We start from the raw sequence: 54,402 nt of genomic DNA on the forward strand, positions 1-54,402 counted from the left end.
CGATTTGACGTAGAGCCTAAATTAGTACCTTTTTAATTGGAAAAGGTAGCACCATGTCATAAGTTGAAAAGCAGCATTTAGTTTTATGATCACTATGTTGCAATGTTTGAATATAAAGCAAATGGTAAGAATTGTGTGGAATCATATTATTCACCTTTAAAATAGTAATCGGTGAGCTTTTTTATAGAAGAGGATTTATACTTTTTAATACTCGATAAAGAGACATGCATTAAGTCGGCGATTTCGAATTGTTTATAGCCTTGAATAAAATAGTTAAACCATGCGAGTTCTTGTGCATTTAAAATTTTGGAAATGTCATTATAGTCGAAGTAAGTTGTTTCTCTATTAATAGAAGGAATTTGAGGAGTTTGTAAATCATCGACTTCAACTATTTCTGGTTTCAAATTTTCTTTTCTAAATAAGTCAATTAAGTAAAAATTGAGCCGTTGATAGAGATAAGAGGATAAACAAATATTTGAATTCTTATTGTAATTCTTAGATAATTGCCACAGTTTAATAAGCAATAACTGATAAAATTCATCATAATTATACTTGACGTAATAACGTTTTAACAAATAATGAATAATTCTATGATATTTATGATATATGTCATCAAAATTCATTGTATTTGGAATTCGCTCCTAGTTTAAGCACTTAAACAAAATTTCCGGATATCTAAAATTTAAACTAACTTATTTAAATTATCATTTGCGTAATTTGAAAAAAGGGTGTTAAATAGTAAACATAGAATAATGAAAGTATGCAAAATAATGGTTTAAGACATAAGTAACTCAGTAATGCGACAATTAATTATGAACATACCTAACATTCATAAATATATTTAAGTTCTAGTCAATTTGTAACGTGGGAGGTATAAATTTGGATTACGCACATTTAAATCTAGAGCATTTTTTTGCAAGAAATGATGATTTAGACATAATTAGGGATCGTTCTGAATTTGTAATGATTAATAATTTCACAAATGAAATGATGTATCGAGATGGTGAAATAGAAGGAACAGTTGATTTGAATCAATATTATTACAAGAATAGATCTCAAGCAGCTAGTTTTATCATGATGGATTATCGCAAAGATAACTAACAATAAATAGTTATGCTTTATAGAATCAAGTAATGAAATTCTATATGTTTCATTACTTTTTATTTTGCAAAGTTTCATTTTGATTACTTTTATTTTATGAATATGTAACATTGCAAGTATAAAATTGTTTATAAGAATTAATAATGTTAAACTTTATTATCATAAAGATTTTAAAGAAAAAACAACATTGACCTAAGAGGTGTGAATATGACGAAGCACAAAAAAGGCTCAATTATTAGCCTAGTGGGGTTATTGATTGTTTTAGTCGCAGCAGGTTTTATTTTCTTTACTATGATTTCAGATCAAATATTCTTTAAAAAAGTAAATGAAGAAGAAAAAGTAGAGCATTTAAACGTTACACTAAATAAAGCTGCCGATAAACAAATTGATAATTACACAAGTCAACAAGTCTCTAACAAGAATAATACTGCTTGGAGAGATGCTTCAGATAATGAAATAAAAGCTGCAATGGACAGTAGTAAGTTCATTGATGATGACAAACAAAGGTATCAATTTTTAGATTTATCTAAATATCAAGGTATTGATGAAAACCGTATTAAGCGTATGTTATTCGATCGACCTATGTTATTAAAGCATACTGATGCATTTATTAGTGCTGCTAAGGAGAAACATGTGAATGAAGTTTATTTAATTTCTCATGCTTTATTAGAAACTGGTTCAGTTAAAAGTGAATTAGCCAATGGTGTAGAAATTGATGGTAAAAAATATTATAACTTCTATGGTGTAGGTGCTCTCGATAGTGATCCTATTAAAACTGGTTCAGAATACGCAAAAAAACACGGTTGGGATACTCCAGAAAAAGCCATCAAAGGTGGGGCTGATTTTATTCACCAACACTTCCTATCACATGATGATCAAAATACGCTATACAGTATGAGATGGAATCCTAAAAATCCAGGTGAACATCAATATGCTACTGATATTAAATGGGCAGAAAGTAATGCTCAAATCATCGCAGATTTCTATAAAGAGATGAAAACAGAAGGTAAATATTTTAAATTATACGTATACAAAGATGATAATAAACATCAAAAATAAATAATTGTAAGTAAACTAAAGCCAACGATCACACTGTTTCAAGCAAGTGATGACGTTGGCTTTTTCTTTAATATAATTTGTGTTCACAAACATTTATTCGGCTTTATTTTTTCGAGTTATCCAACTAAATGCTATAACAAATACGACGAAAACTTTTAAGAGAAATTTCATTTTAGTTCACCTCATTAACTCAATATTAACATATCAATATAGGATAAAGAAAAATGGAGAATGCTAATTGCACATAAGTATAAATTATTTTAAGCAAATTATGATATTGATATAATTAAATTATTAAAAATTCTTGATAGAGAAAATTAAAAGGATGATGAATATATGCGTGTAGCAATTATAGGGATGGGCACAGCAGGTGTTAGTGTTCTAAGGCAATTAGTCAAAAATGAAGCGTTTAAAAATCTAGAAGTTGATGTATATGATCATGATAAGAATATGGGGCAGGGTGTACCTTTTCAAAATGACAGTAGCCAATTATTAATTAATTTGCCAACTAAGCAAATGAGTTTAAATTTGGATGATGATGAAGAGTTCTGGAAATGGTATCAAGAACAATCAGAATTTAAATTCGATAATCCTAAATATCTTCCTAGGTTTGTATTTGGTCATTATATGAAGTCATACCTATCTAACTACGACTTGTTATTTGATAATTTAACCATTATTAAGCATCCAGTTCGCGAAATTTTTACAAATTCAGAAGTTGATGAGACTACATTAAAATATTATGTATGTACTTCAGAAGATATGAGTCAATGGAAAGAGTATGATTATATATTCTTAACGACTGGTACATTTGCATATCATGATCCATATAAACTAAAAGGGAATAAAGGTTATATTCAAACACCTTATCCTACATATAATACATTAGATGAAGTGTCTCAATCAGACGATATTGCAATTATAGGCACTGGATTAGCCAGTTTAGATGTAGTTAGATACGTGGCTACACATCATCCTAAATTACCAATAACTATGACTAGTCGCTCAGCACATTTACCTAGTGTTAGAGGAAATATGATAGATGTTGAGTTTAAATATTTAACTAAGCAAAAGTTTAATGAATTGAAGTCGCAATATTATGGAAATGTACCTTTAGAATTAGCTTTTGAATTATTCCAATTAGAATGTAAAGATCATAATATTGATTTAGAGAAACTAGTATATCGTCGCACAGGAAATACAATTCAAGATTTACAGTATGATCTTGATAGACCCGATGAAATTGGTGTGTTTCAAAGTTTAATTGAAAATATTAAAGAAAATCTAAACTGGATATGGAATAGCTTTAGTCGAGAAGATCAGCAAGACTTTGATAATCGTTTCTCAAAAATTATCCAATTAAATTCTAACCCTATGCCACCTCGTACTGCAGAATTAATTATAGACTTAATAAATAATCAATCATTAATTGTTAAAAGTGGATTAGAAGATATTACTTATAAAGACAACCTTTATTTATTGAAATTCAACAATGATGATGATTATTATCCATATGATGTCATTATTAATTCGACTGGATCAAAAACACATTTATCAGATTTAGATGAGGAAGATCAGCTTATTCTTAATCTCCAAAACAGACAAATTGTTCAACCACATCCAATGGGAGGTATACAAATTATTCCAGAAACCAATCAAGTCATAAGTCCAAGATATGGAACTCTCAACAATATGATAGCTATTGGGCAAGTAACTAATGGCGTTAATAAATTGCGTAATGGAGTGAAGATGATCGTTGATCAAGCGGTCAATTCTGTAAATTATTTATACGAAAACCAAAATAAATTTGACCATTTCAGCTCTTAATGTAGACATTTACACTTAAATAACTAAATTCCATTATTAGTTACTCTGTTAAATAATATGTAGTGTTGACGGTTTGTATTTTTTTAACAATAAGCGTATGATTAATGTTGTAGTTATTAAACTACGTTAACTCAAACAATCACAATTTCATATGAATTCTTTCGGGGCGGGGTGCAATTCCCAACCGGCAGTAATATAAGCCTGCGACCTGTCAAAGTGAAAGGTAATAACTTTGATGGCTGATCTAGTGAGATTCTAGAGCCGACAGTGAAAGTCTGGATGGGAGAAAGAATGAGACGTCATTATTTGATAATTATGACGGTTATTTAGCATACACATTTACTAATGTTGTAAGCTTATTTGAATATACATTTGATCTCCCTATGCCTTTAAGCACTTTATTGGTATAGGGAGTTTTAATTATGAGGTGATTTATTGAGTAATTTTATGAAATACGCTATACAACTCGCACAAATGGTTAAAGGACAAACGGGTATCAATCCTCCAGTTGGTGCGGTCGTTGTTAATAACGGCCGAATAGTTGGACTCGGTGCTCATCTAAAACAAGGTGAGAAGCACGCGGAAGTACAAGCACTTGATATGGCTGGAAAGGAAGCAAAAGGTGGAACAATCTATATTTCGCTAGAACCATGTACCCACTTTGGCTCAACACCACCATGTGTGAACAAAATTATTGAATTTGGACTAAGCAAAGTTATTTACGCTGTTAAAGATACGACATTACCTTCTGAAGGGGACGCTATTTTAGAACAAGCTGGGATTGATGTAGAACATCAATACTCTGAAGAAGCAGCTGCCTTATATAAAGACTTTTTTAAAGCTAAGTCAGAGCAAATCCCTGAAATTACGATGAAAGTGTCTGTATCATTAGACGGTAAACAAGCAACAGATTTAGGTCAGAGTAAATGGATTACTAATTCAGAAGTCAAACAAGATGTCTACCATTTAAGACATACGCATGATGCTGTGTTGACAGGAAATGGCACAATTAATGCTGATAACCCACTTTACACGACTCGTATTCCAAGTGGAAAAAATCCAATCCGGATAGTGCTGGCTAAAAGTGGCAATGTTGATTTTACGAAACAACTTTTTCAAGATTCGTCGAGTGAAGTGTGGATTTACACTGAAAATCAAACGCTTGAAAGTCCAAATCGAAACATAAAGGTTATCTGTATAGATAAATGCGATTTAAAAGATATTCTTAAAGATATTTATAAGCGAGGTATTGGTTCATTATTAATTGAAGCTGGTCCTCGTATAACTTCTAAATTTCTCCAAACTGATTTTACTAATCAACTTATTATTTATTACGCCCCGAAAATAATAGGTGGTTCTGGAAAAAATCAATTCTATCAAACTACAGATATTATTGATTTAAATGAAACCACTCAATTTGAAATTTCTTCTACTGAGTTAATTAATCAAAATTTAAAAATGATTTTGCGAAAGAAGTGACAACTTATGTTTACAGGTATTGTTGAAGAAATAGGTACTGTCAAAAATATTCGTACACATCAATCGGTTAGAACATTGGATATAGCTTGTCAAACTATCACAGAAGACATGAATATCGGTGACTCTATTAGTGTGAATGGAGCTTGTTTAACAGTGATTGACTTCACAAGTAATTATTTTTCTGTTCAAGTTATAAAAGGTACTGAAGATAAAACATATCTATCTCAAATCAATAAAAATGATGAAGTCAACTTAGAAAGAGCAATGTCAGGAAATGGACGTTTTGGAGGCCATTTTGTTTTAGGTCATGTTGATGACAAAGGTGTTATAACACAAGTTAAGGAAACACCTAATTCAAGGATAGTTTCGATTAAAGCATCTTCTAATATCATTAATCAAATGGTCAAACAGGGTTCAATTACTGTGGATGGTGTGAGTTTAACAATTTTCGATTTACGACATGATAGTTTTGATATTCATTTAATACCTGAAACAAGACGTTCAACGATTTTATCTTCTAAACACAATGGCGACCAAGTTCATTTAGAAACGGATGTTCTTTTTAAATATGTTGAACGAATGGTAAGTAGAAATGAGTCAGAGCTTACATTAGATAAGTTAAAAGCATTTGGCTTTTAGGAGGCGTAATTATAGATGGAATTTGACGAAATTAAGGATGCATTAAGTGCTTTAAAACGTGGTGAAAGTATTATTGTTGTGGATGACGAGGATCGTGAAAATGAAGGAGATCTTGTAGCTATAACACAATGGATGAATGATAATACTATTAATTTTATGGCTAAAGAAGGTAGAGGGCTAATTTGTGCACCAATTAGTAAAGACTTGGCACTCAAATTTAATCTAATGCCTATGGTAGAACATAACACGGATGGTTTTGGAACTAATTTCACAGTAAGTATCGATCACGTTACAACATCAACCGGTATAAGTGCATTTGATAGAATGGCAACGGCACGCGCTTTAATTAATCCAGAATCTGAGCCCGAAGATTTCCATAAACCTGGACATCTTTTTCCACTAATAGCTAAAGAAAACGGTGTGTTGGAACGTACTGGTCATACAGAAGCAGCTGTAGATTTAGCGAAATTAACGAAAGCAGCTCCAGCAGGTGTTATATGTGAGATCATGAATGAAGATGGGACAATGGCTAAAGGTGAGCAACTAGAAGCGTTTAAACATCAACATGGTCTTAAAATGATTACTATTGAAAGTTTAGTTAATTATCGAAAAGACAAAGGCACTGGTGTTGAGTTAAAAGCAAAAGTTAATATGCCGACAGATCATGGAGCTTTTGAAATGTATGGATTCGAATCATCATTAACTAAAGAAGAAATTGTTGTACTTGCTAAAGGAGAAGCACGTGCCACAGAGAATGTGCGTATTCATTCTGCATGTTTAACAGGTGATATTTTCCATAGTCAAAGATGTGATTGTGGTGCACAACTAGAATCAGCGATGAAATATATTAATGAGCATGGTGGCATGATCATCTATTTGCCTCAAGAAGGAAGAGGCATAGGGTTAATCAATAAATTAAGAGCATACGAATTGATTGAACAAGGTCATGATACAGTAACTGCCAACCTAGCTTTAGGATTTGACGAAGATTTAAGGGATTATCATATAGCTGCTCAAATTTTAAATTATTTCAATGTACAACAAGTGAATTTGTTAAGTAATAATCCTAAAAAATTTGAGGAATTATCTGAGTATGGTATTAAAGTTGCGGACCGCACACCAATTATTGTAGCTGAAACAGAACATAATCATGATTATATGAATACTAAAAAAATAAAAATGGGACATTTAATTTAGGAGGAATAAAGATGAATTTTGAAGGTAAATTAGTAGGAACAGATCTAAAAGTAGCTATTGTTGTAAGTCGATTTAATGATTTTATTACGAACCGATTATTAGATGGTGCAAAAGATACACTTGTTCGTCATGGTGTGGAAGATAGTAATATAGATGTTGCTTATGTACCTGGTGCATTTGAAATTCCTTTAGTTTCTAAAAAACTAGCTCAAAAAGGTGAATATGACGCAGTCATCACTTTAGGTTGTGTAATTAGAGGTGCAACATCTCATTATGATTATGTATGTAATGAAGTTGCTAAAGGAGTATCAAAGGCAAATGATGTAAGCGATATTCCAGTTATATTTGGCGTATTAACCACTGAAAGTATTGAACAAGCGGTTGAAAGAGCTGGAACTAAAGCGGGTAATAAAGGTGCTGAAGCAGCAGTAAGTGCTATTGAAATGGCAAATTTATTAAAACAATTTTAATTAAAAATACAAATCCTCGACAAAGCATTAGCAGTGTCGAGGATTATTTTTTTTATCTTTTTAATAATTTTGTGAAACCAGAAATAATAAATGCAGCTCCAAGGCCTAGGCTAGTGAAAAGACCAATTTTCTTCAATGTTTTAGTTGAAACAAATTCTTGATATGCAAGAGCAAGGTTTTGAGGGCGTTCAGCTAATCTACGCATGAAGTAACCGAACCAATCATTGCCATAAGGAACATAAATTGTGAAATGGTATCCTTGTCGAGAAATATCCTCAGCTAACTCACTACGGAATCCGTATAACATTTGGAATTCAAATTGATCTCTATCAATATTATGTGATTTAACAAATTGTTTAACGTGATTAATTATTTGATCGTCGTGTGTAGCGATTGATGTATAGTTTTTCGCATTTAAAAGACGTTTCTCAATGATTTTTATGTAATTTGCATCAATCTCTTCTTTAGTTTGATATGCAATTTGTTCATCTTCTTTATATGCACCTTTAACTAATCTTAAGCGCAAATTAGGATATTTTTCAATTAAGTCAATTGCATCATAAAGGTAAGCTTGTATTACTGTTCCAACGTTTCTGAATTCCCCTTTAAGTCTATCTAACACTTCAACAATTTGCTGTAAACTGTCATATTTTTCAGTGTCGATATTAATATGCATATTATCAAATTCGTTGGCTTTAAGTAGGATCTCTCTTAAATTATTATAAGCTAGCTCAGTATCAAATTCACCACCAAGAGAACTTAATTTTACAGACATATGAGCATCAACATTATAATCTTTAATAGCTTGCATAACTTCTAAAATTTCATTCTTAGCTTGAGTAGCCTCTTCAACCGTTCCTACAAACTCACCAAGATTATCAACTGTAACAGCTATGTTTTTATCGTTGAGTCTCTCAATTGTGTCAATTAATTGCTCGATAGTATTACCAGCCACAACTTTATTTGCACCCATTTTAGGACCTACTTTTTTTGCTGTTTCATTTAAATAAGTGCTATTTGATAATGCAATAAAAAAATTCTTAAAAAGTGACATATCCCATTCCTCCATATTACATAAAACTTATAATTTAATAATAGTTTAGCATGAATAGGTAATTGTAGAAAGCGTTTTCAATTATCTGAATACTATAAAAAAAGGTAGAATTACAATATCGAACTAAAATTTGTAATCACTTTGTCTCTAAGATTTACACCAGTCCTAACCAATAATCTGATATAATACATTTATTGAAATATAAGTTAGAGAGGAATTATACATATGTGGAAATGGGAAACTGAACACGATGCTAAAGGTGTCGTGGTTATAGTACATAACATTTTAGAACACACTGGCAGATATGCGTACGTCATTACAATGTTAAGACGCAATGGCTATCACGTTATAATGGGTGATTTACCTGGTCAAGGTCAAACTTCTAGAGCAAACAAGGGACAACTTGAGCATTTTGATATCTATCATGAAACACTAATAGAATGGGTTAGAATTGCTAATGAATACAAGATTCCTACTTTTGTCATGGGTGTTGGACTAGGTGGATTAATTTTATTAAATGTACTTGAAAAAACAGAATTACCTATCGAGGGTATGTTACTCCTTTCTCCATTGTTAGAATTTAAAAGAAATAATAAGACACGTAAAAATATGTTAATTTCAAATGTAGGTAAAGGTTCTAAGGACGCACGATTCAAATTAGGTATTGAAACTAAAGATTTAACGCGAAATGATGAAGTTATTGAAGAAACTAAGCAAGATGGATTAATGTTAAGAAAAGTAACCTACAAGTGGTATAACATTGTGTTGGAAACAATGAAAGATACAGTTCAACATTTCAAAGATATACAATCTATGCCAACGTTACTAATGTATGGAACTGAAGATAAATTATTGGAATTACGCTCATTCAATGAACTTAAAAATAATTTAAACTCTAATGAATTTTATTTTAAAGTATGGGAAGGCTTCTATCATGAAATTCATAATGAACCTGAACGTGATCAAGTGATGCGTTACGTGTTGACGTTTTTAAATAATAGTGTGAATACAATGGGTTTTGTAGTAAATGAAGAAGAAATAGAAGAAGTTTAAAAATCAGAGTGTATGATGAAGTAATATTTCATTACTATAACGCAAATTCGTCGTAATTGATCAAATTAAGAAATAATTTATAATATTTCTTAATTTCTAGTCATCCTTGAGGAGCTGGGACTAAGAATTCGATTAGAATTCTGTTCTGGCTTTTTTTTATAAATAATTATATGTAATGCAATTGATTAATGCACAAAGGTAATTCAATATTTATGAGTTGACATATTTTAAATTAAAGTAAAAATATAATATAATGTAAATAGTATATGTTTTTAATTTTAATTACATTTAGTTGAATTACCAATAAAAATTTAAAGTAATTTAACATATGCTTTAATGTAAGTTAATTTTTGGGAGTTATTATAAATTGTTTAATTACAACGAGAATAATTGGGTAAATATATAATGATAGTTAATTCTATAATTATTTAATCGGGATGTGTACAATTATTTAGGGAGGGAGCAGCATGAATAATCAAGCAGGCGAGAATGTTTCTATGATTTTGCAGCTTGAAGAAGTGTGTAAAGAAATCAATTCGATTTTTAAAGTAATTTATGAAACTTATGATTTGACTAAAGAAGAGGTTCTTATTTTACTAACTTTATGGGACAAAGGGTCCATGACGTTAAAAGAAATGGATAGTTACGTTAATATTAAATCGTATAAACGTACACGTACATATAACAAACTTGTTCAATCTGAATGGATATTTAAAGAGAGACCATTAGATGATGAACGAACTGTAATTATTCATTTTAATAAAGAGAAGCAAGAACTTAAAAATGAACTACTAAATTTCATTACTTCTACTATTAAGAAACGATATGAAATACTTGAAAATAGTCTAAACTCATTAATGCGTGTTTAATCAATTTGATATTTTAGTTTATATCGTTTTAAATATAATTTAAAGAGATTTTTCGACAAAACAATCCACTCCATAATTAAACTATGGAGTGGATTTTATATGTTATTTAAAATTATGTCAGAGATGATGTATGATGTTAGGTTTAGCGTTTCTCAATCGCACATATAAATGGCGCGTGATTCACTTGATTCATATATTGATATTTAAGAATATGAGCTTTCTCTTGATCAAAATGTTCTAAGAAACCTAATAAAGCATCTCGTTCAATTTGTCCTTCAGCATGCCCATGGTATATAACTAACACGATAATACCTTCAACACTTAAATAATCAAAAATGCTATTAATTGCTTTTATTGTAGTTTCAGGTCTCGTAACAATTGATTTATCACCCTTAGGTAAGTAGCCGAGGTTAAATATCGCTGCATCTATATGACCTTTAAATTTAATGTCAATGTGGTTCTTAATGTTTTCATGGCCATCACGAATTAATGTTACATTATGAAATGCTTTTACTTTTTCGAAAGTTAACTGAATTGCTGAGTCTTGTATATCGAAACCAAAAACATGACCATTTGGAACCTGTTGTGCAAGAAACAACGTGTCATTACCATTCCCACAAGTAGCATCAATGACAATACTATCTTGTTTAATATGGTCTTTTATTAAAGTTTTTGAAAAGGGGAGAATACGTTCTAATTTCATGAGTTAACCTTTACCTCAGATGAATAATGTTTACCTTGATAAGAGTTGCGTCGTGCTAATTCATCATCAATTTCATTTAAAACTTCCCATTTATTAACACTCCACATAGGACCAACCATTAAATCAATTGGACCATCTCCAGTAATTCGATGAATAATCATTTCAGGTGGTAATATTTCTAATTGATCACATACTAGATTGGTATAGTCTTCTTGAGACATAAACTCAAGCATTCCTTTTTCATATTGTTTAACCATTGGTGTCCCTTTTAATAAATGAAGTAAATGTATTTTTATGCCTTGAACATCCATTTGAGCTACTTCACGTGCAGTTTCCATCATCATTTGATAGTCTTCGCCAGGTAGTCCATTAATAATATGTGTACACACATTAATGTTGTGTTTTCTTAGTTTAGCAACACCATCATAATAAGTTTGCATATCATGAGCACGGTTAATTAAGTCTGAAGTTTCTTGATGTACAGTTTGTAAACCTAATTCTACCCATAAATAAGTACGTTCATTTAACTCGGCTAAGTATTCTACTACATCATCAGGTAAACAATCTGGTCTGGTTGCTATAGATAAACCTACAACACCTTCTTCTTTTAAGACAGGCTCATACTTTTCTTTTAATACTTCTACTGGTGCATGCGTATTCGTGAAAGCTTGGAAGTAGGCAATATATTTACCCTCACTCCATTTTTCATGCATCCTATCTTTAATTTGTTGAAATTGAACTTCAATTGGATCAGCTCTGTTACCAGCAAAGTCACCGCTACCTGCGGCTGAACAGAATGTGCATCCACCATGTGCAACTGTGCCATCTCGGTTAGGACAGTCAAATCCACCATCAAGTGCTACTTTAAAAATCTTTTGACCAAATTTATTTTTTAAATGGTAATTCCATGTATGATATCGTTTATTTTCAAAGGCATACGGGAAATAGTTACCCATAACACATTTTCCTTTCTATCTAACTTAGTTCTAAGTAAAGATTTTAACATACTTTAATGTTATAGTGTTTAATGTAGTTCAACAAAAATATAAAGAGGGGACTAAAAATATGAATATACCTAGATCAGTATGGTGGCTAGTTATCGGCATGGCGCTAAATATAACTGGCTCTAGCTTTTTATGGCCTTTAAACACAATTTATATGAAAGAAGAGCTTGGTAAGAGCCTGACAATTGCTGCGATTGTTCTAATGGTTAATTCATTCGGAATGGTAGTCGGAAATTTACTAGGAGGTTCATTGTTTGATAAATTAGGTGGTTATCGAACAATTATGATCGGTACCGTTACATGTTTAATCAGTACTACGCTTTTAAACTTCTTCCATGGATGGCCATGGTATGCTGTTTGGTTAGTATTGTTAGGCTTTGGTGGCGGAATGATAGTTCCCGCGATATATGCAATGGCTGGTGCAGTTTGGCCTAACGGGGGGAGAACGACTTTCAATGCAATATACTTAGCTCAAAATATTGGTGTAGCAACCGGTGCTGCTATGGGTGGCTTCGTTGCGGAATTAAGCTTTAATTATATTTTCTTAGCAAACTTGATTATGTACGTCTTGTTTGGAATTGTAGCGATAACTCAATTTAACCTTGAATATCATGCTAAAATAAGAACACCTGATAGTCTAGATATCCATAGTAAAGAAAATAAAAAACGTTTCATTGCACTCTTACTACTGTGTGTAATGTTTGCTATTTGTTGGATTGCTTACATTCAATGGGAAACTACAATTGCATCATTCACTCAAGAATTAAATATTTCTATGTCGCAATACAGTATATTATGGACAGTGAATGGTATTATGATTTTAGTTGCTCAACCGTTAATAAGACCAGCAATTATTTTATTAAAAGGTAATTTAAAATATCAAATGTTAGTTGGTATTTTAATTTTTATGCTTTCATTCTTTGTAACTAGTTTCGCCGAACAATTTACTGTATTTTTAATTGGAATGATTATATTAACTTTTGGTGAAATGTTTGTTTGGCCAGCAGTACCAACTATAGCTAATTATTTAGCACCAGAAGGAAAACAAGGTCAATATCAAGGTGTCGTGAACTCAGCTTCAACTGTTGGTAAAGCATTTGGTCCATTAATAGGTGGGGTATTAGTTGATACCTTTAATATGAGTGCGATGTTCATTGGCATCATGTTCTTATTAATTGTAGGAATTATTTTCCTTTCAATCTTTGATAAAGGACTGCCTAAAGGAAATCAATCGCGACAATCAAGATAGAATTTTATTTATACATGAGTTTAAACAAAATAGTAACTACCACTTGCAATTAGTGCTTGAATCTCATAATATTAAAATGTATTGGAGTAGTAACTTAAGTACTTTTCATCAGAGAGCTAGTGGTGGTGAGAACTAGTGTTAAGAATTAAGTGAACTTACCGTTATTCGATTAAATTATAAACATCTCTTACTATTATAAAGTGCACAATTTTTGTGAATTAGGGTGGTACCGCGGCTAAAAGTCGTCCCTTTAATAAATAATAGTTTGAGGTGTTTTTTTATTTATAGGAGGAAAAAGATTTGGGATATAATCACAAGGAAATTGAGAAAAAATGGCAAAATTATTGGGCAGACAACAAAACGTTTAAAACGAGTGATAATCTAGGACAAAAGAAATTTTATGCATTAGATATGTTCCCTTATCCATCTGGAGCTGGTTTACACGTAGGGCATCCAGAAGGTTACACAGCTACTGATATTGTGTCTAGATATAAACGTATGCAAGGTTATAATGTACTTCATCCAATGGGATGGGATGCTTTTGGATTACCTGCTGAACAATATGCATTAGATACTGGTAATGATCCTAGGGAATTTACAAAGCAAAATATTCAAACTTTTAAACGTCAAATACAAGAATTAGGTTTCAGTTATGATTGGGATAGAGAGGTAAATACTACTGACCCTGAATATTACAAATGGACACAATGGATTTTTATCCAACTGTATAATAAAGGTTTAGCCTATGTAGATGAAGTTGCTGTCAACTGGTGTCCAGCTTTAGGAACTGTTCTATCTAATGAAGAAGTTGTTGATGGAGTTTCTGAACGTGGAGGACATCCAGTATATAGACGACCTATGAAGCAATGGGTATTAAAAATTACTGAATATGCTGACCGATTATTAGAAGATTTAGATGAACTTGACTGGCCAGAATCTATTAAAGACATGCAACGTAATTGGATTGGACGTTCAGAAGGTGCGCGTGTTTCTTTTAAAATTGAAAATGAAGATGCTAGTATCGATGTGTTTACAACGAGACCAGATACAATTTACGGTACAACTTTCTTAGTATTAAGTCCGGAACATGATCTCGTAAATGCTATTACTTCTGAAGATAAATTAGAAGAAGTAAAAAAATATCAAGAAGACGCATCTAAAAAATCTGACCTTGAACGAACAGATTTAGCCAAAGATAAATCAGGTGTCTTCACAGGTGCTTATGCTATAAATCCATTATCAGGTGAGCAATTACCAATTTGGATTGCGGATTATGTACTTTCTAGCTATGGTACAGGCGCAGTCATGGCTGTGCCCGCGCATGATGAACGTGATCACGAGTTTGCAACTAAATTTGATTTACCTATTATCGAAGTCATTGAAGGCGGCGATGTGCATAAAGAGGCATATACTGGTGAAGGTCAACATGTTAACTCAGGAGAACTTAATGGTTTAGATAATGAAGCGGCTATTGCTAAAGCAATTGAATTACTAGAAACGAATGGTGCTGGAGAGAAAAAAGTAAATTATAAATTAAGAGATTGGCTATTCAGCAGACAACGTTATTGGGGTGAACCAATACCAGTTATTCATTGGGAAGATGGTACTATGACTACAGTTCCAGAAGATGAGTTACCACTTTTACTACCAGAAACTGATGAAATTAAACCTTCTGGTACAGGTGAATCTCCATTAGCTAATATCGATGAGTTTGTGAATGTTGTTGATGAAAAGACAGGCATGAAGGGTCGTCGTGAAACTAATACTATGCCACAATGGGCAGGAAGTTGCTGGTATTACTTAAGATATATTGATCCTCATAATAGTAATATGTTAGCTGACCCAGAAAAATTAAAACACTGGTTACCAGTAGATTTATACATTGGTGGGGTAGAACATGCTGTACTTCACTTACTTTATGCTAGATTCTGGCACAAAGTTCTTTACGATTTAGGTGTAGTACCTACTAAAGAGCCATTCCAAAAATTATTTAATCAAGGTATGATACTTGGTGAAGGAAACGAGAAAATGAGTAAGTCTAAAGGCAACGTAGTTAATCCAGATGATATTGTAGATTCACACGGTGCTGATACATTACGATTATATGAAATGTTTATGGGACCATTAGATGCAGCTATTGCTTGGAGTGAAAATGGTCTTGATGGTTCAAGACGTTTCTTAGACCGTGTTTGGAGACTATTCATTAATGAAGACGGTTCATTATCAAATAAAATAGTTGAAAATAATGATAATGGATTAGATAAAGTGTATAACCAAACTGTTAAAAAAGTTACAGAAGACTTCAACACATTAAACTTTAATACTGCAATAAGTCAATTAATGGTATTTATTAATGATTGCTATAAAGCAGAAACGATTTATCAACCATATGCTGAAGGCTTTGTAAAAATGTTGGCCCCTATTGCGCCACATATTGGTGAGGAATTATGGAACCGTTTAGGTAATGAAGACACTATTACTTATCAACCATGGCCAACTTATGATGAATCATTACTTGTAGATTCAGAGGTTGAAATTGTAGTACAAGTGAACGGTAAAGTAAGAGCAAAATTAAATATTCCTAAAGATACTTCTAAAGATGAAATGGAAACATTAGCATTACAAGATGAAAATGTTAAACTATCGATTGAGGGTAAAGACATTAAAAAAGTAATCGCAGTCCCTCAAAAACTTGTTAACATCGTTGCAAAATAATAATATAAGGAGTTTTAATAATGGAATCTATTACAGTAGATCAACTAAAAGAAAAAGTATTAGAATCTAATCCAGTGAATATTGTGGACGTTCGTACTGATGAAGAAACTGCAATGGGAGTTATTCCTGGAGCTAAAACAATTCCAATGGATCAAATTCCTGACAACTTAAATCATTTTAATAAAAGTGAAACCTATTATATTATTTGCGCCGCAGGAATGCGTAGTGCAAAAGTTGTAAAATATTTAGAAGATCAAGGTGTACATGCTATTAATGTTGAAGGTGGCATGAATGAGTGGGGTACTGAAGGTACAGTTATTGATAGCATCTAATTAACATTAAGAGGCTGACTAATATGTCAGTCTCTTTTTTTGCGATCATATTTTATAATATTTTTAAAAGAATAATTAAATATACACTAGCGTACAATAATTAATAGTGATAGAATAATTTCGTAAGTGGTCAAATAGTGTACAGACTATATTTTGACTAATTCATTAAATCAAAGACATCAAGATCAGACTACAAGGAGGATATTTAATGAATCTATTTAAAAAACAAAAATTCAGTATACGTAAATTTACAGTTGGGACGTTCTCAACAGTGATTGCTACTCTAGCATTTATCACTCACACAGGACATGCAGCTGAATTAGATGAGCATAGTCAATCAGCTCAACAAAAAATTACTGAATCAAAAAATACGGAGGATTTAAATCAACATCAATCAGATGCTATTAAAGATTCATCTAAAAGTGAATCTAAGATAAATGCTAACCCTACTATGAATAAAGAGGCTGTTAGTGAGACTATTGAAGTTCCAAATAAAACTCAAACTACAAATAGCACAGAAAATAAAAATAGCACTGAAATATCTGACAAAGATATAGATAAGTCAAAAGTTAAAGGTAATAATGTTGACACAAATCAACCAATTTTAGATAACAATGAATCTAATAAGAATAGTAAAGCGGCATCAACTCACAAACGAGTGAAACGTGAAGCTAATGATGCAACTTCAAATACTCAAACACAACAAGACCCAATGGCTATCAATGAAACAAACTCTGGTCAAATCATTAACGGTAACTTTACTGATACATCTAACGGAGCTGAAATTCCTACAGCAGCTACAGAATCTGCTATGGATGAAGCAAGTAAGATTCCTGGATGGAAAGTAGTAAATAGCCAACAAACACAAATACCACTAGTATGGGGACCAAAAGTATTACCATCATACACTTATATCACATTCGATAAGACTAATAACAAAATTGGTGCTGTATTATCTAAGTATAGCGATAATTTATCTTACGGAAGACCAGATAATAGTGTAGGACCGATATATCAAGATATCGATGTTACACCTGGTTCTGAATTACAATTCCATTATATAGGTTCATCTATAGGTAATATTTCAGGGTTTAATAGTGCACGCATGTTTATATATGATGCTAATAATCCATCAACATTATTGTATAAAGGTACGCCTAAAACAAGTAGCCAACCTTTCGGTATTTTTAAAGGTGTTTTTAATGTACCTGAAAACATTTCAAGAATCAGATTACAATTTGAGTCTTTAGTGAATGTCAGTCATGACACTTATAATGGACATCGTTTACTTAAAGGTCCTAATAACTTTGGTGGTGGTGTAGTTGCGGATGTTTCTGTTAATACTGGTGCATATTTAAAAGTGAGTGCAGCTCAAACTGAATACCAAGCTAACTCTACATCTGATAGTTCACCTGATGTAAATGCTAAATTAAATGTTTCTATTGAGAACAAAGGTCACTCTAGTTCTAACAAAACACAATATAAAGTTGTATTACCTGAAGGGGTGACTTTTGTCTCAGCTGAGAATGCAACTGGTACATTTAATGAAGATACTAGAGAGCTTACACTTAATATTAATCCAATAGCTGCTGGTACTACACGTGATATTTCTTATACTGTATCATTACCTACTACAGTTCCAATTAAAAAGGATTTTAATGCGAATCTAATTTATCAAACTGAAGGAATTAACATGAACCGTCAAAATGGTTCAAGAGACCTTGCTGTGCAAACTCCTGGTGACAACAACTACTTAAGATATGGTGGTAATAATGAATTTATTATTACTGAGAGTGATCAAAGACAAGGTAATACAATAGCTCCAACGCAATCTGTAACTGTCAATATGTATAAAGATGCCATTAATAGTAAAATAAGTGAGATTGAAACTGAGCTTGCACAAGTCAATCAAAATGATTATTCTACAGAAGCATGGAACAACCTACAAACAGCACTCACAAATGCAAAGGTTGTAAAAAATGAAACAGATGCTACACCATTAACTGATAGAAAGAACCAAGCAGAAATCAATAAATTATTACTTAACTTAGAGAAAGCAAAAGCTAAATTTGATATAGATAAAGCAGCTAAAGCTAGAGAAAGTGTTATCAATAGTAATACTGAAGCTACAACTGAAGAAAAATAAGCTGCTTTAACTAAATTACAAAATAAATTTAACGAGAATAAAGCTGAAATTGATAAATTAACTATTAGTAATGATATCGCTCCACTAAAAGAAAGCAGTATCTCTCAAATTAATTCAATTAATGTAACGGCTACTAAAAAAGCTGAAGCAAAACAAGCAATTGAAGCGGCTTTAACCCAACGTAAAGTATTCATTGACGGTCATTACGATGCGACACAAGAAGAAAAAGAGGTAGCAATGAATAAAGCTACTGAAGAAGCAAACAAAGCAAAAGCTTTAATTGATCAAGCTACATCAAATAATGATGTAGATCAAGCGCAAACTAATGGTATATATATTATTAATACTATTGATGCGGTTGTTATAAAAAAAGCAAATGGTAAAAAGGCTATAGAACAAGCAGCTGAAGCGAAAAAAGCTTTAATTAATCAAATGAGTGATGCAACTCAAGAAGAAAAAGATGCAGCTATTCAAAGAGTAACTGATGAAGTTAGAAAGGCAGACAGACTCATAGATATGTCAACAACTAATAATGGTGTTGATGAATTTCAAGCGCGTGGTATTAGTGCAATTAACAATATTCAACCAGAAATAGTTAAAAAATCAGATGCGAAACAATCGATTGATACTGCAGTCTTAAATCAAAAGGCATTAGTCAATAATAACAATGAGGCAACACAAGAAGAAAAAGATGTAGCTTTAGCCAAAATTGATGAAGCGGCTAAACAAGCAAAGGCTGCAATTGATGCTGCTACTACAAATAACGCAGTAGATGAAGCAACAACCAACAACACTACAATAATTTCTGGAATTCTTCCTGAGACGGTTAAGAAAGCAGCAGCAAGAAAAGCAATTGACGATGCTGCAACTGCTAAAAAAGAAGCTATAAATAATACGCCAGATGCGACACAAGAAGAAAAAGATGCAGCTATTGCGAAGGTTGATGCCGCTGTCTCAGCAGCTAAACAAGCAATTACACAAGCTACAACAAATGATAGTGTTGATCAAGAACAAACTAATGGTAATAATACAATTGCTAGTATCCAACCAGAAATTACTAAAAAGGCAGCAGCAAGAAAAGCAATTGATGATGAAGTTGTTGCTAAAAAAGCAGCAATTGATAATGTTGCTGATGCTACAGATGAAGAAAAACAAGCTGCAAAAGACAAGGTTGATGCTGAAGCTACAAAAGCGAAAGCAGCGATTGATCGAGCTAATACAAATAGTGATGTAGAACAAGCTAAGTCTTCTGGTGTGTCAACTATTGAAGCTATCCAACCAGAAACAATTAAGAAATCATCTGCTAAACAAGCAATAGATGATAGTGCTAATGCTAAGAAAGCAGCAATCGACAACAATAGTGACGCAACACAAGAAGAGAAAGACGCGGCAAAAGCAAAAGTAGATGCCGAAGTTACTAAGGCCAAAGCAGCGATTGATCAAGCAACAACAAATGATGGTGTAGATCAAGCGAAAGACTTAGGTAATAACGCTATTTCAATTATTCAACCTGATGTTGTTAAAAAAGCAGCAGCAAGAAAAGCAATTGATGATGCAGCAACAGCTAAGAAACAAGAAATTGATCAACATCCATCAGCTACACAAGATGAAAAAGACGCGGCAAAAGCTAAGGTAGATGCTGAAGTACAAAAAGCTAAAGCAGCAATTAATCAAGCAAATTCAAATAATGATGTAGATCAAGTACAAAATTCTGAAACTGCTACAATAGCAGGTATTCAAGTAGATGCAGTTAAAAAAGCAAATGCTAAACAAGCAATTGATGATGCAGCAACAGCTAAGAAACAAGAAATTGATCAACATCCAACAGCTACAAAAGAGGAAAAAGACGCAGCAAAAGCAAAGGTAGATGAAGAAGTTGATAAAGCCAAAAAAGCAATTGATGCATCTACAACGAATGACACGGTTGATCAAGCGAAAGACTCTGGTATAACTACGATTAATAATATCCAACCAGAATCAATAGAAAAAATTAAAGCCAAAAAAGCGATTGATGACACTGTTACAGCTAAAAAGAATGTAATCGATCAAGATAATACGACTACACAAGAAGAAAAAGAAGCAGCAAAAACAAAAGTGGATGAAGAAGCCACTAAAGCAAAACAACTTATTGAACAAGCTAGTACTAATGATGCAGTACATGAAACTAGAGATAATGAGATAACTGCCATCAACAAAATTCAACCTGAAGCAATTAAAAAAGCAGCAGCAAGAAAAGCAATTGATGATGCAGCAACAGCTAAAAAAGCTACAATTGACCAAGTTTCTAATGCTACACAAGAAGAAAAAGACGCAGCAAAAGCAAAGGTTGATGAAGAGGTAACAAAAGCTAAATCAGCAATCGATAATGCCGTTACAAATAATGATGTAGATCAAGTCAAAACGAATAAAACTACAATTATTTCATCAATTGAACCAGAGGCTATTAAAAAAGCTACGGCAAAACAAGCTATCGATGTGGCAGTAGCTGCTAAAAAACAAGAAATTGATAATAATGAAAATGCTACACAAGAAGAAAAAGAAGCAGCAAAAGCAAAAGTGGATGAAGAAGCCACTAAAGCAAAAGCAGCGATTGACCATGCATCTACAAATAGTGATGTAGAACAAGCTAAAACAACTGGGGAAACAACAATTTCTTCAATCCAACCAGAAGTCGTTAAAAAGGCAGAAGCTAAACAAGCCATCGATGATGCAGTGACAGCTAAAAAGGCAGAAATAGATCAAAATCAAGAAGCAACTAAAGAAGAAAAAGATGCAGCAAAAGCAAAAGTGGATGAAGAAGCCACTAAAGCAAAAGCAGCGATTAGCCAAGCATCTACAAATAATGATGTAGATCAAGCTAAAACATCAAGTGTAACAACTATTTCTTCAATTCAACCAGATATAGTTAAAAAGGCAGAAGCTAAAAAAGCAATTGAAGATGAACTAATAGCTAAAAAGGCAGAAATAGATCAAAATCAAGAAGCAACAAAAGAAGAAAAAGATGCGGCGAAAGCAAAAGTTGATGAAGAGGCAACAAAAGCAAAACAAGCAATTGATAATGCGACAACAAATGAATCAGTAGATCAAGCTAAAACTCAAGGTGTTACAACTATTACATCTATTCAACCTGAAACAAATAAAAAAGCAGAGGCCAAACGTGATATCGATGAAGTAGCCAAAGCTAAGAAACAGGAAATTGATAGTAATATTAATGCGACTAAAGAAGAAAAAGATGTAGCCAAATCTAAAGTCGACGAAGAGGTTACTAAAGCTAAAAATGTGATTGACCAAGCAACTACTAATGACCAAGTTGACCAAGGAAATAAAAATGGTCATACAGCCATAACTGCTATTCAACCTGAAACAGTTAAAAAACCTGAAGCTAAACAATCAATTGATGAAGTAGCAAAAGCTAAAAAAGATTTAATAGATCAAACACCTAATGCAACAAAAGAAGAAAAAGATGCAGCAAAAGCTAAGGTTGATGAAGAAGTTACTAAAGCTAAGAAAGCAATAGACCAAGCATCTACAAATAGTGATGTTGATCAAGTCAAAGATAAAGGAACAAATGGTATTAATAGTGTTGTAGTTGAAGTATTGAAAAAAGACGAAGCTAAAAAAGCAATTGATGACTTAGTGAAAGCTAAGAAATCAGCGATTGATAGCAATCATAATGCGACTAAGGAAGAAAAAGAGGCAGCAAAAGCAAAAGTCGATGACGAAGCTAAAAAAGCAAAAGACATCATAGATCAAGGAACTACTAATAGCGAAGTAGATCAAACTAAAAATAGTAGTAGTAATATCATTAAAAATATTCAACCAGAAACTATTAAGAAATCTGTTGCGAAACAAACGCTTTTAGATCAAGCGAAAGCTAAGAAAGCAGAAATAGACAATAACAACAATGCAACTAAAGAAGAAAAAGACGCAGCAAAAGCAGAGGTTGATAAAATAATTGATAAGGCTAATAAAGCAATAGACAACGCAAACACTAATGACGATGTTGATAAAGTTCATGTTACTTTCACTACTAAATTAAAAGAAGTTAAAGTGAAAATCGTTAAAAAACCAGAAGCTCAAAAGATTATCTTAGAAGTAGCTAATAAACAAAAAGATAAAATTGATCAATTAGTTGGTTTAACAGATGAACAAAGAAATAAAGCAAAATATTTAATCGATGAAATTGTAAGAAAAGCTTTAGATAAATTAAATAAAGACATCACCAATAAAGATGTTGATTCAATTTTAAATAAAGCCGTTGAAGATATTAAAAAAGTTAATCCAACTGTTTCAAAAGGTGAGCAAGTTTTACCGAGAGATAGTAACGATGGTATAGATAGAAATAATAACAATAAATTAGGCAATAATTCTAATACTAATCCAAGTAGCAACAATAAGTCTAATAAATTACCAAGCACTGGTGAAGAAAGTCAACGTCAATCACCTTTAGCAGGTTTTGCATTAATCAGTGGTTTATTCTTATTCTTAAAAAATAGAAAAAGAAACAAAGAAAATAATTAATTAATGAATTTATTTGGTAATCAGATCTCACATAAAAGTGAGGTCTGATTTTTTAGTAATCATTTGCAGACAACATGTAATTATTTAAAATATAATTTTGAAAAGCTTTATACAAATTTAAAATCTTATCTAATGGAAAATTTATTCTGGTTATTTCAGATAAAAAATGATATTATAAAAAAGTATGATAACAATTGCATAAAATCATATAATACAATTTAATATCAACACACATTACTATTCATTATTACTATTACAACAAGACAAGAACATCAAGGAGGACAATAATGAATCTTTTTAAAAAACAGAAATTTAGTATTCGTAAATTTAGTGTAGGAATATTTTCCACTGTCATAGCTACACTGACTTTCTTATCACATCCTGGTCATGCAGCAACTCAAGAGGAAGAAAGTAATTCTTCGCAAACTACCTCGCAAAATGTTAATTCTCAAAATAATGATAATTCAATATATAATAATGATAATTACATAGAAAATGAAAAAAATAGTAATGAGTCTATTAAAGAATTAACAACCGCACCTAAAAATTATAATAGCGAAATTAATTCTAAAATAGATAATGTTAATGGAAATTTTAAAAAAGATGATGAAGAAGCAGTAAGCACTTCTATAGTGAAGGATAAAGTAGCTGGTTCTAATAAATCAGATTTATCTTCTCAAAATAATACGAAAGAAGAAAGTAATTATAATACGTTAAATCAAACTCAATCAATTCATAAAAGATCAAAGCGATCTACTGTTAATGATAACCAAGACCAAATGAGTATAAACGAAACTAATTCTGGTCAAGTCATTAATGGTACTTTTACAGATACGTCTAATGGTGCAGCTATTCCTACTAATCAAACAGTGTCTGAATTGAACCAAGCAAATAAGATTACAGGATGGCATGTCAAAGATAATGATCAAACTGAAATTCCACTTATGTGGGGGCCAAAAGCATTGCCACCATATAATCCTTATGTTTTTGATAAAACGAACAATAAAATTGCAGCAGTACTTTCAAAATACCCAAATAATTTAGGTGGGGTAGCAGGAGATAAAACTGTTGGACCAATTTACCAAGATGTAGATGTAACACCAGGGTCAGAAGTTCAATTATATTTCATTGGTACTTCAATGGGTAACACACATGGTATAAATGGCGTTAAAGTTTCAATATATGATTCAAATAATCCCACAGATTTACTTTATTCAGGTAGACCAAACACAGCGGGCAAATCATTTGGTGTGTTCACAGGTGTTTTTAATGTACCTAATAATGTATCAAGATTAAGATTTATGTTCGAAACATTTGAAAAGAGAAGTTATGAAAGTGCCAATGGCGGTAGAATTTTAAAAGGGAAAAATAATTTTGGAGGAAGTGGATTAGCTGATGTAAAAGTCAATAGCGGTGCGTATTTAAAAGCTACTACTACACAAACAGAATATTCTGTTACATCCCCATCAACTTCTAGTTCAACAATAAGTGCTACATTGGAGGTTTCGCTAGAGAATAAAGGTCATTCACGCTCGAATAAAACGCAATACAAAGTCGTCTTGCCTGAAGGAGTACAATTTATTTCAGCTCAAAATGCTAGAGCAAATTATAATTCAAAGAACAGATTATTAACATTAAATGTTGATAGAATTGAGCCAGGAACAATAAAAAATATTACTTATACTGTTTCTTTACCAACTTCAGAACCTATCAAAAAAGATTTTGATGCCACTCTAGTTTATGTTACAGATGGCATAAATATGAATAGAAGAAATGGAAGTCGTGATTTTGGTTCGAATGCTGATGATAATTATTTCAGATATGGTGGTAATAACGAATATATCAAAACAGAATCTGATCAAAAAAGAGGTAATGTTACTGTCGCAACACAATCGGTTACGGTAGAAATGTATAAAACTGAATTGAGAGAAAAATATAATCAAATTAGTGCTCAAATAGAACATTTAAACCCTAGCGATTATTCTCAAGAAGCTTGGTCATCTATGCAAAATGTGCTTAATGCTTCAAGACAAATTTTAAATGAAAATGGTAATACACCTATTAACGAAAGAAAAAATCAAGCAACTATCAACGATTTGACTTTAAGATTAGATAAAGAGAGAGCAAAATTAGATATTGATCAAGCTGCAGAATCACGTAGATTGACAATAAATAATAATAACGATGCTACTAAAGAAGAAAAAGATACAGCTTTAACGCTTTTAAAAGCTACACTTGATGAAAAAATTAGAGATATTGAAAGTTTAACTAATATAAATGAAATTCCTGATAGAAAAAATCAAGCTATAGCTAGTATCGATCCCATGGATGTTATTCCAACAATTAAGCAACAAGCGATTCAGGCTCTAAATGATAAAGCAGATGAAAAACTGATTGAAATTGAAAATAATGCGAATGCAACTTATGAAGAAAGAGAAGAAGCTAAAACAAGAGTTAATGAAGCTTTAATCAATGCTAAAAATGAAGTGAAAAATGCTTCAACAAATCAATTAGTTGAAACAGCTCAAACTTCAAATATTAATCAAATAAGCCAAATTACACCAGATACGACTGTTAGGGATAGAATGAAGCAAGCATTAGATAGAGCTATTGCTGCTAAAAAGTTAGATATTGACAATAAACAAAATGCAACTAGAGAAGAAAAAAATGAAGCAAAAGCTAAAATAGATGAAATTGCAAATCAAGCACGATTAAATATTGAACGAGGCGTTCACAACGATGATGTTAAGATTGCTAAAGAAAATGCAATAAACAAAGTACACGATGTTCAGGTTAATGCAATTAGAAAGAATCAAGCGAAACAAACTATAACAGATCAAGCTAACGCTAAAAAAGACGAAATCAATCAAACGCCAAATGCGACAGATGAAGAGAAAGCGGTAGCAAAAGCGAAGGTGGATTTAGCAGAAATAGTTGCCCAAAATGCGATAGATCAAGCGACTGATAATGTTAGTGTAGATACAGCGAAATCAAACGGATTAAATACAATTAACAATATCCAACCAAAGGTTGTTAAAAAGGATGAAGCAAAAGCAGTAATTGATAATGCAGCAAGAACCAAAAAAGCAGAAATAGATCAAACGCCAAATGCGACAGATGAGGAGAAAGAGGCAGCAAAAGCAAAAGTCGATGAGGCAATAACAGCAGCTAAGAGCGCGATAGACCAAGCAAGAAATAATACTGCCGTAGATACTGCGATATCTAGTGGAACAGAGGTAATCTTCAACGTACAACCAGCGGTTGTTAAGAAAAGTGAAGCGAAAACAGTAATTGATAATGCAGCGCAAGCTAAGAAAGCGGAAATCGATCAAATGGCAAATGCGACAGATGAAGAAAAAGCTGTGGCAAAAGCGAAAATCGATGAAGCAGTAAATAGTGCAAGAGCCAAAATAGATCAAGCGAGAAATAACAATGGCGTTGATACAGCAAAAACAAACGGCTTAGATTCAATTAACAATATCCAACCAAAGGTTGTTAAGAAGGATGAAGCAAAAGCAGTAATTGATAATGCAGCAAGAACCAAAAAAGCAGAAATAGATCAAACGCCAAATGCGACAGATGAGGAGAAAGCGGCAGCAAAAGCTAAGGTCGATGATGCAGTAACAGAAGCGAAGAAAGCAATAGACCAAGCAACAAACAATGCTGGTGTAGAGACTGCGAAAACAAACGGTGTAGAAGCAATCAATCAAGTGCAACCAACGGTTGTTAAGAAAGACGAAGCGAAAGCAGCGATAGACAAGTCCACTGAAGCTAAGAAAGCGGAAATTGATCAAACACTTAACGCGACGGATGAAGAAAAAGCAGAAGCGAAAGCGAAAGTAGATGAAGCAGCAAATAATGCGAAAGCGTCAATAGACCAAGCAACAAATGACAATGGTGTAGATAACGCAAAAACAAATGGCGTAGAAGTAATTAATCAAGTGCAACCAACGGTTGTTAAGAAAGATGAAGCGAAGGCGACAATTGACAAAGTTGCAGAAACTAAAAAAGCAGAGATTGATCAAACACCAAACGCGACAGATGAAGAAAAAGAAGCAGCAAAATCAAAAGTTGATGAAGCAGTAACAAAAGCGAAAAAAGCGATAGACCAAGCAACAAATAATGCCGGTGTAGATAACGCGAAAGCAAATGAAGTAGAAGCAATCAATCACGTCCAACCGACGGTTGTTAAGAAAGACGAAGCAAAAGCAGCAATCGACAAAGCCGCTGAAGCTAAGAGAGTTGAAATCGATCAAACACCAAATGCGACAGAAGAAGAAAAAGCAGTGGCAAAATCTAAGGTCGATGAAGCAGCAAATAATGCGAAAGCGTCAATAGGTCAAGCAACAAATAATGCCGGCGTAGATACAGTAAAATCAAATGGTTTAGATGCAATCAATCAAGTGCAACCAACGGTTGTTAAGAAAGACGAAGCAAAAACAGAGATTGATAATGCAGCTAGAACTAAAAAAGCAAAAATCGATCAAACGCCAAATGCGACAGAAGAAGAAAAAGTAGCGGCAAAAGCTAAGGTCGATGATGCAGTAACAGAAGCGAAGAAAGCAATAGACCAAGCAACAAACAATGCTGGTGTAGGGACTGCGAAAACAAACGGTGTAGAAGCAATCAATCAAGTGCAACCAATGGTTGTTAAGAAAGATGAAGCGAAGGCGACAATTGACAAAGTTGCAGAAACTAAAAAAGCAGAGATTGATCAAACACCAAACGCGACAGATGAAGAAAAAGAAGCAGCAAAAGCTAAGGTCGATGATGCAGTAACAGAAGCGAAGAAAGCAATAGACCAAGCAACAAATAACACCGGTGTAGATAACGCAAAATCAAATGGTACAGATGCGATAAATCACGTCCAACCAACGGTAGTTAAAAAAGATGAAGCAAAAACAGAGATTGATAATGCAGCTAGAACTAAAAAAGCAAAAATCGATCAAACGCCAAATGCGACAGAAGAAGAAAAAGTAGCAGCGAAAGCGAAAGTTGATGAAGCAGTAACAGAAGCGAAGAAAGCAATAGACCAAGCAACAAATAACAGTGGCGTAGAAACTGCAAAATCAAATGGTACAGATACGATAAATCACGTCCAACCAACAGTTGTTAAGAAAGACGAAGCGAAAGCGGCGATTGACAAAGTAGCCGAAGCGAAGAAAGCAGAAATAGATCAAACGTTCAATGCTACGGATGAAGAGAAAGCAGAGGCAAAATCAAAAGTCGATGAAGCATTAACAGCAGCCAAGAACGCAATAGATCAAGCTACAAATAACGCTAGCGTAGATACAGCAAAAACAAATGGAGTAGAAGCAATCAATAACGTCCAACCGACGGTTGTTAAGAAAGACGAAGCAAAAGCAATAATCGACAAAGCCGCTGAAGCTAAGAAAGCAGAAATTGATCAAACGCTTAATGCAACGGATGAAGAGAAAGCAGAGGCAAAATCAAAAGTCGATGAAACAGCAAACAATGCGAAAGCGTCAATAGACCAATCAACAGACAATGCTGGTGTAGAGACTGCTAAAACAAACGGCATAGAAGCAATCAACAATATCCAACCAACGGTTGTTAAGAAGGACGAAGCAAAAAAAGCGATTGACAAAGCGGCCGAATCTAAGAAAGCAGAAATTAATCAAACACTTAATGCGACGGATGAAGAAAAAGCAGAGGCAAAAGTGAAAGTCGATGAAGCAGCAAATAATGCGAAAGCGTCAATAGACCAAGCAACAAATGACAATGGTGTAGATAACGCGAAAACAAACGGTGTAGAAGCAATCAATCAAGTGCAACCAACGGTTCTTAAGAAAGATGAGTCAAAAGCGACGATTGACAAAGCAGCCGAAGCGAAGAAAGCGGAAATTGATCAAACGCCTAACGCGACGGATGAGGAGAAAGCAGAGGCAAAAGCGAAAGTCGATGGTGCAGTAACAGAAGCGAAGAAAGCAATAGACCAAGCAACAAACAATACTGGTGTAGAGACTGCCAAAACAAACGGCATAGAAGCAATCAATCACGTCCAACCGACGGTTGTTAAGAAGGACGATGCAAAAGTAGCAATCGACAAAGCCGCTGAAGCTAAGAGAGTTGAAATTGATCAAACACTTAACGCGACGGATGAAGAAAAAGCAGAAGCAAAAGCGAAAGTCGATGAAGCAGCAAATAACGCGAAAGCGTCAATAGACCAATCAACAGACAATGCTGGTGTAGAAACTGCGAAAACAAACGGTGTAGAAGCAATTAATCAAGTGCAACCAACGGTTGTTAAGAAAGACGAAGCAAAAAAAGCGATTGATAATGCAGCGCAAGCTAAAAAAACTGAAATCGATCAAACACCTAATGCGACAGAAGAAGAAAAATCAGTAGCCAAAGCCAAAATTGATGAAGCAGTTAAAATTGCGAAAGAAAATATTGATAAATCTTTAAACAATAACGAAGTCGACGAGTCTTTAAATAAAGGTGAATTGCAAATTAAAAATGTTCATACTATAGTTATTGCGAAAGAAAAAGCGCTCAAACATCTTATAGATATTGCAACAAAACAAAAAGCAAAAATTGATTCAAATCAATTTGCAACTGATGAAGAAAAATCGCGTGCGAAACATAAGATTGATCAAATTATAAATAAAGCTTACGCAGCAATCAAAAAAGCAAAAAGTAATAGTGAAGTTAATAATATTGATGATAAATATAGTAAGTTAATTTCATAAACAAATACTATAGCTAAAGCTAAACTAAATGCTAAAAAAATAATTTTAAATAAGGCAAGTGAAGCAAAAAGAAATATAGAAAATTCTCAAAATATTTCTAATGAAGAAAAGAATAAGTTAAAAGCACTTATAGATGATATTGTTAAAAGTTCATTACAACAAGTTGCTAAAGTTAAACATGATATTCTATTAAAGCAAATTGTTGAAGAAACAAAGGTTAAACTTAATAATATTAAATTTAATATTGTGCAAAGTACTGAAAAAGAGAATGAAATACAAAAAGAAGAATCTAAAAATAAAAAAGAAAAAGTAAATTCTAAATTAGAAGTAACTAAGTTTAATGGAAGCACACAACTGCCTAATACAGGTGTGAATATGACATATAACGTCGTACCATTAACTCAACTATCCTTAATAAGTGGATTATTCTTGCTATTAATATCAAAACGAAGAAAAAATGCTAAATAAGATTGAATTGCACTATTTTTGACAATCAAATTAAAGTTTAATAAAACTTCCTTCAAACATTTTGAATACCAATATGTTTGAAGGAAGTTCTTTTATTCTATTTGAAATATGGCTGCTTCATTTCCCGCTACATGGCCGGTAACTAACGCACTTGTGATATTATATCCTCCAGTATAACCGTGAATATCTAAGACTTCACCACATAAAAATAGTCCTGGTTGAATTTTAGACATCATCGTTTTTGGCCAAATTTCTTTTAAACTTACACCACCACCAGTTACAAACGCTTTATCAATTGGTAGTGTCCCATTAACTTCAAAAGTAAACGCTTTAAAGCATTCAACTAATTGTTTAAGTTGCTGATTTGATAAATGATGAAAAGTAGTATTTTCATCAATTTGAGCTTGTTTTAGCATAAATAGAAGATACCTTTCTTCTATTAACCCTCTCAAACTATTTTTTATATATTTGTCAGGTTCCTCACTTAAGATGGATGTTATCTTCTCTTCTAATAGGTGATTTTTAAATTCTGGAAACACATCTAATTGCATTTTAATCTCTTTTTTCTTTTGGCTTTTTTGTTCTTTATAAACAAATTGACTACATCTTAGCGCTCCAGGACCACTTATACCAAAGTGAGTGAATATCATATCCATTTTATGACTTATTCTTTTTTTACCATTTTTCTTAAGTACAGATAATTCTACGTCTTTTAGGCTTAAACCTTTAAGTTCTTTAGATTTAATAAAGGCCTCTGCTGAAGTTATAGGGACTTCAGTAGGGAAGAGTTCAGTGATACTATGTCCTAATTTTTGAGCAAACTTATACCCATCACCCGTTGAACCTGTTTGAGGCACACTAGTTCCACCAGTTGCAATTATGACACTTTTACTTGAAAAAATACCTTTATCAGTTATAACGTTAAAAGTCCCGTTATCTTCTACATTAATATCATTGACGATAGTTTCCTCTTTTATGTCAACTTTATTTTGTTTAATGGTATTTACAAGTGTATCAACTACATCTTGAGATTTATTTGAGACAGGGAACATACGTCCATGGTCTTCTTCTTTTAATTTGACGCCTCTAGATTCAAAGAAGTCGATTATCGATTCATTATCAAACACTGAAAAGGGGCTATATAAAAATTTTCCATTACCAGGGATATTTTTTATTATTTCTGCGTAAGGTAAACGATTTGTAACATTACATCTACCACCACCTGAAATTTTAAGTTTTCTACCTAGACCTTTTTTCTTCTCTAATAAAAGTACATTTTGACTTAGTTCTGATGCAGCAACGGCTGCCATAAGCCCACTAGGTCCACCACCTATAATAATCGCTTGATACATAGAGTAACCTCCATTTGTTAATCATAGTTCTCTTATTATAAATTAAAATACGTTTGAATTCTCAATAAATTTAGTTATAATTTAAGATTGGTTCATCATTAATCAATTATATATCTTGATTTATTATGCGTTTAAACTTAAATTTAGTAAAACTATTAAAGTAATTAGTAAACAATTAGTATTTTGTGATATATTTTATAGTAATGCAAGCCCTTAAAAATTACAGGTTTTAAATTAAATAATTTGATTATTAAAAAGGCAGGAAGATTAAATATGAGTGAAAATAAGGAAATGGTAAGAGGTACCTTTCTCATTACATTAAGTATTCTTATTACTAAAATTTTAGGTGTACTTTTTGTAATTCCTTTTTATGCCATTATGGGTGCAAATGCGGAAGAAAAGTTAGCACCATTCAACTATGCTTATGTTCCATATAATATTGCAATTGCTGTAGCAACCGCAGGCATACCGTTAGCTGCTTCAAAATTTGTAGCTAAATATAATGCCTTAGGTGCGTATAAAGTCGGACAAAAATTGTATAAATCGAGTTTTATAGTGATGTCCATTTCTGGAATAATTGGATTTTTAATATTATTCTTCTTAGCACCAGACATCGCTGCTTTAACGTTAGGACGTAAAGAAGGTAAAGGCGGTTGGACAATCGATGATATCACATGGATTATCCGAGTTATTAGTATGGTAGTTATGTTTATACCATTACTTGCTACTTGGCGTGGAGTATTTCAAGGTTATGAATCTATGGGTCCTACAGCAGTTTCAGAAGTAACAGAACAAATTGCTAGAATAGTTTTTATTCTTATAGGTAGTTTTTTAGTATTAAATGTTTTTCATGGTTCTTATCTACAAGCAAATGGTATAGCAACATTTGCAGCTGCTATAGGTGCAATTGCTGGTTTGTTAACGCTTTGGTATTACTGGCGTAAACGTAAACCACATATTCAAAAAATGGTAGCTTCTGATCATACCGGTTTGGACGTGCCATACACAAAAATGTATAAAGAAATTATTTCATATAGTATTCCATTTGTTATTGTAAGTTTGAACTTTCCTCTATTTAATTTAGTGGATCAATTCACACATAATAACGCGCTAGATGCAGCAGGGTTTCATGCGAATAAGGACTATTTCTTTACAATTTTAAACTTTACAACAAATAAAATTGTTATGATTCCAACATCTTTAGCTGCTGGATTTGCTGTTAGTTTAATACCATTTATTACCAAAACTTTTGCAGAGGGTCGCTTAAATGAAATGCATCGCCAAATTAAAACTTCAATTGGTGTATTGATGTATATAACAGTTCCGGCAAGTCTAGGTATAATGGCATTGTCTTCACCGTTGTATACTGTATTTTATCAATATAATCCAGATGGTAATAAAATATTATTTTATTATGCGCCTGTTGCAATATTAATTTCTTTATTGAGTGTTACTGCCTCAATGTTACAAGGAATAAACAAACAAAAATTAACAGTATTTGTAATTTTAGGCTCAGTATTTGTTAAATTAATCTTAAATATCCCTTTAATTATGATATTTCATACATCTGGAGCTGTTTTAAGTACTGCAATCGCATTAACGGTTGCCAATGTTGCAAACTTAATGATTTTAAAAGTTTATGCCAAGTTCCACTTTACAGATACATTGGTTCAAGTTGCTAAAATTTTTATTTATAGTTTAATCATGATGATAAGTGTTGAAGTAGTCTACTTCTTACTAAGCTTATTTATTTCTGTAGATCGAAAATCTGGTGCATTTATAATACTAATTATAGGTGTTATAGTTGGTGGGCTGATTTATGGAACAATTACAATCAAGAACAGATTAGCTGATGAGTTTTTAGGGGATTTACCTGGTAAGATTCGTCGAAAAGTTGGATTCCTAAGATGAGATTAGATAAATTTTTAGCAAATATGGGTGTTGGAACGCGTACTGAAGTTAAACAACTTTTAAAAAAAGGAAAGGTCACAGTTAACACCTCAGTCGAGAAGTCACCTAAATCTCATATTAACCCCACAGAAGATATAGTTTGTGTAAATGAAAAGCAAGTTGAGTATGTTAACAATGTTTATATTATGCTTAATAAGCCAAAAGGTTATATTTCAGCTACACACGATGAATCAAATCGTACTGTAATTGATTTAATTCCGGAATACCAACATCTAAATATCTTTCCTGTTGGAAGGCTAGATAAGGATACTGAAGGTTTACTACTTATTACTAATGATGGTCAATTTAGTCATGATTTAATGAGTCCCTCTAAACATGTTTCTAAGACATATGAAGTGACATCGCAAAATCCCGTTACTAAAGCTGACATTGACGCATTTAAGAAAGGCATCATCCTTTCTGACGGTCCAGTCAAACCAGCACAATTAACTAGAATAAATGAAACTACATCACAGGTCACAATTTATGAAGGTAAATATCATCAAGTTAAAAGGATGTTTCACGCCATTGAAAATGAGGTATTAGAATTAAAACGTCTTAAAATCGCTAATTTGGCGTTAGATGAAAATCTCAAATCTGGAGAGTATAAGTTACTTTCAGATAAAGAATTAAAACTTTTACAGCATTAACAAAGGAGAAGGTGTTTAATATGGCTAAAACTACAGGTTTATTTAGAATAATTGCTGGTGTTGGCGCTGCAGCTGCAGCAGTAGTATTATCTCGAAAAGAAAGCAGAGATAAATTAAAAGAACAATATAATAAATATAAAGAAGATCCAGAGGGTTACAAAGAAAATACAAGAGGCTTAGCAAGTCAATTAAGTTCTAAAGCTAATGAAACAATTCAAGAAGTTAGAAATAATCCTCAAGACTATGCTAATCGTTTAAAAAATGATCCAAAATCATTTTTAGAAGAAGAAAAATCAAAATTTACTAATTTAGATGCTAATAAAGAAGATTCATTAGAAGAAGGTAAATTTGATGATGAAGGTGGCGCAACTGTTAATAACAATTTAAGAGTTGTCACTGAAGAAGACTTAAAGAAAAATAATAATGCATTAGAAGATAAAGACTAATCTTGATTTTAGCTAAGATGTTTTTGAACCTGAACATTGATAAATGTATCAGGTTCTTTTTTATTTAATAAGAAGATACGTTTGAAAATAAGTAACTATAATTATTACTAAACATGCCAACGTACAATCTTGTTAAATATAACTCCATAAAAGGGTGTCAAATGTATAAACTCAATATAGTTAATAATATTTTATATAAAATCTATAAATATTCTGACATCTTACTGTAATTTATCGCCATAGTTATGTAAAATAATATGTATATCTATTGAAAAGGAAGTTGATCTCGAATGTGGAAAGAAAAAGTTCAAGAATATGAAGGTCAAATTATCGATGATTTGAAAGGTCTGCTTTCAATTGAGAGTGTCAGAGATGATTCAAAAGCATCTGATGAAACTCCAGTTGGTCCTGGACCACGACAAGCACTCGATTATATGTACGAAATTGCACAAAGAGATGGTTTTTCTACCCATGATGTAGATCACATTGCAGGCAGAATTGAAGCGGGCAAGGGTGACGATGTATTAGGCGTTTTATGCCACGTTGATGTTGTACCCGCCGGGGATGGTTGGGATTCAGACCCATTTAACCCAGTTGTAACTGATGATGCAATTATTGCTAGAGGTACGTTAGATGATAAAGGCCCTACAATAGCTGCTTATTATGCAGTTAAAATTTTAAATGATATGAAAGTTGATTGGAAGAAACGCATTCATATCATTATAGGTACGGATGAAGAATCCGATTGGAAATGTACTGAAAGATATTTCCAAACTGAAGAAATGCCTACATTAGGATTTGCACCGGATGCAGAATTTCCAGCTATTCATGGTGAAAAAGGTATAACAACTTTCGATTTAGTCCAAAATAGCACTTCTGAAGATCAAGATGAACCAGATTATGAATTAATATCGTTTGAATCTGGACAACGTTATAATATGGTGCCAGATCATGCACAAGCTAGAGTATTTGTAAAAGAAAATATGACAGACGTTGTACAACATTTTGAACACTACTTAGACCAACATAAATTACAGGGTGAGAGTGTTGTTGATAGTGGTGAGTTAGTTTTAACGCTAGAAGGTAAAGCTGTTCATGGTATGGACCCTTCATTAGGAGTTAATGCCGGTTTATATTTATTAGATTTCTTATCAACTTTAAATTTAAATCAAACGGCAAGAGAGTTTGTAGACTTTAGTACTCGTTATCTTCATGAATCACACTTTGGTGAGAAAATGGGTATGAAATTCCATACAGACGTCATGGGTGATGTAACAACAAATGTTGGTATAATTTCTTACGATAACAAACAAGGTGGACGTTTTGGCATAAACTTACGCTATCCTCAAAAATTTGAGTTTGAAGAAGCAATACAACGATTTACAAAAGAAATTAAAGCATATGGATTTGACCTTGAATTAGGAAAAGTTCAACAACCTCATTTTGTAGACAAAAATGATCCATTTGTACAAAAATTAGTTAAGGCTTATAGAAATCAAACTGGTGATATGTCTGAACCATATACAATAGGTGGGGGAACATATGCTAGAAATCTTGATAAAGGTGTAGCGTTTGGGGCTATGTTTGAAGATTCAGAGGATTTAATGCATCAAAAGAATGAGTATATTACTAAAAAACAATTGTTCAACGCGACAAGTATCTATTTAGAAGCAATTTATTCACTATGTGTGGAGGGATAATCTATGACAAAAGTTTTTATTAACGGCGAATTTATCGACCAAAATGAAGCTAAAGTATCTTATGAAGACCGTGGTTATGTATTTGGTGATGGGATTTATGAATACATTAGAGCATATGATGGGAAATTATTTACAGTAACAGAACATTTTGAACGATTTATTAGAAGTGCAAGCGAAATTCAATTAGATTTAGGCTATACTGTCGAAGAATTAATAGATGTAGTTAGAGAATTATTAAAGGTAAATAATATTCAAAATGGTGGTATCTATATTCAAGCTACGCGTGGTGTAGCACCAAGAAATCACTCGTTCCCAACTCCAGAAGTAAAGCCGGTTATTATGGCATTTGCTAAAAGTTATGACCGTCCATATGATGATTTAGAAAATGGTATTAATGCAGCTACTGTTGAAGATATTAGATGGTTACGTTGTGATATTAAAAGTTTAAACCTTCTAGGAAATGTACTTGCAAAGGAATATGCGGTTAAATACAATGCTGGTGAAGCAATTCAACATAGAGGAGAAATTGTTACAGAAGGCGCTTCTAGTAACGTATATGCGATTAAAGATGGTGCTATTTATACGCATCCCGTTAATAATTACATTTTAAATGGTATTACTCGTAAGGTTATTAAATGGATTTCTGAAGATGAAGATATTCCTTTTAAAGAAGAAACATTCACTGTTGAATTCTTAAAAAATGCCGATGAAGTCATTGTTTCTAGTACATCTGCTGAAGTGACACCAGTTGTTAAGATTGATGGTGAACAAGTTGGTGACGGTAAGGTAGGTCCTGTGACTCGTCAATTACAAGAAGGCTTTAATAAATATATTGAATCTAGAAGTAGTTAATTCATTAAAATAATTAAATTGAAGAGCGTACTAATTCTTAAAAGATAGAATTTTAGTACGTTCTTTTTTATTTTTCAGTGTAAATAAATTAAATGAATTAAATTAAAAATACTCAGTTTAAAGATATGAAAATGTGTTATAATGAAACCTAAAGATTGAATCGAATTTTAGCAAGTATCGACTAGTAAAATGTATCTTTTTGTTTCTCATTTTCAGTTGAAAAAGAAGGCTAAAAATTATAAAATCAACATTGAGTGATAAAAGAGACGTATTTATTTAAATAAGTGTTAGGGGACAATAACATATTATTTAAAATTATGACTTATATGTAAAAACATAACTATTTTGAAATATATAATCTATTTTCCAACAAATGATTATAATAAATTAGAATATATGGCTCTTGAAAACTATATTTCTCGAGCCATTTTCTAATTGAAAGTGAGGTGAACGAGTTGGAGCAGTTTTATCAATTAGGGTGGACACTTGATTCTGCAGGTGGCGCTTCAGGTGAAGCATACATGGCTGAACAAGATGGACAAAAGCTATTTTTAAAGCGTAATTCTAATCCATTTATAGCAGCGCTTTCAGCTGAGGGGATTGTACCTAAATTAGTTTGGACTAAACGTATTGAAACAGGTGAAGTAGTTACAGCACAACATTGGAAAAATGGCCGAGAATTAGAACCTGATGAAATGTATCAATCACGAGTTGCTGCATTATTAAAAAAGATTCATGGTTCAAAACCTTTACTCAATATGCTTAAACGAATGGAAATGGAACCAATCACACCTAATATTATGTTAAAAAAGATTAATGCTTCATTATCAAGAGAAGTATTAACACATCATATTATTCGTAAATCATTAACATATTTAGAAGAACACATACCTAACCTAGATTCTCGCTTTTTTACTGTTGTACACGGTGATGTGAATCATAATAATTGGTTATTATCTGATAGGGATGAGTTGTTCTTAGTAGATTGGGAAGGTGCAATGATTGCTGATCCTGCAATTGATATTGGAATGCTGCTTTATAACTACGTTCCCGAAAAAAACTGGTCAGACTGGTTTAAAACTTACGGTGTAGAAGAGAGTATTGAATTAAATAAGCGTATGAAATGGTATACGGTAATTCAATCAATTGGAATGGTTCAGTGGTATGAAGAACAGAAAAGATTTAAAGATATGAATAATTGGTTGAAATTCTTAAATGAGGTTATGAATAGTAATTTATTTATCTAAGGGAGAATTCGTGTATGAGAGTTCGCTATAAACCATGGGCGGAAGATTATTTAAAAGAACATCCTAATTTAGTTGATATGGATGGGTCGCATGCTGGAAAAATGTCAGAGTGGTTTGATAAAGAGCAACCGATTTATATAGAAATTGGATCTGGTATGGGGCAATTTATAACAACACTAGCTTCTAAATTCCCAGAAATAAATTTTGTTTCTATGGAACGTGAGAAAAGTGTAATGTATAAAGTGTTGGATAAAGTGAAGGAACTAAACCTGACAAATTTAAAGATGATATGTAATGATGCTATAGAATTAAATGAGTATTTTAATGATGGTGAAGTCTCTCGAATCTATTTAAATTTCTCAGATCCTTGGCCAAAGAAAAGGCATGCTAAACGTCGATTGACATATCATACTTTTTTAGCTTTATATCAACAAATTTTAAAAGAAGATGGAGAAATTCATTTTAAAACGGATAATAGAGGTTTATTCGCTTTCAGTTTAGAAAGTATGTCGCAATATGGGATGTACTTTACGAAGTTAAATCTAAATCTACATGACGAAGATGATGAAGATAATATTTTGACAGAGTATGAAAAGAAATTTTCTGAAAAAGGTTCTAGAATTTATCGTATGGAAGCGAAATTTCATAAATCTATTAAACATTAGTTAATAAAATTTCAATAATAAGTACTATTGAAATAATATGTTACAAATATTAAATTAGTGATAGAAAAGTGAAGTTAACACCAATAAAATTTACTCAGTTCTAATCACCCTACAGGAGTGGTACAATGATTCATTATGAATGATGTACCACTCCTGTTTATTTATTTTTAAAGTGGATATTGTATTGTAAGTTAGATTGATATCTGAACACTTGATAGATAAAAAGACAAATGGAAGGTGTTTAATATGAAATTAGGCGCATTTAACATCAATTATTTAAATGGTGGTATGACGCAAATGGATGGTGGGGCCATATTTGGAGTAGTTCCTAAACCATTATGGACTAAACGATATGCTGTTAATGAGAAAAACCAAGTTCCAAATTTAACTTACCCAATTTTAATTCAAACAGGGGATAAAAATATTTTGATTGATGCTGGAATTGGTAATCATAAATTAACTGATAAACAACTCAAAAATTATGGTGTCACGTATGAAAGTCAAATACATGATGAACTAGAAAAATTAAATTTAAATGTTGAAGATATAGATATGGTACTTATGTCCCACATGCATTTTGATCATGCCACAGGTCTAACAGATGTTGACGGCAACTCAATTTTTTCGAAAGCTACTCATTTTGTGCAACAAGACGAGTGGCATGAATTTACAAGCCCTAACATCCGTAGTAAGGCAACTTATTGGGAAATCAATAGAGGTACTTATGAAAATAAATTAATACTTTTTGATAAAGAGGTTGAAGTTTATCCAGGCATTCATATGAAGCATGTGGGTGGTCATAGTTATGGACAATCAATTATTACGATTGAAAGTGAAGGAGAGAGAGCTGTCCATATGTCTGATATTATGCCTACGAATGCACATATTAATCCATTATGGGTTATGGCATATGACGATTATCCAATGCAATCCATTCGAGAAAAAGAAAGATTAATTCCATATTACATTCATCAAGATTATTGGTTCTTGTATTATCATGATAATGTATTCTTCGCGGCTCAGTATGAACTTGATGGCAAAACAATCAAGCAGTCAATTAAGCGTTTATGATTGACTAGTGAAATGTTGGATTTAGGCTTGCTTTAATAATAGAAATTACATGTAAAGTAAAAAATGGTAAGAGGAGTGGGCATATTTTAATTCCAACTCCTCTTACCATTTACTTTATTATAATTCTAAAATATTAATGATTTCTCCTGATTTTGCATCCGCATAAAATATATATTCAACTTGCTGATTATTCTTACTTTGAGTTATGCCACCTTGAAAGATTAATCTGTTTGGATATAAATTGTCATCTACATACGGCTCATGAAGAATAAATGAGCCTTTAATATTCATAAAGTAAGATTTGGCTTCTTTCAGAACATTACTAGGATCTTGGATTTTATTCTTTTCACTAAGAAAATAGATAAATATAATAGTAGCAATACTTGTAAGTAAAGCAACTGAAATTGAGATGTATTTGTAAGTTTGACGTGTCATAATCTTTACCTCTCTATTAATAGTTCTTATCATTAGTGTACCATATTCAAAATGATATAATACATTTAAGGAGTGTGTTAGTTAAGATGGACAAGAAAAAAACTTTAGAGCGAATTAAAGCTTTAACTGAATTACATGGTGCGCCAGGTTTTGAAGAAGACGTACGAAATTATATGAAAAAAGAAATGGCACCATATGTTGATGAATTTATTGTAAATCATATGGGTGGTTTCTATGGAGTCAAAAAATCTAAAAAAGCTAACGCCAAGAGGGTAATGATAGCTGCACATATGGATGAGATTGGATTTATGATTACAAATATAACAACAAATGGTATGTTACAGTTTACCAATCTTGGAGGAGTAGCAAATGATATATGGCAGGGTCAACGCCTTCAAGTTAAAAATAGAAAAGGAGACATTATTGTAGGGATTGTTTCTAATATACCTAAACACTTTAGAACTGGAAATGAAGCGGTACCTGAAATCAAAGATTTATTGTTAGATATAGGTGCAAGTTCTGATAAAGAAGTAAGGGAATTAGGTATTGAAATAGGAGATACAATAGTTCCAAATACTGAATTGACGCAGTTATCTGAATATCGATATAGTGCTAAAGCATGGGATAATCGATATGGTTGTGTCATTGCAATTGAAATACTAGAATTGTTGAGTGATGTAGAATTGGATGTCGATTTATATGTTGGTGCTAACGTTCAAGAAGAAGTAGGATTACGTGGTGCTAAGCCAGCTGCTGAATTAATTCAGCCTGACGTTGCTTTGGTTGTAGATTGTTCACCAGCGAATGATATTAAAGGTGTAAACCAATTATCAGGTGAATTAGGTGGTGGAACATTAATCCGTATTAAAGACGGCACTATGATTCTACAACCAGAATTTAGAGATTATCTAATTAAGTTAGCAGAAGACAATCATATTAAATATCAATACTACATATCTCCAGGCGGTACAGATGGTGGAGAAATACACAAAGCTAATATTGGTATTCCAACTGCAGTAATTGGTGTTTGTGCTAGATATATTCATAGTACGAATGCAGTTTTTGATATTAGAGATTACTATTCTGCTAGACAACTACTTGAACAAGTTATAATAAATTTAAATATAGAACAAATTAACAAATTACAATTCCAAGATTAAGGAGTAGATTAAATGATAAAATTAGAATCTGAATCTCAATTTAATTCACTTAAGAAAGAAAACACAGTATTTGAATTTACAGCAGGATGGTGTCCTGATTGTCGTATCATCGAACCTGATTTACCTCGATTAGAAGAGAAGTATAAACAATTTAATTTTGTTTCAGTTGATAGAGATGAATTTATAGATTTAGCTATTGAAAATGATATTATGGGTATCCCAAGCTTTTTAGTGTATAAAAATGATGAATTAGTAGGTAGTTATATTGGAAAAGAACGAAAATCTATAGAACAAATTGATGAATTCTTGAGTAAATATGTTTAATTTAAAAGTAATTTAAAAAATAGTAGAATTTAAACTCTAACTTATTTTTTCTGTAATTGACTACAAATTTATTGTAAAATAGCATAAGGTGCGAATATAGGAGTGTTAAACATGAATGTTTTTCAAATAAGAGATAAATTAAAACAACGTTTAGCGCATCTAAATGTTGATTTTAAATTTGATCGTGAAGAGGAAACATTACGTATATATAGACAAGACAATTATAAAGGTGTAACAATCAAGTTAAACGCTATTGTCGCTAAATATGAAGTCCAAAAAGAGAAAATAATAGATGAAATTGTTTATTATGTCGAAGAAGCAATCGCTCAAATGGATGATGAAAGCATTGAAAAAATGACTAACATCCAGATTATGCCTGTCATACGTGCTACAAGCTTTGATAAAAAAACAAAAGAAGGTCATCGTTTTATCATTGAAAAGCATACAGCTGAAACCAATATTTATTACGCACTTGATTTAGGTAAATCTTACCGACTAATTGATGAAAGTATGTTGGAGTCACTTGGTTTAACTGAACAACAAGTTAAAGAAATGTCATTATTCAACATACGTAAACTCAAAAATGAATATAAAACAGATGAAGTTAAAGGAAACATTTTCTATTTTGTAAATTCAAATGATGGGTACGATGCTAGTCGTATCTTGAATACGAAATTTTTAGATGATATCTATCAACAGTGTGAAGGTGAAATGTTAGTAGCTGTTCCACATCAAGATGTCTTAGTTATTGCTGATATACGTAATAAAACTGGTTATGATGTAATGGCTCATTTGACAATGGAATTCTTCACTAAGGGATTAGTTCCAATCACATCATTATCATTTGGTTATGAAAAAGGACATTTTGAACCTATATTCATTTTGGGTAAAAATAATAAACAAAAGCGAGATCCAAATGTTATTCAACGATTAGAAGCAAATCGTAAAAGATTTAATAATAAGAAATAATTGATATAGAGGAGATTTCAAATGAATTTATTTTACAATAAAGATGGAGTAGGAGATGTAGCTTTTCTACAAATAGAACCTACTGATGGACCGTTTGAATATAAAAAACAAGGCGATATTGTTGAAATTAGTAAGGAAGGAACAATAGTCGGTTTCAATATATTTGAATTTTCAAGATATAACAAAATAAGTGGAAACGGACATATTAAATTAACTTCTGAACTAGTGGATGCGCTTCAGAAAGCCATAAATAAATCAGGATTAGACTATCAATTAAATGCAGATCTATCTCCTAAGTTTGTAGTTGGATATGTTGAAACTAAAGAAAAACACCCAGATGCTGATAAATTAAGTGTTTTAAAAGTAAATGTTGGTAATGAGCATTTACAAATCGTATGTGGTGCACCAAATGTTGAGGCAGGCCAAAAGGTGGTTGTCGCAAAAGTAGGAGCAGTAATGCCAAGTGGTATGGTTATTAAAGATGCTGAATTACGTGGTGTAGCTTCTAGTGGAATGATTTGTTCTATGAAAGAATTAAATTTACCAAATGCACCTCAAGAAAAAGGTATAATGGTATTAAGTAATGACTATGAAATTGGTCAAGCATTTTTCGATTAATATAGGAAGGAAGTGAATATATGAGTTGGTTTGATGATTTATTTAGTAATAAAGAGAATTCTGATGAAGAATTGCTCAGACGCAAAAGTAAACGTCGCAATGGCGATCTAACTCAAAATAAAGATGATTCATTACTTCCTGAAAACAACGATATATATGATCGTCCAAGAGGTAAGTTTCGTTTCCCTATCGATGTGGGTCAAGACGAGAATTATGAAGAAGCAATTTATCGTGACAGTAATGATGATATTGATAGTTATAGACCACATTCTAGTAATGACCATAGTTCATATGATTCATTTGATTACGATGGTCATACAAATCAATCTAATAATTATGCTAAGTATGATAGTTCAGAAGATTCAAGAAGACGACGTAGAAGAAATCATATAAATCAAGATGATACTGGTATACCTTCTATTAAATCAAGAAGTCCTAAGTCATCAAATAAATATACTGATACACGTGAGTCACAACGCTTTAACAAACTTCAAAACAATTACTCTAGTACCAATGTTTCAAATTATTCAAAAGCTAATTCTAATCACCAATCTAGAGTTAAGTTACAATCAGAAAGATTTAAATCAAATTATCATTTAAGTTCTGAACCTACATATCACCGTTCAAGTTTTAAAACATCGGAAGTACCATCTGCTATTTTTGGAACTAAAAAGCGTAGACCCATCGAAAACGGTGTAATACCACCTGTTAAAGATGATGAAGATTCAAAAGAGTCTACAACAAAATATAGTTCAAGCACAGTTGAACATGTTCCCCATGAAAGTAATCATGGTATAGCTGACAATTCAAATAAGGAAGATACTAAACGTTCCTCACAATTAGACTCATCAAATAACAATGAAAATGAATCAACTATAGAATCAAGTTCTAATACCTCTAATAATAATGAGCGTACTCCAAATTATTCAAAACGTGATAACACGGTGAATATTGAAAATATTTATGCATCTCAGATTGTAGAGGAAATTAGAAAAGAAAGAGAGCGTAAAGTTCAACAAAAGCGTAAATTTAAAGAAGCCTTACAAAATAAACGACAACAAACTGATGAAGAGGATAGTATACAAAGAGCAATCGATGAAATGTATGCTAAGCAAGCAGAACAATATACTGGTGAAAGTTCACTTAATCTAGGTGACAATGTAAGCAACAAATCGAATGAAGATGAAATCGATGAAAGCAAGCATAGTTATTATAGTAAGGACAAATCATTAGCTGATGAGCATAATGGGCTAGTTCAATATCAAAATGATGAACAAACAAATAGTGATAAAGTTGATAATCAAACAGAAGTTACAAATGAATCTCATGAACCCTACAATTATGAAGAAATTGATTTAAATAAAGTTTCTAGCGTCCAACAAGTTAGTCAGGATGATGTACAAGTTAAAGATGTATCAGTAGATCAATCAGAAGATCAATCATCAAAAATTAACAATAATAAAGTGGAAAGTTATTCAAATGAAAAATTTGATGAATACTTAGAGGACACCAATAGTCATGAAGATATGCTTCATAATGATGATTTACATGATCAAGTCATGGATGATGGTGAAAATGAAGGTATTAGTAATAAAACAACTGCTGATTACAATGATGAAAAAATAGACGATGCTAATTATAGAGAGATTAATGAATCAGAATCACTTATGCAAGATAAAGCCAATGATTTATCATTTAATGAAGAAGTGAATAACTCTGAAGATCAACAAAATTCATCTGAAAATAATATCAATAATGCTGTTCGTAATGCTGTTTCTTCAGATATAGAATACGCAACTAATGAAGACGAAGAAAATGATGAAAGATTGGCACAAGATACGAATAAAGAAGATCAAAAGTTATCACAAACAGAAGATATACAAAATGAGTCATTTAATAACGAAGATGTATTATTAACGTCTAATACAACAGATGATTCAGAACATCTTAAAAAAGATAGTTTAAGTGAAGATAACAAACCTGAACAATCATTTAATAAAACTAATAAAGCACCTCAAAAAATGTCAATCAAGCCTGGTAGTAAACCATTTAATGTTGTAATGACACCTTCTGATAAGAAGCGTATAATGGATGCTAAAAAAAATTCAGTTTCAAGAAACAAAGTTAATGTGCCTGAATTAAAACCTGAAACAAAAAAAGAAGCACAAGATGATGAAATGAATGCAGAATTCGACAATCATTTAAATAAGACACAATTAAATTCTGACGAATCATCTGATTTTAATGTGGCATCTCTTGAATACAATGAAAGTTCCGAACATTCAGTTGAAAAAGACAATATTATTAATGACGAAAACACAAGAGAAAATGAACATCAAGATGTTGATAATAGTCTAAACAATGATATACCTAAAGGAAATCAATTTAGTAAAGTTCAAAATTCAAATAATCAAAATGATAATAAACTAGATATTAATGAGTTTGTTTCTAAAGAGGGTTATTCCGAAGATTCTTCAACAAAGAATCATAAAGATGGAAATGACGCTAATCATAAGGCTCCTATAAGAAGAGGACCTAATATTAAGCTACCAAGCCTTGATCTATTAGAAGATCATGAAGAACATGAAATAGATGAATCATGGATTGAAGAGAAAAAACAAGAATTAAATGACGCTTTTTATTATTTTAATGTACCTGCTGAAGTTCAAAATGTTACAGAAGGACCAAGTGTGACTCGTTTTGAATTGGCGGTAGAAAAGGGTGTCAAAGTTTCAAGAATTACAGCTTTACAAGATGATATTAAAATGGCTTTAGCTGCTAAAGATATTCGAATTGAAGCACCAATTCCTGGAACAAGTTTAGTTGGTATTGAAGTACCGAATTTAAATCCTACGAAAGTCAATTTAAAATCTATTTTAGAGAGCCCTAAATTTAAAAATGCCGAGTCTAAATTAACAGTAGCAATGGGTAATCGAATCAATAATGAGCCATTATTGATGGACATAGCTAAAACACCTCACGCATTAATTGCAGGGGCGACTGGTTCAGGTAAATCTGTGTGTATCAATAGTATTTTAATGTCATTACTTTATAAAAATCATCCTGAAGAATTAAGATTATTACTTATTGACCCTAAAATGGTAGAACTTGCACCATATAACGATTTACCACATTTAGTTTCACCAGTTATTACTGATGTAAAGGCAGCTACACAAAGTTTAAAATGGGCAGTAGATGAAATGGAAAAACGTTACAAATTATTTGCGCAATTCCACGTAAGAAATATTACTGCTTTCAATAAAAAAGCACCATATGAGCAAAGAATGCCAAAAATTGTTATTGTTATTGATGAGTTAGCTGATTTAATGATGATGGCACCTCAAGAAGTAGAACAATCAATTGCTCGAATAGCTCAAAAGGCTCGTGCATGCGGTATACACATGTTAGTTGCAACACAACGACCTTCTGTGAATGTCATTACTGGTTTAATAAAAGCTAACATACCTACACGTATTGCATTTATGGTATCTTCAAGCGTTGACTCAAGAACGATTTTAGATAGTGGCGGTGCAGAACGTTTGTTAGGATATGGGGATATGCTTTATTTAGGTAGCGGAATGAATAAACCAATTCGTGTCCAAGGTACTTTTGTTTCGGATGATGAGATTGATGATGTAGTTGATTTCATTAAAGATCAAAGAGAACCTGACTATTTATTCGAAGAAAAGGAATTACTAAAAAAGAATCAAACACAAGCTCAAGATGAATTATTTGATGATGTGTGTGAATTTATGGTTAAAGAAGGACATATATCTACTTCATTAATTCAAAGACATTTCCAAATTGGTTATAACCGTGCAGCTCGAATTGTAGATCAACTTGAACAATTAGATTATATTTCAGGTGCAAACGGTTCTAAACCTAGAGATGTATTTATAACTGAAGCAGACTTAAAGAAAGATTAATTTAAAGGAGTTTTATGTATATGACGCATTATCATTTTGTTGGTATTAAAGGCGCTGGAATGAGTTCGTTAGCACAGATCATGCATGATCTTGGTCATGAAGTGCAAGGGTCTGATATTGAAAAATATGTATTTACAGAAGTAGCATTGAAAAATAAAGGAATTAAAATACTACCATTCAATGCAGATAATATTAAAGAAGGGATGGTAGTAATACAAGGTAATGCGTTTCCAGATACTCATGAAGAAATTGTTAAAGCGCATGATTTAAAATTAGATGTTATTCGCTATCATGACTTCTTAGGTCACGTAATTGATCAATATACATCTGTTGCAGTTACAGGTGCTCACGGAAAAACGTCAACAACCGGTTTACTATCACATGTTATGAATGGTGATAAAAAAACATCATTCTTGATCGGTGATGGAACTGGTATGGGATTACCTGCGAGCGATTATTTTGCATTTGAAGCATGTGAATATCGTCGACATTTCCTAAGTTATCATCCAGATTATGCAATTATGACAAATATTGACTTTGATCATCCTGATTACTTCAAAGATATTGATGATGTAGCAAGTGCTTTCCAAAGCATGGCGCACAATGTCAAAAAAGCAATTATTGCTTGGGGTGACGACGACCATCTAAGACAACTTAAAGCTGATGTTCCAATTTATTACTATGGTTTAAATAAAAATGATGATATCTACGCAGATAACATTCAAATCACGGATAAAGGCACTCAATTTGATGTTTATGTTAATGGTGAATATTATGATCAATTTTTATCACCTCAGTACGGTGATCATAATATCCAAAATGCATTAGCTGTTATCGCAATTAGTTACCTAGAAAAGATGGACGTTAACAACATTAAAGAGGCATTAGAAACATTTGGTGGTGTAAAACGTCGCTTTAATGAAACAAATGTTGCTAATCAAGTATTAGTAGACGATTATGCTCACCATCCTAGAGAAATTAGTGCTACAATTGAAACAGCACGTAAAAAATATCCAAATAAAGATATTGTGGCAGTTTTCCAACCACATACTTTCTCAAGAACACAAGCCTTCTTAGATGAATTTGCAACATCATTAAGTAAAGCGGACCATGTTTATTTATGTGAAATATTTGGTTCCATTCGTGAAAATACTGGCGATTTAACGATTCAAGATTTGATAAATCGTATTGACGGATCTGCGCTTATCGAAGAAAATAATATTGACGTATTAGATCAATTTGATAATGCAGTCATCTTATTCATGGGTGCTGGTGACATTCAAAAGTTACAACGTGCTTATGAAGAACATGTCGGCATGACAAATGAATTTTAATATGTTTATATATAATTATGTTGGGTATTTATAATTAATAGCTTTTATTTAAAAGTAAATGGTAATTAGGAGGCGTTTTTAATGGATTGGATTTTACCAATTGCTGGAATTATCGCTGCGATTGCATTCTTAGTATTATGTATTGGAATCGTTGTTGTTTTAATTTCAGTTAAAAAGAATTTAGATCACGTTGCTAAAACACTTGATGGTGTTGAAGGCCAAGTTCAAGGTATTACTCGTGAAACAACTGATTTACTTCACAAAGCTAATCGCTTAACTGAAGATATTCAAGGAAAAGTTGAACGTTTAAACTCTGTTGTCGATGGTGTTAAAGGCATCGGTGATTCAGTACAAAACTTAAATGGTTCAGTTGATCGTGTAACTAACTCAATTACACATAATATTTCTCAAAATGAAGATAAAATTTCTCAAGTAGTTCAATGGTCAAATGTTGCAATGGAAATTGCTGACAAATGGCAAAATAGACACTACCGTAGAGGAAGTGCAAACTACAGAAACACATCTGTAGGTAATGATGCAAATCATTCTAACGAAAATTACACTACTAACGTTGAGAAAAACTTTTAATATGATTCAATCAAATGCACTTAAATGAGGTTTTTACTTATTTAAGTGCTTTTCTTATAGGAGGAGTTAATATGAGTAAGAAATATAATCGTGACGCATTTGAAACTACAAATTCTGGTAATGATTTACACGGAAAAGGTGCTAATCAACAAGACAACACATCACAATCAAATGCAACAAAGCATTATGACAGAGATTCATTCGTAACATCCAATACAGGTAGTGATTTGCATGGACAAGGTGCTAATCAACAAGATAGTGCAGCACAATCAAATGCGACAAAACATTACAACAGAGATGAATTTGAAAAAAATAATTTTGGTCATGATTTACATGATAATGGACCAAACCAAAAAAATGGTAAATCTAGACAAGGTTTAAATACAGAACATTATAATAGAGACGAGTTTGTGACTAACAACACTGGTAAAGATTTACACGGTCAAGGTGAAAATCAAAATTCTAATAATTATGATGTCTCAAATTCTCAATATAGTCACAACAAGTTCAGTTCTCATCCTTCACGTAAGGACTTTGTAATTAGTTTTATTACAGGTGCTTTAATCGGTTCAGCTGTAGGTTTATTTTATAAAAATAAAGCTGAAGAAAAAATTGATGGTGCGAAGACTAAAGAAAAAGAATTGAGAAATCGTTACCAAAATATTAAGCAACAAACTGAAAGTAACATCGAAAATGTTAAACAAAAAATTGATGACTTTAAAAACAGAGACAATTCAGAAGTTAGCAATGATGAACTTGTAGCTCAACAAAATGCAATCAAAGCTGAAACGTCGAATAATTTAGCAGATCAATCACCACAAGCGCAAGAAATACAAGAAGCTAAAGCTGAAGCTAAAAAAGATTCAAAATCGAAAGAAATTAGTGCTACAGAATTAGCTGCACAACAAAATGCAATCAAAGCTGAAACGTCGAATAATTTAGCAGATCAATCACCACAAGCACAAGAAATACAAGAAGCTAAAGCTGATGAAATTCAGAATTTAAGAAATAATGAAGATAATAGTGCTGAAGAAATTGTAGCTCAACAAAACGCAATTAAAGCTGAAACGTCAGATGATTTATCAGACAAGTCACCACAAGCGCAAGAAATACAAGAAGCTAAAGCTGAAACAGAGAAAGAAGAAGAAAATGAACCTAAAGAGGTTAGTGCAACTGAATTAACAGCACAACAAAATGCAGTAAAAGTTGAATCATCAAATAATAATTTATCAGATCCTTCAATTAAGGATGATGCTAGCCATAATAAACATGTTACTGCGAAAAATCTAGCATCAGTTGCTAAAACAAAAAAAAGTAAATTAGATAATGACTCAAACGTAGCCAATAAAACAAAAACTTTATTAGAAGAGCCTTCTGTTGCTAAATCAATTGGTAATAAAACTGTACCTAATTTAGTAACAAAAAATGATAATACCTTTAACAAAGATGAAGACCAAGTTAAAAATAATCAAGCTCACGCTACTTCTAAATTTGAAAATGGTGTTATCACACACGATACAAAATCAAACAATGAAAAATCAACAGGGAATAGTAAGCAATCACAAAATGAACCAAAAGCTAAAAATAAAACACCTAAACAACAACAAAGAGCTGAAAAAGCTAAAAGTAAAATAGATAAACGTACTTTTAATGATTAATGAAACTTTAACTTATTAATTAAGTTAATATTCATTCACTAAATGGAGTGGATTCAGAAATCTATATATATTAGATTTTTGATTCGCTCCATTTTTTATATCGAAAACGATTGATTAAACATTTCACAATAATAATTAGACAATTCATAAATTTTAGAAAATTTTTGGACTTCTAAGGTTGAACTATTATTTTTAAATTGTTAGAATATTATCTATCTAATATTATTTTATCGCTTTAAAGTAATATAATTGATTAAGTAACTTTTATTGAGGTGAGTAGTAATGTCAACGAAATTAGAACAATACAGAGAAGAAATTGTTTCGATTAATAATCAAATTTTAGAATTATTATCTAAACGTGGTGAGTTAGCTCAAAAGATTGGTGAAGAAAAAATAAAACAAGGCACAAAAGTTTATGATCCACAGCGCGAAAAGGAAATGATTAATGAATTAATGGATCGTAACCAAGGCCCTTTTAATGATAATGTTATTAAGCAATTATTCAAAGAAATCTTCAAAGCGTCAACTGACTTGCAAAAATCTGAGAATGAAAAACATCTTTATGTATCACGTAAATTAAAACCTGAAGATACAATTGTTAAATTTGACAACGGTGGCATTATTGGCGATGGGAATAAATCATTTGTATTTGGACCATGTTCTGTAGAATCTCAAGAACAGGTAGATGCAGTCGCAAAAGATTTGCAAGCTAGGGGAGAGAAATTTATTCGTGGTGGCGCATTTAAACCACGTACATCACCTTATGATTTCCAAGGTTTAGGTGTTGAAGGCCTTAAAATTTTGAAAAATGTTAAAGATAAATTCGGTCTTAATGTTGTTAGTGAAATTGTAAATCCTGCTGATTTTGAAGTTGCTGATGAATACCTAGATGTATTTCAAATTGGCGCGCGTAACATGCAAAACTTTGAATTACTGAAAGAAGCTGGCAGAACTAATAAACCTATCCTATTAAAAAGAGGATTGTCTGCGACTATTGAGGAATTTACCTTTGCAGCCGAATATATTGCTTCACAAGGAAATAAAAATATTATCCTGTGTGAACGTGGTATCCGTACTTATGAAAAAGCAACGCGTAATACTCTAGATATATCTGCTGTTCCAATTTTAAAACAAGGAACGCATTTACCTGTAATGGTAGATGTAACGCATAGCACAGGACGCAAAGATATTATGTTACCAACTGCAAAAGCTGCTTTAGCTGTTGGTGCAGATGGTGTAATGGCAGAAGTTCATCCAGACCCATCTGTTGCACTAAGTGATAGTGGTCAACAAATGGATTTAAATGAATTTGATCAATTTTACAATGAATTGAAACCATTAGCTGAATTATATAATTCAAAAAAATTAAAATAATAAGTTCACCTAATTAGATAATTGAAATACATGAGCTATTCGTTTTACTGAATTATAAGTATGTTTTATAATACTAATTCTGGTAATAATGAATAGCTCTTTAAATTTTCAAACTTTAGCTATTCAATTTATTAATCAATGATTTCATTTTTATTTAATAATATGGCAAATCACTCTTTTGTAATAAAAATAATATAAAATTTGACATAAATGTGAAATTATTAACAATAGGTTTGAATGAAAGCGATTTTGTGGTAAACTTTGAAAATGAAATGAAAACACGTTATAATAACAAATAAAACGCTTACAAGGAGGAAATTATGACAGTAACTATATATGATGTTGCTAGAGAGGCCCGAGTATCTATGGCAACCGTTTCACGAGTAGTGAATGGTAATCAAAATGTTAAACCTGAAACTAGAAAAAAAGTTAATGAAGTAATCAAAAGATTAAATTATCGACCAAACGCTGTTGCAAGAGGACTAGCTAGTAAACGAACAACAACAGTAGGCGTTATCATTCCTGATATATCCAATATCTATTATTCTCAATTAGCTCGTGGTATTGAGGATATAGCAACAATGTATAAATATCATTCTATAATTTCTAACTCAGATAATGATTCTGAAAAAGAAAAAGAAATATTTAATAATTTATTAAGTAAACAAGTGGATGGTATTATCTTTTTAGGTGGAACGATTTCTGATGAAATTAAAGATTTAATTAATCAATCATCTGTTCCAGTCGTCGTATCAGGTACGAATGGAAAAGATGACAATATCGCTTCTGTTAATATCGATTTCAAAACTGCAGCAATGGAAATTACTGAGCAACTAATTCAATCAGGTGCTAAAGAATTTGCATTAGTAAGTGGTGATTACTCTAAAAAAGCTCAAGAAGATGTATTTAATGGTCTTAAAGAAGTAGTGGATCGTCATCAATTAAAATTAAATGAAACTGTGCAATTCTCTGGATCTGAAAGTTATAAAGACGGTATTAAAGTATTCGAGGATTTAAAAGAGAATTTACCTGATGCTATTTTATCAATAAGTGATGAACAGGCAATAGGTATTATGCATAGTGCATTAGATGCTGGTATTAGAGTACCAGAAGATTTACAAATTGTTAGCTTCAACAATACACGATTAGTAGAGATGGTAAGACCAAAACTATCTAGTGTTATTCAACCATTATATGATATCGGTGCTGTAGGCATGCGTTTATTAACAAAATATATGAACGAAGAAGAAATTGAAGAACCTAATGTTATTTTACCTCACCGTATTGAGTATAGAGGTACAACCAAAGACTAGTAGTAAAAAAATAATTTATTATTAATAGTTGCAATTTCAACACATACCAACTGACAAATGTAGAAGTTATGTTAAAACTCTCCAGTTATAGTTGTTTAAATGGAGCGGTATGATGATTTTAAAGTTAAATCATCATACCGCTCCCTTAGTGTGTATACCAATGAACAATTA

General features: G+C 32.1%; 39 protein-coding genes, 2 pseudogenes, 1 riboswitch and 1 other annotated feature. Of the genes and pseudogenes, 35 read left to right on the forward strand and 6 right to left on the reverse strand.

The window, feature by feature from the left end:
- Positions 1 to 146: 146 nt before the first annotated feature.
- A complete protein-coding gene (locus F1592_RS12440) occupies positions 147 to 623 on the reverse strand; it encodes a sigma-70 family RNA polymerase sigma factor (protein ID WP_053016787.1) in 477 nt (158 codons plus the stop codon).
- 256 nt (positions 624 to 879) lie between these two features.
- On the opposite strand from F1592_RS12440, the gene F1592_RS12445 reads away from it, so the two are divergent.
- The 7 genes from F1592_RS12445 (at position 880) to ribH (ending at position 7,772) form a co-directional block, all read left to right on the forward strand.
- Positions 880 to 1,101: a hypothetical protein gene (locus F1592_RS12445; RefSeq protein ID WP_011275450.1), complete on the forward strand. Its 222-nt coding sequence runs from the start codon at positions 880 to 882 to the stop codon at positions 1,099 to 1,101.
- A gap of 207 nt (positions 1,102 to 1,308) precedes the next feature.
- Positions 1,309 to 2,160, forward strand: a complete 852-nt coding sequence (sagB, locus tag F1592_RS12450) for a peptidoglycan release complex glucosaminidase SagB (protein WP_053016785.1) — start codon at positions 1,309 to 1,311, stop codon at positions 2,158 to 2,160.
- A gap of 336 nt (positions 2,161 to 2,496) precedes the next feature.
- Entirely contained in the window at positions 2,497 to 3,987 is a 1,491-nt protein-coding gene (locus tag F1592_RS12455; protein ID WP_149809575.1) for an FAD/NAD(P)-binding protein, read from the forward strand.
- A 153-nt stretch (positions 3,988 to 4,140) separates the two neighbouring features.
- Positions 4,141 to 4,282, forward strand: a riboswitch (FMN riboswitch).
- Between the two features lie 140 nt (positions 4,283 to 4,422).
- A complete protein-coding gene (gene ribD / locus F1592_RS12460; RefSeq protein ID WP_149809576.1) occupies positions 4,423 to 5,466 on the forward strand; it encodes a bifunctional diaminohydroxyphosphoribosylaminopyrimidine deaminase/5-amino-6-(5-phosphoribosylamino)uracil reductase RibD in 1,044 nt (347 codons plus the stop codon).
- A gap of 6 nt (positions 5,467 to 5,472) precedes the next feature.
- A complete protein-coding gene (locus F1592_RS12465; protein ID WP_053016780.1) occupies positions 5,473 to 6,105 on the forward strand; it encodes a riboflavin synthase in 633 nt (210 codons plus the stop codon).
- 15 nt (positions 6,106 to 6,120) lie between these two features.
- Entirely contained in the window at positions 6,121 to 7,302 is a 1,182-nt protein-coding gene (gene ribA / locus F1592_RS12470) for a GTP cyclohydrolase II (RefSeq protein WP_149809577.1), read from the forward strand.
- An 11-nt stretch (positions 7,303 to 7,313) separates the two neighbouring features.
- Positions 7,314 to 7,772 (forward strand): 6,7-dimethyl-8-ribityllumazine synthase, encoded by a 459-nt coding sequence (gene ribH, locus F1592_RS12475; RefSeq protein WP_011275457.1) that lies wholly within the window; start codon positions 7,314 to 7,316, stop codon positions 7,770 to 7,772.
- A 52-nt stretch (positions 7,773 to 7,824) separates the two neighbouring features.
- On the opposite strand, the gene F1592_RS12480 is transcribed toward ribH, so the two are convergent.
- On the reverse strand, positions 7,825 to 8,826 hold the full coding sequence (locus F1592_RS12480; RefSeq protein WP_053016775.1) for a proline dehydrogenase family protein: 1,002 nt from the start codon (positions 8,824 to 8,826) through the stop codon (positions 7,825 to 7,827).
- A gap of 225 nt (positions 8,827 to 9,051) precedes the next feature.
- Between F1592_RS12480 and F1592_RS12485 the strand changes: the two genes are divergently transcribed.
- A complete protein-coding gene (locus F1592_RS12485; protein ID WP_149809578.1) occupies positions 9,052 to 9,879 on the forward strand; it encodes an alpha/beta fold hydrolase in 828 nt (275 codons plus the stop codon).
- A gap of 467 nt (positions 9,880 to 10,346) precedes the next feature.
- Positions 10,347 to 10,748, forward strand: coding sequence for a transcriptional regulator, SarA/Rot family (locus F1592_RS12490; protein WP_037536923.1), 402 nt, complete (start codon positions 10,347 to 10,349; stop codon positions 10,746 to 10,748).
- Positions 10,749 to 10,890: 142 nt separating this feature from the next.
- Here the strand turns inward: F1592_RS12490 and mnmM are convergent, their stop codons facing one another.
- Together mnmM and mnmL are read right to left on the reverse strand one after the other, a co-directional pair.
- Complete coding sequence (gene mnmM / locus F1592_RS12495; protein WP_053016772.1) at positions 10,891 to 11,451, reverse strand: tRNA 5-(aminomethyl)-2-thiouridylate-methyltransferase MnmM; 561 nt, start codon at positions 11,449 to 11,451, stop codon at positions 10,891 to 10,893.
- Complete coding sequence (gene mnmL, locus F1592_RS12500) at positions 11,448 to 12,407, reverse strand: tRNA modification radical SAM protein MnmL/YtqA (RefSeq protein WP_037536920.1); 960 nt, start codon at positions 12,405 to 12,407, stop codon at positions 11,448 to 11,450. Before mnmL ends, mnmM begins: the two co-directional genes overlap by 4 nt.
- Before the next feature lie 109 nt (positions 12,408 to 12,516).
- On the opposite strand from mnmL, the gene F1592_RS12505 reads away from it, so the two are divergent.
- The 8 genes and pseudogenes from F1592_RS12505 (at position 12,517) to F1592_RS13880 (ending at position 30,599) form a co-directional block, all read left to right on the forward strand.
- A complete protein-coding gene (locus tag F1592_RS12505) occupies positions 12,517 to 13,704 on the forward strand; it encodes an MDR family MFS transporter (RefSeq protein ID WP_037536918.1) in 1,188 nt (395 codons plus the stop codon).
- Between the two features lie 67 nt (positions 13,705 to 13,771).
- Positions 13,772 to 13,957 (forward strand) — a binding site (T-box leader).
- Positions 13,958 to 14,004: 47 nt separating this feature from the next.
- Positions 14,005 to 16,419 (forward strand): leucine--tRNA ligase, encoded by a 2,415-nt coding sequence (gene leuS, locus F1592_RS12510; RefSeq protein ID WP_053018787.1) that lies wholly within the window; start codon positions 14,005 to 14,007, stop codon positions 16,417 to 16,419.
- A gap of 20 nt (positions 16,420 to 16,439) precedes the next feature.
- Entirely contained in the window at positions 16,440 to 16,751 is a 312-nt protein-coding gene (locus tag F1592_RS12515; RefSeq protein WP_037552296.1) for a rhodanese-like domain-containing protein, read from the forward strand.
- 208 nt (positions 16,752 to 16,959) lie between these two features.
- Complete coding sequence (locus F1592_RS13870; protein ID WP_223197247.1) at positions 16,960 to 18,897, forward strand: SasC/FmtB family protein; 1,938 nt, start codon at positions 16,960 to 16,962, stop codon at positions 18,895 to 18,897.
- Positions 18,898 to 19,014: 117 nt separating this feature from the next.
- Positions 19,015 to 23,418, forward strand: a complete 4,404-nt coding sequence (locus tag F1592_RS12520) for a DUF1542 domain-containing protein (RefSeq protein ID WP_223197248.1) — start codon at positions 19,015 to 19,017, stop codon at positions 23,416 to 23,418.
- Between the two features lie 287 nt (positions 23,419 to 23,705).
- Positions 23,706 to 30,104, forward strand: a pseudogene (locus F1592_RS12525) (SasC/FmtB family protein); the annotation flags it as partial.
- A 36-nt stretch (positions 30,105 to 30,140) separates the two neighbouring features.
- Positions 30,141 to 30,362: pseudogene (locus F1592_RS14065) on the forward strand (DUF1542 domain-containing protein); the annotation flags it as partial.
- 15 nt (positions 30,363 to 30,377) lie between these two features.
- Positions 30,378 to 30,599, forward strand: a complete 222-nt coding sequence (locus F1592_RS13880; protein ID WP_149809580.1) for an LPXTG cell wall anchor domain-containing protein — start codon at positions 30,378 to 30,380, stop codon at positions 30,597 to 30,599.
- A 92-nt stretch (positions 30,600 to 30,691) separates the two neighbouring features.
- Here the strand turns inward: F1592_RS13880 and F1592_RS12535 are convergent, their stop codons facing one another.
- On the reverse strand, positions 30,692 to 31,951 hold the full coding sequence (locus tag F1592_RS12535) for a BaiN/RdsA family NAD(P)/FAD-dependent oxidoreductase (RefSeq protein ID WP_053016766.1): 1,260 nt from the start codon (positions 31,949 to 31,951) through the stop codon (positions 30,692 to 30,694).
- Between the two features lie 273 nt (positions 31,952 to 32,224).
- Between F1592_RS12535 and F1592_RS12540 the strand changes: the two genes are divergently transcribed.
- The 8 genes from F1592_RS12540 (at position 32,225) to F1592_RS12575 (ending at position 40,532) form a co-directional block, all read left to right on the forward strand.
- Positions 32,225 to 33,862, forward strand: a complete 1,638-nt coding sequence (locus tag F1592_RS12540) for a putative polysaccharide biosynthesis protein (protein ID WP_037536908.1) — start codon at positions 32,225 to 32,227, stop codon at positions 33,860 to 33,862.
- A complete protein-coding gene (locus F1592_RS12545) occupies positions 33,859 to 34,551 on the forward strand; it encodes a pseudouridine synthase (protein WP_053016764.1) in 693 nt (230 codons plus the stop codon). Before F1592_RS12540 ends, F1592_RS12545 begins: the two co-directional genes overlap by 4 nt.
- Positions 34,552 to 34,571: 20 nt before the next feature.
- Complete coding sequence (locus F1592_RS12550; protein WP_149809581.1) at positions 34,572 to 34,997, forward strand: YtxH domain-containing protein; 426 nt, start codon at positions 34,572 to 34,574, stop codon at positions 34,995 to 34,997.
- A 290-nt stretch (positions 34,998 to 35,287) separates the two neighbouring features.
- Positions 35,288 to 36,697 (forward strand): Cys-Gly-3M3SH dipeptidase, encoded by a 1,410-nt coding sequence (locus F1592_RS12555; RefSeq protein ID WP_149809582.1) that lies wholly within the window; start codon positions 35,288 to 35,290, stop codon positions 36,695 to 36,697.
- Positions 36,698 to 36,700: 3 nt separating this feature from the next.
- Positions 36,701 to 37,549, forward strand: a complete 849-nt coding sequence (gene dat / locus F1592_RS12560; protein WP_053041509.1) for a D-amino-acid transaminase — start codon at positions 36,701 to 36,703, stop codon at positions 37,547 to 37,549.
- 455 nt (positions 37,550 to 38,004) lie between these two features.
- The gene (locus F1592_RS12565; RefSeq protein WP_037536899.1) at positions 38,005 to 38,796 is read left to right on the forward strand and encodes a phosphotransferase family protein; all 792 of its coding nucleotides are present in this window, start codon (positions 38,005 to 38,007) and stop codon (positions 38,794 to 38,796) included.
- 14 nt (positions 38,797 to 38,810) lie between these two features.
- The gene (gene trmB / locus F1592_RS12570; protein ID WP_037536897.1) at positions 38,811 to 39,461 is read left to right on the forward strand and encodes a tRNA (guanosine(46)-N7)-methyltransferase TrmB; all 651 of its coding nucleotides are present in this window, start codon (positions 38,811 to 38,813) and stop codon (positions 39,459 to 39,461) included.
- A 246-nt stretch (positions 39,462 to 39,707) separates the two neighbouring features.
- A complete protein-coding gene (locus F1592_RS12575; protein WP_053016761.1) occupies positions 39,708 to 40,532 on the forward strand; it encodes a YtnP family quorum-quenching lactonase in 825 nt (274 codons plus the stop codon).
- Between the two features lie 117 nt (positions 40,533 to 40,649).
- On the opposite strand, the gene F1592_RS12580 is transcribed toward F1592_RS12575, so the two are convergent.
- The gene (locus F1592_RS12580; RefSeq protein ID WP_053016760.1) at positions 40,650 to 40,967 is read right to left on the reverse strand and encodes a hypothetical protein; all 318 of its coding nucleotides are present in this window, start codon (positions 40,965 to 40,967) and stop codon (positions 40,650 to 40,652) included.
- An 86-nt stretch (positions 40,968 to 41,053) separates the two neighbouring features.
- Between F1592_RS12580 and F1592_RS12585 the strand changes: the two genes are divergently transcribed.
- From F1592_RS12585 to ccpA, 10 genes are all read left to right on the forward strand, one after another.
- Complete coding sequence (locus F1592_RS12585; protein WP_053016759.1) at positions 41,054 to 42,127, forward strand: M42 family metallopeptidase; 1,074 nt, start codon at positions 41,054 to 41,056, stop codon at positions 42,125 to 42,127.
- A gap of 12 nt (positions 42,128 to 42,139) precedes the next feature.
- Positions 42,140 to 42,451: a thioredoxin family protein gene (locus tag F1592_RS12590; RefSeq protein WP_053016758.1), complete on the forward strand. Its 312-nt coding sequence runs from the start codon at positions 42,140 to 42,142 to the stop codon at positions 42,449 to 42,451.
- A gap of 111 nt (positions 42,452 to 42,562) precedes the next feature.
- Positions 42,563 to 43,420 (forward strand): DUF1444 domain-containing protein, encoded by an 858-nt coding sequence (locus F1592_RS12595; RefSeq protein WP_033080129.1) that lies wholly within the window; start codon positions 42,563 to 42,565, stop codon positions 43,418 to 43,420.
- 21 nt (positions 43,421 to 43,441) lie between these two features.
- A complete protein-coding gene (ytpR, locus tag F1592_RS12600; RefSeq protein ID WP_037536888.1) occupies positions 43,442 to 44,038 on the forward strand; it encodes a YtpR family tRNA-binding protein in 597 nt (198 codons plus the stop codon).
- 410 nt (positions 44,039 to 44,448) lie between these two features.
- Positions 44,449 to 47,964, forward strand: a complete 3,516-nt coding sequence (locus tag F1592_RS12605) for a DNA translocase FtsK (RefSeq protein ID WP_483316232.1) — start codon at positions 44,449 to 44,451, stop codon at positions 47,962 to 47,964.
- Positions 47,965 to 47,984: 20 nt separating this feature from the next.
- Positions 47,985 to 49,298 (forward strand): UDP-N-acetylmuramate--L-alanine ligase, encoded by a 1,314-nt coding sequence (murC, locus tag F1592_RS12610; RefSeq protein ID WP_011275483.1) that lies wholly within the window; start codon positions 47,985 to 47,987, stop codon positions 49,296 to 49,298.
- Positions 49,299 to 49,379: 81 nt separating this feature from the next.
- Complete coding sequence (locus F1592_RS12615) at positions 49,380 to 49,886, forward strand: DUF948 domain-containing protein (RefSeq protein WP_011275484.1); 507 nt, start codon at positions 49,380 to 49,382, stop codon at positions 49,884 to 49,886.
- 71 nt (positions 49,887 to 49,957) lie between these two features.
- Positions 49,958 to 51,544: a hypothetical protein gene (locus tag F1592_RS12620; protein ID WP_053016755.1), complete on the forward strand. Its 1,587-nt coding sequence runs from the start codon at positions 49,958 to 49,960 to the stop codon at positions 51,542 to 51,544.
- 282 nt (positions 51,545 to 51,826) lie between these two features.
- Positions 51,827 to 52,918, forward strand: a complete 1,092-nt coding sequence (locus F1592_RS12625; protein ID WP_037536884.1) for a bifunctional 3-deoxy-7-phosphoheptulonate synthase/chorismate mutase — start codon at positions 51,827 to 51,829, stop codon at positions 52,916 to 52,918.
- Between the two features lie 320 nt (positions 52,919 to 53,238).
- Positions 53,239 to 54,231, forward strand: coding sequence for a catabolite control protein A (ccpA, locus tag F1592_RS12630; RefSeq protein ID WP_053016754.1), 993 nt, complete (start codon positions 53,239 to 53,241; stop codon positions 54,229 to 54,231).
- Positions 54,232 to 54,402 lie beyond the last annotated feature (171 nt).

This window comes from Staphylococcus sp. GDX7P312P, from assembly GCF_008385775.1.
Lineage (GTDB): Bacteria > Bacillota > Bacilli > Staphylococcales > Staphylococcaceae > Staphylococcus > Staphylococcus haemolyticus.

Excerpts from the sequence above, each read along its gene's own strand:
- F1592_RS12485 (WP_149809578.1), top strand. The coding sequence starts at position 9,052 with ATGTGGAAATGGGAAACTGAACACGATGCTAAAGGTGTCGTGGTTATA.
- ribA (WP_149809577.1), top strand. The coding sequence starts at position 6,121 with ATGGAATTTGACGAAATTAAGGATGCATTAAGTGCTTTAAAACGTGGT.
- ribH (WP_011275457.1), top strand. The coding sequence starts at position 7,314 with ATGAATTTTGAAGGTAAATTAGTAGGAACAGATCTAAAAGTAGCTATT.
- F1592_RS12465 (WP_053016780.1), top strand. The coding sequence starts at position 5,473 with ATGTTTACAGGTATTGTTGAAGAAATAGGTACTGTCAAAAATATTCGT.
- murC (WP_011275483.1), top strand. The coding sequence starts at position 47,985 with ATGACGCATTATCATTTTGTTGGTATTAAAGGCGCTGGAATGAGTTCG.
- F1592_RS12615 (WP_011275484.1), top strand. The coding sequence starts at position 49,380 with ATGGATTGGATTTTACCAATTGCTGGAATTATCGCTGCGATTGCATTC.
- dat (WP_053041509.1), top strand. The coding sequence starts at position 36,701 with ATGACAAAAGTTTTTATTAACGGCGAATTTATCGACCAAAATGAAGCT.
- sagB (WP_053016785.1), top strand. The coding sequence starts at position 1,309 with ATGACGAAGCACAAAAAAGGCTCAATTATTAGCCTAGTGGGGTTATTG.
- mnmM (WP_053016772.1), bottom strand. The coding sequence starts at position 11,451 with ATGAAATTAGAACGTATTCTCCCCTTTTCAAAAACTTTAATAAAAGAC.
- F1592_RS12540 (WP_037536908.1), top strand. The coding sequence starts at position 32,225 with ATGAGTGAAAATAAGGAAATGGTAAGAGGTACCTTTCTCATTACATTA.
- F1592_RS12575 (WP_053016761.1), top strand. The coding sequence starts at position 39,708 with ATGAAATTAGGCGCATTTAACATCAATTATTTAAATGGTGGTATGACG.
- F1592_RS12545 (WP_053016764.1), top strand. The coding sequence starts at position 33,859 with ATGAGATTAGATAAATTTTTAGCAAATATGGGTGTTGGAACGCGTACT.
- F1592_RS12515 (WP_037552296.1), top strand. The coding sequence starts at position 16,440 with ATGGAATCTATTACAGTAGATCAACTAAAAGAAAAAGTATTAGAATCT.
- F1592_RS12585 (WP_053016759.1), top strand. The coding sequence starts at position 41,054 with ATGGACAAGAAAAAAACTTTAGAGCGAATTAAAGCTTTAACTGAATTA.
- ccpA (WP_053016754.1), top strand. The coding sequence starts at position 53,239 with ATGACAGTAACTATATATGATGTTGCTAGAGAGGCCCGAGTATCTATG.
- F1592_RS12620 (WP_053016755.1), top strand. The coding sequence starts at position 49,958 with ATGAGTAAGAAATATAATCGTGACGCATTTGAAACTACAAATTCTGGT.
- F1592_RS12490 (WP_037536923.1), top strand. The coding sequence starts at position 10,347 with ATGAATAATCAAGCAGGCGAGAATGTTTCTATGATTTTGCAGCTTGAA.
- F1592_RS12455 (WP_149809575.1), top strand. The coding sequence starts at position 2,497 with ATGCGTGTAGCAATTATAGGGATGGGCACAGCAGGTGTTAGTGTTCTA.
- F1592_RS12580 (WP_053016760.1), bottom strand. The coding sequence starts at position 40,967 with ATGACACGTCAAACTTACAAATACATCTCAATTTCAGTTGCTTTACTT.
- ytpR (WP_037536888.1), top strand. The coding sequence starts at position 43,442 with ATGAATTTATTTTACAATAAAGATGGAGTAGGAGATGTAGCTTTTCTA.
- F1592_RS12550 (WP_149809581.1), top strand. The coding sequence starts at position 34,572 with ATGGCTAAAACTACAGGTTTATTTAGAATAATTGCTGGTGTTGGCGCT.
- F1592_RS12480 (WP_053016775.1), bottom strand. The coding sequence starts at position 8,826 with ATGTCACTTTTTAAGAATTTTTTTATTGCATTATCAAATAGCACTTAT.
- F1592_RS12440 (WP_053016787.1), bottom strand. The coding sequence starts at position 623 with ATGAATTTTGATGACATATATCATAAATATCATAGAATTATTCATTAT.
- F1592_RS12555 (WP_149809582.1), top strand. The coding sequence starts at position 35,288 with ATGTGGAAAGAAAAAGTTCAAGAATATGAAGGTCAAATTATCGATGAT.
- F1592_RS12595 (WP_033080129.1), top strand. The coding sequence starts at position 42,563 with ATGAATGTTTTTCAAATAAGAGATAAATTAAAACAACGTTTAGCGCAT.
- F1592_RS12505 (WP_037536918.1), top strand. The coding sequence starts at position 12,517 with ATGAATATACCTAGATCAGTATGGTGGCTAGTTATCGGCATGGCGCTA.
- F1592_RS12625 (WP_037536884.1), top strand. The coding sequence starts at position 51,827 with ATGTCAACGAAATTAGAACAATACAGAGAAGAAATTGTTTCGATTAAT.
- F1592_RS12590 (WP_053016758.1), top strand. The coding sequence starts at position 42,140 with ATGATAAAATTAGAATCTGAATCTCAATTTAATTCACTTAAGAAAGAA.
- mnmL (WP_037536920.1), bottom strand. The coding sequence starts at position 12,407 with ATGGGTAACTATTTCCCGTATGCCTTTGAAAATAAACGATATCATACA.
- F1592_RS13870 (WP_223197247.1), top strand. The coding sequence starts at position 16,960 with ATGAATCTATTTAAAAAACAAAAATTCAGTATACGTAAATTTACAGTT.
- F1592_RS12535 (WP_053016766.1), bottom strand. The coding sequence starts at position 31,951 with ATGTATCAAGCGATTATTATAGGTGGTGGACCTAGTGGGCTTATGGCA.
- trmB (WP_037536897.1), top strand. The coding sequence starts at position 38,811 with ATGAGAGTTCGCTATAAACCATGGGCGGAAGATTATTTAAAAGAACAT.